Origin of the sequence: Pseudomonas sp. GD04091 (genome assembly GCF_029836165.1) — a bacterium.
GTDB lineage: Bacteria > Pseudomonadota > Gammaproteobacteria > Pseudomonadales > Pseudomonadaceae > Aquipseudomonas.
The window spans coordinates 57016-114510 of the sequence record NZ_JAOEBG010000012.1 but is presented as its reverse complement, the minus strand read 5'-3'; the positions used below and the strand labels follow the sequence as shown (position 1 = coordinate 114510).

48 protein-coding genes and 1 pseudogene (1 of these 49 only partly in view) are annotated in these 57495 nt (G+C 66.1%); 28 read left to right on the top strand and 21 right to left on the bottom strand.

Translation table 11 applies throughout. The annotated features are described in order from the left end of the window. Positions 1 to 321: 321 nt before the first annotated feature. The 12 genes from N7422_RS16180 (at position 322) to leuS (ending at position 12717) form a co-directional block, all read left to right on the top strand. Complete coding sequence (locus N7422_RS16180; RefSeq protein WP_279807458.1) at positions 322 to 1560, top strand: aminotransferase class I/II-fold pyridoxal phosphate-dependent enzyme; 1239 nt, start codon at positions 322 to 324, stop codon at positions 1558 to 1560. Positions 1561 to 1597: 37 nt separating this feature from the next. Continuing rightward, a complete protein-coding gene (locus N7422_RS16175) occupies positions 1598 to 2398 on the top strand; it encodes an aldolase/citrate lyase family protein (protein ID WP_279807457.1) in 801 nt (266 codons plus the stop codon). 11 nt (positions 2399 to 2409) lie between these two features. Then, positions 2410 to 2934, top strand: a complete 525-nt coding sequence (locus N7422_RS16170; protein ID WP_279807456.1) for a MaoC family dehydratase — start codon at positions 2410 to 2412, stop codon at positions 2932 to 2934. A 42-nt stretch (positions 2935 to 2976) separates the two neighbouring features. Beyond that, entirely contained in the window at positions 2977 to 3717 is a 741-nt protein-coding gene (locus N7422_RS16165) for an SDR family NAD(P)-dependent oxidoreductase (RefSeq protein ID WP_279807455.1), read from the top strand. Between the two features lie 67 nt (positions 3718 to 3784). After that, positions 3785 to 4798 carry an ornithine cyclodeaminase family protein gene (locus N7422_RS16160; RefSeq protein ID WP_279807454.1) on the top strand — a complete coding sequence of 338 codons (1014 nt, stop codon included), beginning with the start codon at positions 3785 to 3787 and terminating at the stop codon, positions 4796 to 4798. 35 nt (positions 4799 to 4833) lie between these two features. After that, positions 4834 to 5811, top strand: coding sequence for a C-terminal binding protein (locus N7422_RS16155; protein ID WP_279807453.1), 978 nt, complete (start codon positions 4834 to 4836; stop codon positions 5809 to 5811). After that, positions 5804 to 6211 (top strand): class II aldolase/adducin family protein, encoded by a 408-nt coding sequence (locus N7422_RS16150; RefSeq protein ID WP_279807452.1) that lies wholly within the window; start codon positions 5804 to 5806, stop codon positions 6209 to 6211. Before N7422_RS16155 ends, N7422_RS16150 begins: the two co-directional genes overlap by 8 nt. Continuing rightward, positions 6208 to 6546, top strand: a complete 339-nt coding sequence (locus N7422_RS16145) for a class II aldolase/adducin family protein (protein ID WP_279807451.1) — start codon at positions 6208 to 6210, stop codon at positions 6544 to 6546. Before N7422_RS16150 ends, N7422_RS16145 begins: the two co-directional genes overlap by 4 nt. Further along, the gene (locus N7422_RS16140) at positions 6543 to 7646 is read left to right on the top strand and encodes a histidinol-phosphate transaminase (RefSeq protein WP_279807450.1); all 1104 of its coding nucleotides are present in this window, start codon (positions 6543 to 6545) and stop codon (positions 7644 to 7646) included. Before N7422_RS16145 ends, N7422_RS16140 begins: the two co-directional genes overlap by 4 nt. A 61-nt stretch (positions 7647 to 7707) precedes the next feature. Further along, positions 7708 to 8910, top strand: coding sequence for an MFS transporter (locus N7422_RS16135; RefSeq protein WP_279807449.1), 1203 nt, complete (start codon positions 7708 to 7710; stop codon positions 8908 to 8910). 46 nt (positions 8911 to 8956) lie between these two features. Continuing rightward, entirely contained in the window at positions 8957 to 10024 is a 1068-nt protein-coding gene (locus N7422_RS16130; protein ID WP_279807448.1) for a fatty acid desaturase, read from the top strand. Between the two features lie 110 nt (positions 10025 to 10134). Beyond that, a complete protein-coding gene (leuS, locus tag N7422_RS16125) occupies positions 10135 to 12717 on the top strand; it encodes a leucine--tRNA ligase (RefSeq protein WP_279807447.1) in 2583 nt (860 codons plus the stop codon). 104 nt (positions 12718 to 12821) lie between these two features. On the opposite strand, the gene N7422_RS16120 is transcribed toward leuS, so the two are convergent. Together N7422_RS16120 and N7422_RS16115 are read right to left on the bottom strand one after the other, a co-directional pair. Then, a complete protein-coding gene (locus N7422_RS16120) occupies positions 12822 to 13880 on the bottom strand; it encodes a chitinase (RefSeq protein WP_279807446.1) in 1059 nt (352 codons plus the stop codon). Between the two features lie 37 nt (positions 13881 to 13917). Further along, positions 13918 to 14553, bottom strand: coding sequence for a lytic polysaccharide monooxygenase (locus N7422_RS16115; RefSeq protein ID WP_279807445.1), 636 nt, complete (start codon positions 14551 to 14553; stop codon positions 13918 to 13920). 343 nt (positions 14554 to 14896) lie between these two features. Between N7422_RS16115 and N7422_RS16110 the strand changes: the two are divergent. Both N7422_RS16110 and N7422_RS16105 read left to right on the top strand, forming a co-directional pair. After that, positions 14897 to 15612, top strand: a pseudogene (locus N7422_RS16110) (2OG-Fe(II) oxygenase). 8 nt (positions 15613 to 15620) lie between these two features. Further along, complete coding sequence (locus tag N7422_RS16105; protein ID WP_279807444.1) at positions 15621 to 16283, top strand: 2OG-Fe(II) oxygenase; 663 nt, start codon at positions 15621 to 15623, stop codon at positions 16281 to 16283. Positions 16284 to 16373: 90 nt separating this feature from the next. Here N7422_RS16105 and N7422_RS16100 read toward each other — a convergent pair whose 3' ends face one another. Next, positions 16374 to 17885, bottom strand: a complete 1512-nt coding sequence (locus N7422_RS16100; RefSeq protein ID WP_279807443.1) for an AlkA N-terminal domain-containing protein — start codon at positions 17883 to 17885, stop codon at positions 16374 to 16376. A gap of 218 nt (positions 17886 to 18103) precedes the next feature. On the opposite strand from N7422_RS16100, the gene N7422_RS16095 reads away from it, so the two are divergent. The 3 genes from N7422_RS16095 (at position 18104) to N7422_RS16085 (ending at position 20359) form a co-directional block, all read left to right on the top strand. Continuing rightward, complete coding sequence (locus N7422_RS16095) at positions 18104 to 18361, top strand: hypothetical protein (RefSeq protein WP_279807442.1); 258 nt, start codon at positions 18104 to 18106, stop codon at positions 18359 to 18361. A 149-nt stretch (positions 18362 to 18510) separates the two neighbouring features. Continuing rightward, entirely contained in the window at positions 18511 to 19554 is a 1044-nt protein-coding gene (locus tag N7422_RS16090) for a Dyp-type peroxidase (RefSeq protein WP_279807441.1), read from the top strand. After that, the gene (locus N7422_RS16085) at positions 19547 to 20359 is read left to right on the top strand and encodes a family 1 encapsulin nanocompartment shell protein (protein WP_279807440.1); all 813 of its coding nucleotides are present in this window, start codon (positions 19547 to 19549) and stop codon (positions 20357 to 20359) included. Before N7422_RS16090 ends, N7422_RS16085 begins: the two co-directional genes overlap by 8 nt. Before the next feature lie 43 nt (positions 20360 to 20402). Here N7422_RS16085 and N7422_RS16080 read toward each other — a convergent pair whose 3' ends face one another. Genes N7422_RS16080 through N7422_RS16070 form a run of 3 tightly spaced genes read right to left on the bottom strand, consistent with a single transcriptional unit; the run spans position 20403 to position 22239 of the window. After that, positions 20403 to 21251, bottom strand: coding sequence for a hypothetical protein (locus N7422_RS16080; protein ID WP_279807439.1), 849 nt, complete (start codon positions 21249 to 21251; stop codon positions 20403 to 20405). After that, entirely contained in the window at positions 21248 to 21556 is a 309-nt protein-coding gene (locus N7422_RS16075) for a hypothetical protein (protein ID WP_279807438.1), read from the bottom strand. Before N7422_RS16075 ends, N7422_RS16080 begins: the two co-directional genes overlap by 4 nt. Continuing rightward, a complete protein-coding gene (locus N7422_RS16070) occupies positions 21553 to 22239 on the bottom strand; it encodes a glutathione S-transferase N-terminal domain-containing protein (protein WP_279807437.1) in 687 nt (228 codons plus the stop codon). The genes N7422_RS16075 and N7422_RS16070 overlap by 4 nt, the downstream gene beginning before the upstream one ends. A gap of 125 nt (positions 22240 to 22364) precedes the next feature. On the opposite strand from N7422_RS16070, the gene N7422_RS16065 reads away from it, so the two are divergent. After that, positions 22365 to 23186 (top strand): helix-turn-helix transcriptional regulator, encoded by an 822-nt coding sequence (locus N7422_RS16065; protein WP_279807436.1) that lies wholly within the window; start codon positions 22365 to 22367, stop codon positions 23184 to 23186. Positions 23187 to 23207: 21 nt separating this feature from the next. Here N7422_RS16065 and N7422_RS16060 read toward each other — a convergent pair whose 3' ends face one another. Then, positions 23208 to 23672 (bottom strand): Lrp/AsnC family transcriptional regulator, encoded by a 465-nt coding sequence (locus tag N7422_RS16060; protein ID WP_279807435.1) that lies wholly within the window; start codon positions 23670 to 23672, stop codon positions 23208 to 23210. 118 nt (positions 23673 to 23790) lie between these two features. Between N7422_RS16060 and N7422_RS16055 the strand changes: the two genes are divergently transcribed. Continuing rightward, positions 23791 to 24507, top strand: a complete 717-nt coding sequence (locus tag N7422_RS16055; protein WP_279807433.1) for an AzlC family ABC transporter permease — start codon at positions 23791 to 23793, stop codon at positions 24505 to 24507. Then, positions 24504 to 24806 carry an AzlD family protein gene (locus tag N7422_RS16050; RefSeq protein ID WP_279807432.1) on the top strand — a complete coding sequence of 101 codons (303 nt, stop codon included), beginning with the start codon at positions 24504 to 24506 and terminating at the stop codon, positions 24804 to 24806. The genes N7422_RS16055 and N7422_RS16050 overlap by 4 nt, the downstream gene beginning before the upstream one ends. Before the next feature lie 51 nt (positions 24807 to 24857). On the opposite strand, the gene N7422_RS16045 is transcribed toward N7422_RS16050, so the two are convergent. The 10 genes from N7422_RS16045 to N7422_RS16000 all read right to left on the bottom strand — a co-directional run bounded on the left by N7422_RS16045 (position 24858) and on the right by N7422_RS16000 (position 45393). Next, on the bottom strand, positions 24858 to 26120 hold the full coding sequence (locus N7422_RS16045; RefSeq protein ID WP_279807431.1) for a RhtX/FptX family siderophore transporter: 1263 nt from the start codon (positions 26118 to 26120) through the stop codon (positions 24858 to 24860). Between the two features lie 12 nt (positions 26121 to 26132). Then, positions 26133 to 27635, bottom strand: coding sequence for a PepSY-associated TM helix domain-containing protein (locus N7422_RS16040; RefSeq protein ID WP_279807430.1), 1503 nt, complete (start codon positions 27633 to 27635; stop codon positions 26133 to 26135). After that, positions 27632 to 27913 (bottom strand): hypothetical protein, encoded by a 282-nt coding sequence (locus tag N7422_RS16035; RefSeq protein WP_279807429.1) that lies wholly within the window; start codon positions 27911 to 27913, stop codon positions 27632 to 27634. Before N7422_RS16035 ends, N7422_RS16040 begins: the two co-directional genes overlap by 4 nt. Next, positions 27913 to 30069 carry a TonB-dependent siderophore receptor gene (locus tag N7422_RS16030; RefSeq protein WP_279807428.1) on the bottom strand — a complete coding sequence of 719 codons (2157 nt, stop codon included), beginning with the start codon at positions 30067 to 30069 and terminating at the stop codon, positions 27913 to 27915. The genes N7422_RS16035 and N7422_RS16030 overlap by 1 nt, the downstream gene beginning before the upstream one ends. A gap of 102 nt (positions 30070 to 30171) precedes the next feature. Then, the gene (locus tag N7422_RS16025) at positions 30172 to 31854 is read right to left on the bottom strand and encodes an ABC transporter ATP-binding protein (protein WP_279807427.1); all 1683 of its coding nucleotides are present in this window, start codon (positions 31852 to 31854) and stop codon (positions 30172 to 30174) included. Then, positions 31851 to 33590: an ABC transporter ATP-binding protein gene (locus N7422_RS16020; RefSeq protein ID WP_279807426.1), complete on the bottom strand. Its 1740-nt coding sequence runs from the start codon at positions 33588 to 33590 to the stop codon at positions 31851 to 31853. The genes N7422_RS16025 and N7422_RS16020 overlap by 4 nt, the downstream gene beginning before the upstream one ends. Continuing rightward, positions 33587 to 34624: a Gfo/Idh/MocA family oxidoreductase gene (locus N7422_RS16015; RefSeq protein ID WP_279807425.1), complete on the bottom strand. Its 1038-nt coding sequence runs from the start codon at positions 34622 to 34624 to the stop codon at positions 33587 to 33589. The genes N7422_RS16020 and N7422_RS16015 overlap by 4 nt, the downstream gene beginning before the upstream one ends. After that, the gene (locus N7422_RS16010) at positions 34621 to 40026 is read right to left on the bottom strand and encodes a non-ribosomal peptide synthetase (RefSeq protein ID WP_279807424.1); all 5406 of its coding nucleotides are present in this window, start codon (positions 40024 to 40026) and stop codon (positions 34621 to 34623) included. The genes N7422_RS16015 and N7422_RS16010 overlap by 4 nt, the downstream gene beginning before the upstream one ends. Further along, a complete protein-coding gene (locus tag N7422_RS16005; protein ID WP_279807423.1) occupies positions 40023 to 44333 on the bottom strand; it encodes an amino acid adenylation domain-containing protein in 4311 nt (1436 codons plus the stop codon). Before N7422_RS16005 ends, N7422_RS16010 begins: the two co-directional genes overlap by 4 nt. Positions 44334 to 44499: 166 nt before the next feature. Then, the gene (locus N7422_RS16000) at positions 44500 to 45393 is read right to left on the bottom strand and encodes an AraC family transcriptional regulator (protein ID WP_279807422.1); all 894 of its coding nucleotides are present in this window, start codon (positions 45391 to 45393) and stop codon (positions 44500 to 44502) included. 220 nt (positions 45394 to 45613) lie between these two features. Here N7422_RS16000 and N7422_RS15995 point away from each other — a divergent pair, with 220 nt between their 5' ends. From N7422_RS15995 to N7422_RS15980, 4 genes are read left to right on the top strand one after another with little or no spacing between them, the layout of a single operon-like run. Then, entirely contained in the window at positions 45614 to 47281 is a 1668-nt protein-coding gene (locus tag N7422_RS15995) for a (2,3-dihydroxybenzoyl)adenylate synthase (RefSeq protein WP_279807421.1), read from the top strand. After that, positions 47278 to 48072 carry an alpha/beta fold hydrolase gene (locus tag N7422_RS15990; RefSeq protein ID WP_279807420.1) on the top strand — a complete coding sequence of 265 codons (795 nt, stop codon included), beginning with the start codon at positions 47278 to 47280 and terminating at the stop codon, positions 48070 to 48072. The genes N7422_RS15995 and N7422_RS15990 overlap by 4 nt, the downstream gene beginning before the upstream one ends. Then, on the top strand, positions 48069 to 48374 hold the full coding sequence (locus N7422_RS15985) for an isochorismate lyase (RefSeq protein ID WP_279807419.1): 306 nt from the start codon (positions 48069 to 48071) through the stop codon (positions 48372 to 48374). Before N7422_RS15990 ends, N7422_RS15985 begins: the two co-directional genes overlap by 4 nt. Beyond that, on the top strand, positions 48371 to 49768 hold the full coding sequence (locus N7422_RS15980; protein WP_279807418.1) for an isochorismate synthase: 1398 nt from the start codon (positions 48371 to 48373) through the stop codon (positions 49766 to 49768). Before N7422_RS15985 ends, N7422_RS15980 begins: the two co-directional genes overlap by 4 nt. A gap of 10 nt (positions 49769 to 49778) precedes the next feature. On the opposite strand, the gene N7422_RS15975 is transcribed toward N7422_RS15980, so the two are convergent. The 4 genes from N7422_RS15975 to N7422_RS15960 form a co-directional block, all read right to left on the bottom strand. After that, complete coding sequence (locus tag N7422_RS15975; RefSeq protein ID WP_279807417.1) at positions 49779 to 50414, bottom strand: LysE family translocator; 636 nt, start codon at positions 50412 to 50414, stop codon at positions 49779 to 49781. Between the two features lie 136 nt (positions 50415 to 50550). After that, positions 50551 to 51891 carry an MFS transporter gene (locus N7422_RS15970; protein ID WP_279807416.1) on the bottom strand — a complete coding sequence of 447 codons (1341 nt, stop codon included), beginning with the start codon at positions 51889 to 51891 and terminating at the stop codon, positions 50551 to 50553. A 43-nt stretch (positions 51892 to 51934) separates the two neighbouring features. After that, entirely contained in the window at positions 51935 to 53470 is a 1536-nt protein-coding gene (locus tag N7422_RS15965) for an AMP-binding protein (protein ID WP_279807415.1), read from the bottom strand. Between the two features lie 2 nt (positions 53471 to 53472). Continuing rightward, positions 53473 to 54651, bottom strand: coding sequence for an acetyl-CoA acetyltransferase (locus N7422_RS15960; protein WP_279807414.1), 1179 nt, complete (start codon positions 54649 to 54651; stop codon positions 53473 to 53475). Between the two features lie 140 nt (positions 54652 to 54791). Between N7422_RS15960 and N7422_RS15955 the strand changes: the two genes are divergently transcribed. The 4 genes from N7422_RS15955 to N7422_RS15940 all read left to right on the top strand — a co-directional run. Continuing rightward, a complete protein-coding gene (locus N7422_RS15955) occupies positions 54792 to 55364 on the top strand; it encodes a LuxR C-terminal-related transcriptional regulator (protein WP_279807413.1) in 573 nt (190 codons plus the stop codon). Between the two features lie 169 nt (positions 55365 to 55533). Continuing rightward, entirely contained in the window at positions 55534 to 56034 is a 501-nt protein-coding gene (locus N7422_RS15950; protein WP_279807412.1) for a sigma-70 family RNA polymerase sigma factor, read from the top strand. Positions 56035 to 56044: 10 nt separating this feature from the next. Continuing rightward, complete coding sequence (locus N7422_RS15945; RefSeq protein WP_279807411.1) at positions 56045 to 56980, top strand: FecR domain-containing protein; 936 nt, start codon at positions 56045 to 56047, stop codon at positions 56978 to 56980. 110 nt (positions 56981 to 57090) lie between these two features. Then, positions 57091 to 57495, top strand: the 5' end (the start) of a protein-coding gene (locus N7422_RS15940) for a TonB-dependent siderophore receptor (protein ID WP_279807410.1). It continues 2079 nt past the right edge of the window; only the first 405 of its 2484 coding nucleotides appear in the window; the start codon lies at positions 57091 to 57093; its stop codon lies beyond the right edge, outside the window.

The window sequence follows — 57495 nt, the reverse complement described above, 5'->3', positions numbered from 1 at the left end:
TTGCCCCGCTGTTCAGCAGAGCACCTCCCTTTCTGCGCTCGCAGTCGCGGGCCAGTGGTTTATATACATCAGGAAAAGTTACGTTCAACGCAACTATCAAAAGATTATTTTACTTGGTAAAAATAAAGACTTGACGCTCAAGTAAGGGCCCAGCCATATTTGACCGCACCCAACTTCCGCGCATCCACCAGAAACAACAGCCATTCGCCATTGCCGTTTGGTTGACCATCTTAATTGCGCATCCAGATGACTATCCAGCAACGCCCGGCGCACGCGCCAAATTCACTTTATCGATGTTTGATACAAGCAAATGGAGGGGCTATGTCTGACATGAAGAACCAACATATAAACACTGCCAGGACGGTTGAAATCGGTAATCCCTCCTGGCAACTTGCGCAGAACTCTGGACTGACCGACTTGAGCGTCACGCATGTCGAGCGCAGCCGCATGGTCGACCAGAACGGGCACGCGTTCATGAACATGTGCTCCTGCTCCTACCTCGGCCTGGAGATCGATCCGCGCCTGGCCCGGCGCGCGGCAGACTATGTACTGAAAAGCGGCACCGTCAACTTGCCGACCTCGCGCATCCGGATCCGCCTGAAAGAGTTGGACGAACTGGAACAGGCAATGTCCGCTCACTTCAAGTGCAGCGCCTTCACCGCGACATCATGCAGCGCCGCAATCGTCGCGTCATTGCCATTGCTGGCCGCCGGTATTTTTACCGACGGCCAGCGACCGTTCATGATCTTCGACAAGCATGCGCACTTTGCCTTGAACCAGGTCAAGGCCATTTGCGGGGATGAAACCCAAGTGGTCACCTGCAACCACAATGATGTCGATTTCATTGAAGACATGTGCAAGCGCCACCCGTTGGTTGCCTATGTCGCCGACGGTGCCTACAGCATGGGCGGCAGTGCACCTGTCGAGCGCCTTGTGCAGTTACAGGACAAATACGGACTGTTTCTCTACTTCGACGATTCCCACTCATTGAGTGCCTATGGCGAACGGGGCGAAGGTTACATTCGCACGTTCATCCCGCAGCTCAATCCACGGACGATGCTGGTGTACTCCCTGGCCAAGGCCTTCGGCGCCAATGGCGGAGGGATATTCATGTCGGAGCAGGCAAATTACCAGCAGGTATTTCGCCGCTTCGGCGGGCCAATGTCTTACTCACAGTACGTCAATCCGGCCACCCTCGGCGCCTCGATGGCTTCGCTGGATATTCACCAGTCCCCCGAGCTGGGCGTACTGCAGGAAAAACTCAACGCCAATATCCAGCTGTTCGACAGTTTGTTCCCCACCGAACATGCAGGATCCGGCTTGCCGATTCGCGTCGTCCCGCTGGACAGCCCCGATATGGCGGTCGGCGTTTCCGAGGGCGTATTCAAGCGCGGCTATTACACCTCGGCCGTTTTCTTCCCCATCGTCGCCAGGAACAAGTCGGGGCTGCGCGTGATGATGCGTGCCGACATGTCCCAGGACGATATCCGTGGTTTCTGCGCCGCCGTTCGCGCCGAGGTCGAGCTGGCCCGCCAGGGCCTGCCGGTTGCCCATGGTTGAGCGCATGGCGATGCCCCATCCCGTACCGAGAAGCCTTTTGTATTGTTCCGCGCTCAACCCCGAGCAGTACGCCAAGAGTGCCTTGACCGATGTCATGGTGATCGACCTGGAGGATGGAGTGCCCCACGGGCAGAAAGTCCAGGCGCGGGCATGTGTCGAACAGTTCTATCGCGCCCGCGCGGCGCAACGAACGGCGCTGCGAATCAACCCGTTGCGTGACAACGAAGGGTTGCTCGACCTCTTGCTCGTCCAGTCGCTGGAACACCGGCCTGAGTTCATCGTGATGGCCATGACCGAAGCGGCGGCCGAAATCGAGGTAGCAAGGGCAAATCTGTGTCGTGACGGGGAAAGCCCGAAGATCCTGGTCACGGTCGAAACACCGGCCTGCATGCGCGACATCTACCAGATCGCCGCCGTGGCCGACGGGTTGATCTTCGGGTCTGCCGACTACGCCGCCAGCCTCGGCGTGCCGATTGGCGGCTGGACCAACATCCTGCATGCGCGAGGGAGCATCATCGCGGCCGCGAGCGCGGCAGGCATTCCCGCGTTCGACACGGCCTATTTCCATCTTGAAGACGAAGACGGGTTGGTCAAGGAGTGCCAGGACACCCTCGAGCTAGGGTTCAGCGGCAAGACCGCCATCCACCCCCGGCAGATCGCCACGATCAATGCCGTGTTCACCCCCTCTGCCACGGCCTACGAGCAGGCCTTGGCGGTGGTGCAGGCAGCACAGCACAGTGGCGACAAGATCACCCGGCTGAAGAACCTCATGGTTGGACCACCATTCGTCAAGCACGCCAGGAAGGTGATCCAGCGCGCCCAGGAGCTGGGACTTTGAAGGAGAGAAGCATGGAACCCATGATTGCGGCGCATGAACAGATCGGCGCCAATCGCTACCGCGAATGCTACGGCCTGCATTTCGAAGAGTTCGTGGTGGGCGATGTCTTCGAACATCGTCCAGGACGCACGGTGACGGAGCTGGACAATATCTGGCAATCGCTGGTCAACATGAACAATCACCCCGCGCACATCGATGCGGCCTATGCGCAGCGCAGCGAATTCGAAAAGCTGCTGGTCAACAGCTCAGTCACCTTGTCGATTGTCAGCGGCATGACCGTGGCAACCATGAGTGCGCGGGCGATCGCCAATCTGGGGTGGGATGAAATACGCCTGCCAAACCCGGTATATGTCGGCGATACCCTTTACGCCGAGAGCGAGGTGGTTTCCAAACGACCGTCACGCTCACGCCCTGGTCAGGGCATCGTCACCATCAGCGTCATTGGCCGCAAGCAGGACGGCACGCCGGTGATCACTTACCTTCGAACCTTCCTGGTGCCGAAGAAGGGACACGCCCAGGACTACGCCATCGGCTAGGGCGCGCAGGCCCTCGTGAAACAACAACCGAGGAAGGATGCCATGAGCAAACTGGCGGTGATTACCGGCGGCAACTCCGGTATTGGCGAGGCCTGCGCCTGGCGTTTTGCCAGCGCGGGGTACGAAGTCGTTGTTTGCGCACGCCGAGACGTACAAAACCGGGAGGTATGCCAACGCATTCGCGAGGCTGGCGGAGTGGCCCATGCCTATGCCGTCGACCTGCGGGATGCTCGCGAGCTGACCGAATGCTTTCGGGCCATTGCCCTCGACCATCGGCCGTTGACGTGTCTGGTCAACAGCATCGGCATCGAAGGTACGCCTTTCACGCGCACCGAGGATTACGACGACGCCGTGTTCGACGATGTCCTGGCCACCAATGTCAAGGCGCCCTGGCAGTGCATGAAAGCGGTCTTGCCGACGATGAGGCTGGCGCGCACCGGCAGCATCGTCAACGTCGCTTCCCTGGCCGGGATACGCGCCAGTGCCACGGGCGGTTCGGTCTACTCCGCGAGCAAGCATGCCCTGGTCGGCATGACCCGGGCCGCGGCCCGTGAGTATGCGCCGTTCGGGATCCGCATCAATGCGGTATGCCCGGCCTTCGTCCGCACGCCTCTGTCGGCGGGCATCCTTGGAGACGATCTGGAATCGGCAGGCGGCACCCACCCACTGAAGCGGATCTGCGAAGCCCGGGAAGTGGCCAGCGCGGTGTATTGGCTGTGCTCTGAGGACGCGTCATTCGTCACCGGCATCGCGATGCCGGTGGACGGGGGAACACAGGCCTGAGCGGCGGCGCCTCGAGCGTCAAGCACCCGCTTCTTCACGAATGGATCACTGGAACAAGGAAAATCGCATGCTGCTGCTCAATCGCCAGGACATCGAACGCAGTGTCGAGCTGCCAAGGCTTGTCCGTGTGCTGGAACACGCGCATCGAGGGTTTGCATCAATCCCCCCGGTGGTTCCGAAACGGCTGATGATCACTCAGCCACGCAACAGCGCCTTTACCTTGTTCATGCCGGCATTGCTGCCCGAGCAGCAGACCCTGGGCATCAAGGTCTCGTCGTACCATCCCGATAACAGCACACGGGGGTTGTCGGCGGTCAACGGTGCCGTTTTGCTGATCGAAGCGCACAGCGGAAGGCTGCTGGCGATGCTGGACAGCGCGGCCCTGACAGCTATTCGCACCAGTGCCATGAGCGCACTGGCAACCGACAAGCTATGTCCGCGCGGGCGGCTCAATCTGGCGGTTATCGGCGCGGGCGCCCAGGCTGCGGCGCATGTGAGGGCGATGGCGGCCGTGCGGGAGCTGGGGCAGGTGCGGATTGTTTCGCGGCGCATGGCCCAGAGCGTCGCGCTGGCCGAGCGCTTGGCCATCGAGCTGCGCCTGCCGATCGAGGCGATCGACAGTGTGCCGATGGCGCTGGCCGATGCGGACATCATCTGTACAACCACCTCTCACGCCAGCTCCACGCCACTGGTCGCCGCGTGGATGCTCAAGCCGCTGGCGCACATCAACGCAGTGGGGGGCAGCACGCTCGCCGCGTGCGAGATCGACCCCAGACTGCTGGCCGACGTGCAGGTTCATGTCGACCACCTGGACTCGGCTCGCCATGAGTCGGGAGAGATCGCCCAGGCGCTGGCATTGTCGGTGATCAGCGAACGTGACATACGCCAGATCAGCGCCCTGGTCACCGACCAGCCTGAGCCTCCCGCGCGCAAGCCGGGGTGGAGCTACTTCCGCAGCGTCGGGCATGCCAGTCAGGACATGGTGGTCGCCGCCTGCATCTATGAGACGGCCAAGGCAGGAGGAATAGGTCGCTACTGCGACCATTTCGACAATCCAGACATGCCCCGCGCGCGGGGCTGATCTGACATGGATACTGTTTGGGAGCAGGGAAACCCATGAATATATTGCTGATCGATTCGCCGAGAGTGAGCTACATCGATACCGGAGAGTACCGCGCAGGGGCAGCGCGGCAAGGTCATACCCTGGAGGTCACCAGCCACCCTTCGGATGAGCAGTTGGCACGGGCCGATGGAATAATCGCCTTTCACGCGGTGGTCGTCGATGCGCCGCTGGTGGCCAGGATGCGTCGCTGCCGAGTGCTGGTGAAGGCAACCATCGGCCTCGATGACGTCGACGTCGACGCCCTCAGCGCAAAAGGCATCCTCTGTTCGAACATCGGCGCGGTAGGTGCGCAAGAGGTCGCGGAGCACGCACTGGCGCTTATCCTGATGGCCCAGCGCAAACTGCTGGAATTCGCCCGGCATACCCGTGAGGGAGGCTGGAGCTGGCGCACTCATACCGGCACGCTGAAAGCCTGTCGCGACACCGTGCTGGGGCTGGTTGGCTATGGTGCTACCGGGCAAGCCTTGGCGCACAGGGCGTCGATGCTCGGCTACCAGCTGTGCTTCCACGACCCGTGGATCGAGCAGTGCCCTCTGGGGCTGGCACAGCGGGTGACGCTGGAGGCCTTGCTCGGGCAGGCCGATGTCATTTCCCTGCACCTGCCTCTCACCGCGCAGAGCCGGCACCTGCTGAACGATACGCGCTTTGCGCAGGTCAAGCATGGGGCAACGCTGGTCAATACGGCGCGCGGCGCTATCGTCGATTCCGCGGCGTTGCTGCGCGCCTTGCAGTCCGGGACGGTATCGATGGCCTTGCTGGATGTGGTGCAGGAGGAGCCGTGCGTGCCCAAGGCGCTGATCGAGCATGAGCGTGTGCTGATGACCCCTCATGCCGCCTTCTACAGTGAGCGCTCGCTGGCCGAGCTGAAGCGCAATGCGCTGCAGACGATGCTCGCGCTGCTGCGGGGAGAAAAGGTCAAGACGCTGATCAACCCCGATTGCATGGCAAAGGAGGCAAAAAGACATGCCTGAGATGACGCTTGCGAGCCTTGACCTCTCACGGTCCGCGTTGCCCGCCTGGTTCGACCTGGCAACTGGCGCCAGCATACTGCAGTACGGCCAGCGCCTGGCCGCGCGCGAACTGCTCGTCAATACCCTGGGCAATATCGTCGTGCGCACGCACTGCCCTTACTGGAAGCGCGACGTGATGTACACCAAGCACCTCGGCCTGTCGCTCGAAGAGTCCGGTCTCGAGCACCTGGCTGTGCTGGACATGCAGTCCGACGAGCTGCTGCACGGGCGCTGCCGCCCCAGCCTGGGGCATCAGATGCACCGCGAGATCATGCGCTGCCGCCCCGATATCCACGCCACCGTGCACCTGCACCCCGATGACGTCATCGCATTTTTTCCGTCATGCAATGGCGGCAGATGAGCTACGTGTCCAACGATACCGCGCTGGTCATGGGCAAGCCGCCCTGCATTCTTGGCGAAGGGGTGAACGTCGAGCTCGACGTGAGCGCCATCGGCCGTTGCGCCGGGGATACCAATTGCATCGTCATGCCCGGCCACGGCATCACCAGCTTCGGCCGCGACCTTTCAGAGGCCTACCACCGCGCGGTGGCATTCGTCGCGGAGATCCGCCGGCTGATCACCTGTCAGCACCTGTCGGCGGCGACCGGCAAACCGGTTGCGTTTGCCAGCGAAGACCAGGTGCGGCACATGTACGAGCTCGGCGAGCAGGTCATCTACGGGAGGACCCGCACATGAACGTTGACGAACATGTTCTCGGCTCGGGCCTGTGGAAAGCGCCCGAGCGCGACCTGAGCGCCATGTTGCTGGACTTGAACGAAAACCAGTTCCTGCACCCTTTTCTCGCGCGCTTCATTGCGACAGAGCTGCAACCCCAGGACCTGTTCACCTACCCCAACTACCGGCCGCTGCTCAGCGCGTTGGCCAGCTACTGCAAAGTGCCCACGCAGCACGTGCTGTTGACCAATGGCGCGGATCAAGCCATCGACCTGCTGTTGCGACTGCTGTTTTCACCTGGCGATCGCGTCGTCATTCCTTCGCCCGTGTTTTCCTTCTACTACCAGATGCTCGACATCAATGGCCTCACGCCGATCGTCGTCGGGTTCGAGAAACAAGCGCACGGCTTCGTGCTACCCACCGCGGCCGTTCTCGACGCCTTGTCGACGAGCCAGGGCCTGATCCTGTGCAACCCCAACAATCCGCTGGGCGCGCGGCTGGAAACCGAGCAGTTGCAGATACTGGTGCAGGCCTGCGTCAGGCAGGACAAGCCGATCATTGTCGACGAGTGCTATTTCGAATACTTGCAGCAGTCTTGCCTGGACACGTTCAGCGAGGTCAGGCAACTGTTCGTCATCCGTTCGTTCTCCAAGTATTTCGGACTTGCCGGACTGCGCCTGGGGTATGTGGTCACCCAGCCTGAGTCGGTGCGCGAGCTGTTGAAAGTGCGTGGCCCCTGGGACATCAATCACATCGCCGTGAAAGCCGCGTTGTACTGCTTGCGCAATCAGGAAGACTTGCGACGTGCCCACGAGAGCCTGGACCAGGTCAAGGGCGAGATCCTCGAGCTATGCCGTGCCCACGGGATCATGGCGTACGGCAGCGACACCAATTTCCTGCTGGTGCAGGATCACGACGATGGCCGTCTGGCACGCGCCTTCGCCCAGAACGGCATCCGCGTCAGCCACTGCTGCCGATACCCCCACAGTTTCGGCCTGCTGCACAACATGCTGCGCGTGGCGATACCGGCGAAGTCGGATCTCAAGGCGTTCCTGATGGCGTTGCTAAGCGGGGCTGGCAGCCCTGCTGGCTGGGGAGAGGTGAAACTGGCCATTCGATAGTGCCCACAGGCCAGGATGGCGCTGTGGTTTTTCAAGATCGCGCGGACTCAGGATGCAAAGGATGAAAGGACGTCACCGCTATTCGTTGATCACAACGCTGCGCAACATCATCGTGCTTCGTCTGCTGTTCGTCATGGCCAATGCGCTGGGGCCGTTCGCAGCACTGTTCTTCAACCGCCACTACCAGCTCGATGGCTCGGCGGTGGCGCTGGTGATCACGCTGGTATCGGCGTTCTACCTGACGGGCAACGTGTTGGGAGGGGCCTTGGCCAGTCGCTGCGCCTTTCGCCCACTGCTACTGGGCACATCGTTGTGCTCGTCGGTCTTTCTCCTGCTCGCGATGATGTTCAGCACGCCGATCACCTCCATTGCCATGGTGCTGATGGTCATGCTGTGCGCAGGCGTGATCACGCCAGTGTTCAGCATGCTGACCTCGCTGGCGGCGGACGACGGCAACCGCATTGCATCCTTCGGCTACCTTCACCTGGCCACCAACCTGGGCGCCGCGCTGCTGTTCGTCATCGGCGGGTACCTGCTCGGTCTGCAAAGTCATTACCTGATGGTGTTCGCCGCCGCCGTCAGCGTTGCGTGCTTCCTGGCGAGTGTGTTCCTGGCGCTGCCCGAGCGGCAGGTCGATACGCCGCAGGCACGGCGCGGCATCTTGCGCGACATGGCCGGCACACCGAGGATCGTGCTGGTCGCCGGCGCGCTGTTTTTCGCGTTGTCGGTACTGGATGCGCAGCGTGAGTATCAGCTGCCCTTGTGGCTCGATCTGATAGCCGTTGAGCGTGCCGCGAGCATTTTTGCCGCGGTGGGCATCGTCAACGCGTTGCTGGTCATCCTGATCACGCAGCCCTTGATCGCGCTGACCTCTCGATTCGGCACGCTCGCCAACCTGGCCGCGGCAGGCGTTTTCTACGGTATCGGGTTTGGCGCCTACGCGTTCTTCGAGCAGACCGCGTTGATTCTGTCGTTCGTCCTCTTCTGGACGATGGGCGAGATTCTCGGCATCACTCATATCACCGCGTTGATTTCCCAGAAGACCTCATTGCAGAACCAGGCCAGCCTCTTTTCACTGATTCCCGTCCTGCTCGCGCTCGCCAGAATGGTCTCGGTGGGAGTGGGCGCCTCGTTGATCTCCCGCCTCGGCTTCACGTCGAGCTGGAGCCTTTACGGTCTGCTGGGTCTGCTGCTCGGCGGCATCTGCTGGTTGTTGGGCCGGGAAGCCACGGCCTCACAGGCTTCATCCCCACGGCAAAGCTGAGCCAGGAGGCTCGTTTCAGACATCAAAAGGAAGAGGTGCATTCAGCATGAGCGAGACACTGGCGCAGGACCTGTACGAGCGGTTGTATCGGGGCAATCCGGCCCTGGTCAAAACCGGCGATTTCGACGATGTCGATGTCACGACCAACAACTTGATCTTTGTATGCTTGGTACTGGTCAACGGCTACCAGTTTCTCGTCGCCCCCCTGCTGATCTCGATAAACCCCTGGTTCATGCTGACCCTGCTGCCCACCCTGCTGTTCTCTTCGACCACTGGCGTCATGGTGCACGAGGCGATACACGGATTGCTGCACCCGGCCCCGTGGAGGAACCGACGCATGGGGCAGGTAATGGCGGTGTTCATGGGCATCGCCTATGACTTGCAACGCTTCGATCATCTGCGCCATCACCGCATCAGTCGTACCGAGCATGACTGTGACGAGATCTACATCGCCCCGCGCCGATCGACGCGCAGAGTCGTCAACTATTACTACCGCAAGTTGTTTGGCGCGTACTGGCATGACTTCGTGCTGACGACCATCGTCTGCTTCCTGCCGCCCCGTTTCATCTATCCGCTGATGAGCCTCATCTACGGCTCGACAGTCGTGCCGTCGGACCGTTCGGCGCTGTCGATCACCCTGCGCAATGGAAAATTGAACGCCCTGCGCACCGAGGGCGCATGCATCTGGCTGCTGTTGACTTGCAGTGCGTTTCTGTATGGCGCGCACGGGTGGGTGCTGGTGATCCTCTACTTGCTCAGGGCATTCATACTCACTGTGTTGGACAGCTTTGCCCACTACCAGACGCCCCTCAATGATTCGCAGTTTGCGCGCAACGTGAAAGTTTCGCTGTTTTTCGAGCGAGTGTGTCTGATGAACTTCAACTACCACGGCGCCCATCATATTTTTCCTACAGTTCCGTGGGACAAGATCCCACAATATATGCAGCACTTCGAACCCGGCTTCTGCTTGATTACCCACGGTGGTCTGTTACGGTCGCTCAAAGCCAAATACACGCCGCCCCGGGCTTTCAGCGCGTGGCCCCGTGGTTGGTTGCCAGGAGGACGCACCGAGGAAAAGCGCTTTTCGAACCCAATCCCTACCAGGCTGCCGTGACCCCCTGCGCTTGCCGCAAGCGATGTTCATCAGGCCGAGCGATACCTTACAAGCACGTATGAGCCGGGCGATCGATTGCCTTTCAGCCCCGGTAACAACGAGGACCCCCTATGCGACAGCAGTATGATCCAGCCTGGGTTGAAAGCACGGCTCAGGCCAAATGGCTTCGCGACGAAGTATTCAAGGCTGTCGAAGACGAAAGTCGGCCAAAGTTCTATGCCTGTTCCATGCTGCCCTACCCCTCCGGGAAGTTGCACATGGGCCATGTGCGCAACTACACGATCAATGACATGTTGGCCCGTCACTTGCGGATGAAGGGTTACAACGTGCTGATGCCGATGGGGTGGGATGCCTTCGGTTTACCGGCGGAAAACGCTGCGATGCAATCGGGCGTATCGCCCGCGCAGTGGACCCGAATGAACATTGCCGACATGAAGTCGCAGATGCAGCCGCTCGGCCTGGCGTTCGACTGGTCACGGGAAATCGCCACCTGCGATCCGCAGTACTACAAATGGAACCAGTGGTTTTTCCTGAAGCTGCTGGAAAAGGGTCTGGCCTACAAGAAAACCCAGATCGTCAACTGGGATCCCGTCGATCAGACCGTGCTGGCCAACGAGCAAGTGGTGGATGGCCGTGGCTGGCGATCCGGGGCGCTCGTCGAGAAGCGTGAGATTCCCGGCTACTACCTGCGCATCACCCAGTATGGCGAAGAGTTGCTGTCGGCCATCGACACCCTGGAGGGTTGGCCGGACATGGTCCGTAGCATGCAGCGCAACTGGATCGGCAAGGCCAGCGGGGTCCGTCTGGCCTTTGTCCACACGATCGAAGACGCAAGCGGGCAATTGATCGACGCGGGCAAGCTGTGGGTGTTCACCACGCGCGTCGATACGCTGATGGGCGTGACGTTCTGTGCCGTTTCCCCTGAGCACCCGCTGGCCAAGCGGGCCACCGAGCTCGATCCACGGCTCGAGCCGCAGGTGCAGGCGTGTCGGCAGGCGGCGCAGGCCGGTCCCGCGGCCGGCGCGCAGGCGAAGCTCGGAGTCCCCAGTGGATTGCACGTCGAGCATCCACTGACCGGCGAACCGGTCGCGGTGTGGATTACCCATTATGTGCTCGGTGAATACGGGGAAGGTGCCTTGATGGGAGTACCGGCCCATGATGAGCGCGATTTCGATTTTGCCCATCGGCACGGCTTGCCGGTGCGGCCCGTCATCGCCTTCGAAGGCGTGCTCTACGACGCGGCAGCATGGTCGGATCGCTACGGCAGCCGTGAAGGCCGCCTGATCGACTCGGGCACCTTCGATGGTCTCTCGGTGGAGCAGGCGTCCCTGGCGATCGTCGATGCCCTGGCCGAGCGTGGGTGTGGCGAGCACGCCACCACGTGGCGTCTGCGTGATTGGGGAATCTCCTGCCAGCGATACTGGGGCACGCCGATTCCGATCATCCATTGCCAGCGGTGTGGTGATGTGCCGGTGCCCTACGCGGACCTGCCAGTGGTCCTGCCGACCGACTGCATCCCCGACGGCAGTGGCAACCCGTTGCAGCAGCACGAGGCGTTCCGCCACGTTGCCTGCCCTCGTTGCGCCGCGCCCGCGCTGCGGGAGACGGACACCATGGACACCTTCGTCGACTCGAGCTGGTACTTCATGCGCTACTGCGATCCCGACTGCCACACCGCGATGGTAGGGCCCGGCAATCGCTACTGGATGCCCATCGACCAGTACATCGGCGGCATCGAACATGCGGTGCTGCACCTGCTCTACGCCAGGTTCTGGACCAGGGCGATGCGCGACGAGGGATTGGTCGACTTCAGTGAACCGTTCAAGAACCTGTTCACCCAGGGCATGCTGCTGCGGGAAAGTTACTACCGCAAGGCCGAGGACGGTAGCCGTCGCTGGTTCTACCCCGCCGAAGTAGCGGTTCAATACGATGAGAAAGGCCGTCCGGTCAGCGCGACCGCGATCGAAGATGGCTTGCCCGTCACCTTGGGTGGGGTGGAGAAGATGTCCAAGTCGAAGAACAACGTGGTCGAGCCCAAGGACATCATCGACCGCTTTGGCGCGGACACCGCCCGGTTGTTCACCATCTTCGCAGGCCCCCCCGACCAGAGCACGATCTGGAGCGACAGCGGTGTCGAAGGCGCCTATCGCTTCCTGCGCCGTCTCTGGAACCTTGCCGTCGACGAACGGACACGCGACGAGCAGGCGCCAGATGCCGCGCAAGCCCGCCATGTGCGCTTCATGACCCACAGCTTGCTGCAGCAGATCAACAACGATTATGAGCGGCTGCAGTACAACACCGTCGTCTCGGGTGCGATGAAGATGCTCAAGGTGCTGGAGAGTGCCGACGGCGCGGGGCGCCAGGTCCGCCGAGAAACCATGTCCATTCTCTTGCAGGTCCTGCATCCTGTGACGCCGCACATCTCCCAGGTGCTCTGGGAGGCGTTGGAATTCCCTGGCGCCCTCTACGACAGTGCCTGGCCCACCCCGGACCGCGACGCCTTGAAGCAGGACGAGGTGAAGATGATGGTGCAGGTCAATGGCAAGCTGCGCGGCGAGATTCTGGTCCAGGCCGATGCCGACCATGACACGATACGGAACCGGGCGCTGTCCGATGCTGCGTTGAGCAGATACCTGGAAGGCGCTGCAAAGATGATCGTGGTGCCGAACCGATTGGTGAATTTCATCGTCTGAGCGTTCAGTTGCATCCCTGGAAACCAGAAAGCCGGCATTTCTCGAAATGCCGGCTTGGTTGACAGGCATCAGGCACGTCTGCCGGATGCCGCCTTGATCGAGCGCTAGCGGACGCTCTGCCGGGAGTCCTCATCCTGCGTCGAAAGCGCGGGTGGCGCGCCGTGGATCAACGGCCCATAGCGCCGGCTGAACGCCTGGTCGTACGGCACACGGTCCTTGTTGAAACCATTGTCCCAGTTGACCGACCAGGTCATCAGGCCCCTGATCGACAGCCCTTTGGCAGTGAGCCGTTTCAACGCATTGGCGACGGCCATCGGCTCGATCACATAGCCGGTAGCCGCGGCATCGACGTTGGCGGGCAGGCCGATGACGAACTTCTCAGGCGCGATCCTGGTGAAGCCACGAGTGCCACTCACCAGGCTCTCGGTCAGGTAATAGAGGAAATCCTCTTTCATCGCATCGTTGTTCTGGGCGATCCAGGCCCCTTTGCCGCCATTGGCCTCCTCGACCCAGACCCCGTCGCCGCCCTGATTGTAGAACTGCGGCGCGATGAAGTCGTAGTAACCCTCCAGCGCCTCGAGGTAGCCGACATACTTGCCGGCAGCAGTCAGGTACGGGAACTCCGGCGCCATGCTGATGATGAAGTGCTTGCCCTCGGCGGCATAGTGGTCCTTGACCCGTTTCAGCGCGGCGGGCAGGACGGTCTTGTTGGCGGCGAAATCAATCGCGCTCTGCTCAAGATCGATGTCCAGCCCATCGAAACCATAGGTCTCGACCAGACGGATGATTTCATTGGCCAGTGGCATTTCGTGGCCCGGGCGTAGCTCGATATGCGCGTCAGCACCTCCCAGGGACATCAGCACCACCCTGCCCTGGCTGTTCAGCACGCCCACCTGGCGGCGAAACTCGGCATCGGACAGGTTGTACGGTTTGAACGTCGGTATGCCGCTGCCCTTCATGAACGCCACGGCTACCACGTTGTAGTCACGCGGCACATCCTCCAGGTTCATGTTGGCAAACTGTCCGCGCTGGTAGCCATCGGCAGGCCCCGCCGGCCAGTTATGCCAGTAGCCCATGAGGATTCCCTTGCCATCCAGGCTCGGCATCCGCGAAGCGGCATCGTCCAGCGATGACCGCAGTTGGGTGAAGTCTATCTGTGACATGTTCCAATCCCTCAGAACGTGTGGAAGATTCGCCGCCCTATTTGAAGTCGACGTCGAAGGCCTGATAGAAGGCGTTGCCGGTGTTGGCCACGATCCACATCAGGACGATGACATGACGCCCCTTCTTGTTGGCCGGCAGCGTCACCTGGTGTTCGACCTTGGCCTTCAGCTCGCTGGCGTGGCTGTAGTAAGGCACCTGCTGATAAAAGTCCTCGGCGAATGGCTGCGCCTCCAGCTGTGCCCGGGTGATCCGCTGTTGCGGATCCCAGCCGTCCTTGGTGATCAGCCAGCGATAGCCTCGGGTGGTGTGCGCCGCGGTGTACTGCCAGGTCACCTTGAAGACCTGGCCCGGGTCGACGTTGAGCAGCGGCCAGCTGAACGGCCGGTTGAGCTTGTCGCTCATCTCCTGGTCGGTGTAGTTGACGCAGTCGCGGCCATCGGTCTTGCCACCGCTGAGGATGAAGCCATCGGCCGGCGGCACATCGCTGGGGTTGTCCGAGGCGAACGGTGCCGGGAACGGACCGGCGGCCAGGGCCGGGAAGTTCTTGCCACCTTCCATCTCGTTGACCTGCCAGGCGCCCAGCAGGCCGAGGTCGATGGCGACCGCGCCGCGGGAGGCCGGGGCCGTGACACGGCCGTGGCGAAGGGGGGATTGGTTTTGTGGTTTGTTCATGTTTATCGCTCCATTGATTTGAGAACTCTCCCTTTCCGAAGGAGAGGCCTTCAAACTAACCGAGCGGTTTTTTCTGTCCACGCCCCCGTTTTTCGCTTTGCAACGCACTGGGAGAGACAAAGCCCGAAAATACTGGACATGCATACAGCTTGACCAAATTTTTCCTACCTGCGCTGAAGCAAAGCACCTACAAATCGACGCGGCGTTCGCCGATGCCATGGGCCAACGAGCCAACGAACGGCAAAGGAATTTGACCGCAAGGAACGGAGTGTCCAGATCGAGGGCGGCAGGCAGACTGCATGCATCAGTCCGCAGCACTCACCCTTATGAGCACTCGCCAGCCATGAACACCCCGCCCCACGTCCTTACGGCGCTCGACGCACTAGACTGGGCCGCTGTCGGCCGGTCGCTCGACACTTACGGCAACGCCGTGCTCCCAAGGCTCCTGACCACGACTCAATGCCGGGAGCTTGCCGCGCGCTATGCACAGGTCGCGGGCTATCGCTCGCGGGTCGTCATGGCCAGACATGGCTTCGGGCGGGGCGAGTACAAATACTTCGCCTACCCACTTCCCCCCTGCTCGAGCAGTTGCGCCATGGGCTGTATCCGTGGCTCGCGGCAATCGCCAATCGCTGGAACCCGCAACTGGGAATAGACGAGGCCTACCCAAGCGATCTGCAGGCCTTTCTGCGCCGATGTCATGAGGCAGGCCAGACGCGACCGACACCCCTGATCCTTCGATACGGCGAAGGCGACTACAACTGCCTTCACCAGGATCTCTACGGCGAGCATGTCTTCCCGCTGCAAGTCGCCATCCTGCTGTCGGAACCCGGCAGGGACTTTGTCGGCGGCGAATTCGTCATGACGGAACACTCGGCCAACGGCCGGCGCGCGGAAGTCGTCGCCCTGGGCCAGGGAGACGCGCTGGTGTTCACCGTCAACCAACGGCCTGCCAATGGCAAGCGTGGTACTCGCAAGGTCGCCATGCGCCATGGCGTCAGCCGCATCCGCGGTGGCTTGCGCCACACCCTGGGTCTGATCTTTCACGACGCGAGGTAAGCCTGTCAGTGCGCGACACCACACTCGATCACCTGGACTGGACCGACATCGGCCTGCAACTGGAGACCGAAGGCCATGCCCTGCTGCCTGGCCTGCTGGATGCCGAGGCCGCACGAGCCCTGGCACGGCAGGTCAGCGACCTGGGGTGCGGTGAGCTGATGTACTTCGATGCTCGCCTGCCTGCGCCGCTGGGCCACTGGCGCACGCGGCTGTACCACCGCCTTCGGCACATCGCCAACCACTGGAACGAAACCCTGGGCATCGACTACCGATATCCGGCGCAGCTGGAGGATTTTCTGCAACGCAATCGCAAGGCCGGGCAGACACGCCCACAGTCCCACCTGAACAGGCTCTGCCTGGACGATCACTGGCCACTGCACTCGCGCAACGCAGGTGAGCACGTATTCCCTCTGCAGCTCATCGCCCTGCTGTCCGAACCCGGTGTGGACTTCCAGGGAGGGGAGTTCGTCATGGTCGAGCAACGCCCACGCATGCAGTCACGCCCCGTGGTGGTGCCACTCGAGCTCGGCGACGCCGCCATCATCGCCACGGCCGAACGCCCCGTCAGAGGCGCCAGGGGGCATTATCGGGTCACCCTCAGGCACGCCATCAGTCGCGTGCGCCAGGGCGAACGCATCGGGCTCGAACTGTCATTCCACGATGCGCCTTGAGGCGCAAACGGAGCAGCGCAGGACGGTGAGCGCGGTATCGGTGTCAACGAACAAGTCACGCTGCATGGCCATGGGTCTCGGTGGGGGCGTTCATGATCGTGCCTTGCGTGCCAGTTCCTGCCAGGCGCGCAGAACCGCATAACCCCGCCAGGGCCGCCAGGCTTGCGCCGCTTGCGTGGCCGCAAACGCGCTGTGTACCCCCAGGGCTTTTTGCAGCGCCACGTCACCGGCGGGAAAGGCATCGGGCCAGCGCAGTGCGCGCAAGGCGATGTACTGGGCGGTCCAGTCGCCGATGCCCGGCAATGCGCGCAGCGCGGCGCACGTCGCCGCGACGTCCACGCCAGGCAGCAAGACCAGTCGCTCCTCCAGCACCGCCTCAGCCAGTGCTTTCAGTGCGGCCTGGCGCTGACGGGTGATGCCCAGCCGGCCGAGGCCATCGCCACTGGCCGCGGCCAGCACCGCGGGGGTGGGGAACAGGCGATCCACGCCTGCGATCGGTGTTTCGATGGGCGCCCCGAAGCTGGCGACCAGGCGAGCGCCCAGCGTGCGCGCGGCGGCCACGGTGATCTGCTGGCCGAGCACCGCGCGCACGGCCAACTCGAAGCCATCCACCGTGCCGGGGACGCGCACGCCTTCGCTCGATGGAAACGTGGCATGCAACAGGGTGTGAATGGCCTGGGGGTCGGCGTCCAGGTCGAACGCGGCGCGCACGCGATTGATCAGGGTGGGCAGGACAGCGGCCAACGAGTCACTGATCGTCACCCAAGCCTGGGCACGCGCCTCGTCGAAACGCACACGCAACCAGCCACTGCAGTCCTGCTGGTCCTGAACCAGTCGCAACGTGCGCGTGTATTCCCGCCCCGTCACCTGCTCGACCCCAGGGAGGGCACGCAAGCTCAGAAAGTCGAGCATCGCCGCCATGTCATAGGGCGGGCGCCATCCCAGACGGACACTCACGCCTTGCCCATCCGACGCGGAGCTGGCCCGGCGCAGCGCGCTGGGATTCAGACCGTAGTGCCGCGAAAACGCGTCATTGAACCGCCGGACGCTGGTAAAGCCGCTGGACAAGGCCACTTGCGTCATCGGCAACTGCGTGTCGGCGATCAGTTGCTTGGCGGCCAACAGCCGCCGTGTCTGCAGGTACTGAAGCGGCGAAACGCCAAAATGCGCCTCGAAAATGCGGCGCAGGTGACGGTCGCTCACCCCCAGCTGCGAAGCGATCCGGGCCATCGAGCCGCCACTGCCGCGCGCCGGGCTGATGCAGGTGCGCGGCATGCGGCTCAAGGCATCAGGCTCGTCCATCAGCCGCGCCGCCTGCAGCGCCAGAATGCGCGAGGCATCCTCGGTGCTCCACGAGGCCGCGCGCGGGGCCAGCTCGGGACGGCAGCGCAGGCAAGGCCTGAACCCCGCCGCCTCGGCCTGGGCGGCATGGCGATAGAAGCGCAGGTTCTCGCGCCGTGGCGTCTTCACCCGGCATACCGGCCGACAATAGATGCCGGTGCTGGTGACAGCCGCGAAGAAGGCACCATCGAAGCGCGCATCGTGCGCTTTCAGGGCCAGGTAGCAGGCGTCGCTTTCGGGTGTATCGATGATGTTTGGCATAGGCGACATCGTAGCCCCACGTCACTGGCGAGGCTCGCCATTTCCGGACATATGGTGCGCCAGCGCCATACAGGACAACCCTATATCCGGGCAACTGGACATCCGCACTCGATGTGCTGGAATCTTCACTGCCGCCCCCCATGCCCCAGGCCTGATACCCGGACGATCGCGGCCTGACAGCGGGCTCCCGCGCAAACCGACAACGGTAGGGACTCGCCATGGCCAAGGTTCTCTGTGTGCTCTATCCGGACCCGTTACCGGCTATGCCGGCGGACCATCCGTGGAGAAGCATGCCGTTCAGTGGCATGACGCCACACATCAGCGGTACTTCGCTGTCAGCACAGGCACGCTACGCCGAAGGCACCCTGGAGATCCTGCAGGACTACCTCGGCAACCGACCCATTCGTGATGAATACCTGATCGTGCACGATGGCGCGCTCGCCGGCACCGGCGCCCGACCCTACCCGTTGAAGTGACCCATCCGCCTGGAGCGGCCGGATCTTGTGGACGTGGGAATTCGTTCCTATCCTCTATCGCTGGAACGCGCCGCGAGGCCACCATCGCGATCGCGTCAGGTTCCTCCCGGCGCAATCGCCAGTGTCGCAATGCCATCCAAGGAGGCGCAGTGCCGTCGATCACACCCCAGGCCGTCGAGGCCCAACTGACATCCGCCGCCATTTTTCTGGTGCTATCGCTCGACCCCGAGACAGGCTGCGAAGCCAGCGTGCGGGGGCTTTGCGCAGACCTTTCAGGCCTGGTCCGGGGCGTGGGCTTCCGCACCCCGGACGGTGCGCTGTCCTGCGTCATGGGCATTGGCGCCCTGGCCTGGGATCGCCTGTTCGGCGCACCGCGGCCCAAAGAGCTGCACCCTTTCCGGGAAATCCGCGGCGTCCACCATGCCCCTTCCACGCCCGGCGACCTGCTGTTCCACATTCGCGCCACACGCATGGACCTGTGCTTCGAGCTGGCCACCCGTATCATGGCGCGCCTGACCGGCGCCGCGACCGTGGTCGACACGGTGCAGGGCTTCAAGTATTTCGACAACCGTGACCTGCTGGGCTTCGTCGACGGCACCGAAAACCCGGTGGCCCAGGCTGCGGTGGAGGCGACCCTGATCGGCGACGAAGACGCCGCGTTCATGGGCGGCAGCTACGTCATCGTGCAGAAGTACCTGCACGACATGGACAAGTGGCAGGCGATCCCGGTCGAGCAACAGGAAAGGATCATCGGCCGCAGGAAGCTGTCCGACATCGAACTGACCGACGCCGAGAAGCCCAGCTACGCGCACAATGTGCTGACCAGCATCGAGGACAATGGCGAGGAGCTGGAGATCCTGCGCGACAACATGCCCTTCGGCGACGTCGGCAAGGGCGAGTTCGGCACCTATTTCATCGGCTATGCGCGATCGCCGGCACGCACCGAACGGATGCTCGAGAACATGTTCGTCGGCAACCCGCCCGGCAATTACGACCGCCTGCTCGACGTCAGCCGAGCCGTGACGGGTTCGCTGTTTTTCGTGCCCTCCACCACGTTCCTCGACGCGGTGACCAGCGAGGCGATCGTCACACCGGCCGCCGATGATATCGAACCCCATCCGTCAGCCCAGCGAACGTTGCCCGAAGGTTCGTTGGGTATCGGCTCCCTTAAGGAAGGCCCTCGCCATGAATAATCTCCATCGCGAACTCGCACCTATCTCCAAAGCCGCATGGGAACAGATAGAAGAGGAAGCGCGCCGCACGCTGAAGCGCTACCTGGCGGCACGCCGCGTCGTGGACGTGCCTGAGCCCGGTGGCCCCACCCTGGCCTCGATCGACACGGGGCACGTCGAGAAGATCGACAGCCCGGGCGACGGCCTGCAGGCCATCAGGCGCCTGGTCAAGCCGTTGGTGGAGCTGCGCATCCCGTTCAAGCTCACTCGCCAGGCGATCGACGATGTCGAGCGCGGGTCCGCCGACTCCGACTGGGCCCCCCTGAAAGAAGCCGCGCGCAAGATCGCCTACGCCGAGGACCGGGCGATCTTCGACGGTTACAAGGCAGCAGGCATCGGCGGAATACGCCCTGGCGCCAGCAACCCTGCACTGACGCTGCCAGCCGCGGCGATGGACTATCCGGGCGTGATCGCCACGGCGCTGGACGAATTGCGCCTGGCCGGCGTCGAGGGACCGTACCGACTGGTGCTGGGGGCGGACGTCTACACCGCCCTGAGCGGCGGCAGCGAGGACGGCTACCCCCTCCTGCAGCACATTCGTCGCCTGGTGGACGAGGAAATCATCTGGGCACCGGCCATTGCCGGAGGCCTTGTCCTGACCGTGCGTGGTGGGGATTTCGAGCTGAGCCTCGGTCAGGATATCGCCATCGGCTACCTCGGCCACTCAGCGACCGACGTCGAGCTGTACCTGCAGGAAAGCTTCACGTTCCGCCTGCTGACGACTGAGGCCGCGGTGGCCCTGAACGCGCCCCAGGCCAGCCCGTGACCGTCGAATCGACAGCCTGCGCCGAACTCACGGCCCTGCTGGATCATCCCGCGCTGCCTGTCTCGGGGGTATCCTCCAGGAGAATGCTGCCCACCACCGCCGCGTGCGCATACTGCGGGATCGGCTGATAGCACCAGACCTGCGCCGGTGCCCCGTCGGCCAGGCCGGACATGGCGATGTAGGTGCGGATCTCGTAGCCCCCCTGCCCGGCCTCCCGATAGATCGCCTCGTCGCTGTAGGCCAGCAACGCCTCGCGGTCGTTATGCACCCAATGCCGCAGGAACTCGAGGTCCCATGCCTCGTTGATGGCGCCCGAGTCTGGCGTGCAGGGCCAATGCGACAAGCCCCCCGTGGACAGTACCGCCACCCGTTCGGGCATCGCATCGCATGCACTTCGCAACGCCTTGCCGAAGGCATGGACACGATGCAACGGGGCCATCGGCGGGCATTGGCAGTTGATGTTGATCGGGATCACCGGCAGGCGGTTGTCCGGGCTCAGCAGGTGCAGGGGCACCATGATGCCGTGGTCGAATTTCCACTCCTCGCAGTAACTGATGTCGACCGCCTGCATCAGACCGTCGATCAGCCGCCGCGACAGGTCCTTGCGCCCAGGCACCCGGCGGTGAGGAATGCGCAGCCAGTCCGGATCCTCTATCGGACCTTCATAGTAATCGGCCATGCCGACCGCGAACGACGGCATGTTGTCCATGAAGAAGTTGGCAAAGTGCTCGGCGGCCAGGATCACCAGTACATCCGGGCGGGCTGCCTGCAACGCCAGGCGCAGACGCTCGTAGGCCGCCTCCATCTGCTCTCGATGCCCCGGATCGGCCAGCTCGCGGCGGGCGGTGATGCCCGGCCCGTGGCCGCAGGAAGCGGCGAAGACCAGGCTCATGACACACCTCCCCGGCAGGCGTAGAGTCCGTCGCGCACCGCCCCGTGCTGCCTGAGCCCCTCGGTCATGGCACGGATATAGGCAGGCCAGTCGTAGCCGTTGCAGGCGGCAAAATGCATCAGCAACTGGCCATTGACGCCGAGCACGTAAAGCAACCCCACGTCCGGCTCGGACAAGGCACGCTGCTCCTCGTCGCAGAGATCGAATCGGTCGATGAACGCAGCCCGCTGCTGTTGGTAGTCGAGCAGCGCCTGGGGCTCGCGATTGACCTGGTAGATGGCTTTCTGCAGGTAGTAGAGGCTCATGCGCAGACCTCCAGGAAACTCGGCAGGTCGTAGCGGCGAACTTCGCGTTCACGGCCAATCGCCTGGCGCACGCTTCGTCGCTGCGCCAGGCGCTCGGCCAGCGCCCGATAGTTCGCCAGCTCAGGAAGCCGCGCGCAATCGACCCGCTCGTCCTCGCTCCACAGGTAGAACACCAGCAGGTAGGGATCCACCGCGCTGAAGTGCTCGCCCAACGCAAAGGACTTGCCTGCCAGGGCCTGGTCGATCTTGTGCAACGCCTCGCACAACAGCGCATGCCCCCTGGCCCGCACCTGTCGAATCGCTTCCTCATGCTCGCCCGCATAGTGCTGCGGCCGGAAAATCGCCCGATAGGCACCATGCACAGAGCCAGACAAGTAGTTCAGCCACTCCTGCGCGACGGCCCGCTGCACGGTGCCAACCCGCGGCAACAGCTGAAGCTGCGGATCCAGGTCGGCGATATGACTCAATATCGCCGGCGACTCGGTGACGATCGTCTGGTCCACCTTCAGGGCCGGCACGGTGCCCTTTGGGTTCAACTGCAGGTATTCGGGGGAACGGTTGTCGCCGGCACGGATGTTCACCGCCCTGGCGACATAGGTCAGTCCACTCTCCTCGAGAAGAATGTGCGAAGCCAGGGAACAGGCTTTGGGGCTGTAGAACAGCGTCAGGTCAGGCTGGTTCATCGGGATCTACCTCGCTGGCGTCGGCATCTGAATGGGTGTTAACGTCGGAAGCGATCATAAAAACCGGCTGATCGGAAGTCTGTCCTCGGCTTTGAGGACATTTTTGCCGCTGGAGGCTATCGCCCATGCGTATCTGGGAACCCCGTCGCGACAACACGCCGTTGTCCCTTCCCGCTCACCGCCTGAGCGCCCTGATCGCGGCGGTGACCGACCGCGAACGAACGCGCCTGCCACAGGCGATGCTCGATCTCGTCCGGCAGGAAGTCGATATGATCAACTGCGCCCTCTTTCTGCTTCCCGGAAGTGGCCAGCCACAGTTCCTGAGCCACGCCCAAGTCGTCGAGCCGAGCACGGTGCAAGGCGCAGGCCAGGCCTACACGAACGGTTTCTACCGACGCGACCTGGCGTTGCAGACCGCTCTGAAGCACCCGCTGGCGCAACCGACACGCAATAGCCTGCTATTGCTTCAGGGCGTCGACGACATTCCTGACCGCGCCTATCGCAGCGCCTGCTATGAAGACGTCGACACCGCCCAGCGCTTTTCTGTGATCCGGGCGCTGGACACAGGGGAACACCTGATGCTCAGCTTCTACCGCTCCACCCGTGGCGATCCGCTCGGCGAGTCGGAGGTGGATTACCTGGGGGCGCTCGCGCAGGTGCTGATCGAAGCCGGCGTGCAACACTGTCGGGCCCGTCCGACAGCATTAAGCAACGCCGAAAGCGCTCTTCAGCGTCTGCAGGACGCACTGGACGTACGCCTCAGTCGGCGTGAAGCCGATGTCCTCGGCTGCCTGCTGCGCGGGTTGACCCAGGAGGCCACCGGCGACGCTCTGGGCATCGCCGCGACCTCGGTCATCACCTACCGCAACCGTGCCTTCGTCAAACTGGGCGTGACATCGCGACAGAGCTTTTTCGCTCGTCTGCTGGACGTTGCGAACGGTGCATAGCCTTCTGCCGGCAGGGGCTCGCTACACCGGCAACTCGGTGGTCAGCTTGATCTTCTCCATGGGCACCTCGGTCTTGACGTTCTGCACCACGCCCAGGCTGGTCAGGTGCGCGATCTGGAACCTCCGATAGGCCTCCAGGTCCTTCGCCACCACCCGCAACAGCAGATCGCAATCGCCCGCCATCACATGGCACTCCACCACCTCGGGCAACAGGCGCACGGCCTCGACGAATTCGTCGGTGGTTTCCTGGTCCTGCCGCTTGAGCCACACCCGCACGAACAACGTCAGGCCGAGCGCCACCTTGGCCGGATCCACCAACGCGACATAGCGCTCGATCACCCCCGCTTCCTCCAACAGGCGTACCCGGCGCAAGCAAGGCGACGGGGAAAGCCCCACCTGCCTGGCCAGCTCCTGGTTCTGCAACCTGCCATCGCGCTGCAGCGCGCGCAGGATGCGCCGATCGATCGCGTCGAGTTTGATTGGCATTGAAAACCTCTGCGTGGATTTTATTGGTAGCAAATGCCAAATCCTCTGCCACGCATCAGCACTACGCAAGCAAATTCCAGCGATAGCTTGGAATAATCTGCCTCCACTGGAGGTGACCATGAACAACCTAGCATCCGCCCTGACCGATCCCGCCAACCCATCACGCAGCGAGCTACGCCGCGGAGCCCAGGCCGCCGTGCCAGTCCTCCTGGGCTTCATCCCTTTCGCCCTGGTGCTCGGCGCCCAGGCATCGCAGCATCACTTGAATGCCGCCGAAGTGGCCTTGATGACCGGGCTCAACTTTGGCGGTGGCTCGGAGTTCGCCGCCATCGAGCTGTGGACCTCGCCGCCGGCGATCCTGGTCATCGTCGCGATGACCCTGCTGGTCAACAGCCGCCACCTGCTGATGGGCGCCACCCTTGCGCCGCACCTGAGCCATCTGCCCCTGAAAAAGGCCCTCTGCGCGCTGTTCTTCATGTGTGACGAGAGCTGGGCCATGGCCCTGGCCGACGCACGCCGGCGTGACGGTTTCAGCCTGCACTACTTCATGGGTGTGGCGCTGGCGCTGTGGCTGACCTGGGTCGGCTTCACCACCCTCGGCACCCTGCTCGGACCACTGCTCGGCGACCTGCGCAGCTATGGTTTCGACATGGCCTTCGCCGCGGTCTTTCTGGTGCTACTCAAGGGCATGTGGAAAGGCGTGCACGCTGCGCTGCCCTGGCTGTTCAGCCTGGTCACCGCGGCGCTGTTCCACCTGCTGATTCCCGGTGGCTGGTACGTGCTCGCGGGCACGCTGGCCGGGCTGGTCAGCGCCTACCTGTGGGCCAAGCCATGATCGACATCGCCACCCTGGTCACCGTGCTCGGCATGGCGCTGGTCACCTACCTCACGCGTGCCCTGGGCTTCCTGCTGCTGCGCAACCGGGCCATGGGGCCGCAGTTCACCCAGGTGCTCGAGGCCGCCCCTGGCTGCGTGCTGATCGCGGTAATCGCGCCGAAGTTCGTGTCCGGTCATCCTGCGGACCTCATCGCCCTGGCGCTGACCGTGTATGCCGCCTCCCGGTTTTCCATCCTGCCAGTGGTGGTGTTCGCCATAGTCATGACGGCGGCGTTGCGGGCGTTGCTGCCCAGCTGAACATCAAACGCACGCACCGGGGGCGAGCGCCCCGCCCCCGGTGAGACTCCATCACCCCTCGCCGCGAGTATCGGGCAGCATCCTGCACCGCGCCTGCATGCCCTGCCCCACCGCCCCTTGCGCCAGGTTGAACGCCACCAGCAACGCCACCAGCGCCATCACCGCCCCTGCGAGGAACCCGCCGCTGTAACCGGCCTGGACGGTCAGCGCCAACAGCATCGAGGAAGCCAGCATCTCGCCAAGGTCACGAGTGCTTTGCACGGCGGTCATGTCGGTGCCCGCCTGGTCGCTCTGCCCGGCGAAGGCCATGGCGGCGGTCATGATCGCCACCGACGTCGCACCGGTGGCGAACGAACCCAGGCCCACCGCCAGCCAGATCAGCCCGACCTGGGTCGCCAGCACCCCGCTGGCTTGCAGCAACCAGACCAGCGCGGCCAGCCCCGCCACGGCCACCGCCAGCATGAACGCCGGCCACAGTCCGAGCACGCGAATCAACCAGGCTCCCCCGCCACAACCCAGGACGATGGTCACCACGCCGCCACTCATGCCCAGTTGGCCGATAGCCTGCAACGACCAGCCCGCATCGTTGAGAAACAGCTTCGACAAGCCAAAGCCCGAAACCGAGGTCATCGCCGACAGCAGCGCCAGCAGCACCAGCGACAGCGCCTTGGGTCGCCGGATGAAACGCAACAGGCTGGCATGCGCCACATCCGCCGGTTTTTCCACGGCTGGGGCGACATGCAGCCACGCCACGCAGCACAGGCTCGCCAGCGGCACCAGCGCCAGCACGCCGAAAGCGGCGGTCTGGCCCAGGTAGCCGCTGAGGATCAGCGCACCGGCGCCGCCGATGAAGAAGCCGGCCATGGTGCCGCCGACCTGGATCGCGTTGACCCGGGCCAGCATGTTGTCGCTGAAATACTCGGCGGCCATGCCGTCGGTGGCGATGTCCTGGGTGGCGCTGGCCAGCGAGGCGACAATCAACAGGCCCACCGCCAAGCCGGCGGTGTCGACGCTCAGGCCGATGCCCGCCAGGCTGACCAGGCACAGCAGCACCAGCAGTTGCATCGGCACGATCCAGCTGCGCCGCCGTCCCAGGCGCGGGCTCCAGTGGTTGTCCACCGGCGGCGCCCAGATGAACTTCACGACCCACGGCAGGCCCACCAACGGCAGGAATGCCAGGGCGCCGAGCGCCGCGCCGTCATGGCGCAGCAATGTCGGCAAGGCGTCCATGGCGACGCCGAAGCAGATGCCCTGGGAGAGATACAGCAAGGCGAAGGTCAGCACCATGCGCCAATGTTTGAGCAAATCCAGCATGCGAGTCTCCAGTCAGACAGGGTTGGCGTCGGCAGCCCGTGCCGTACGCGTTGAAGCAGTCAGGCGGCGCACCACCCACAGGGCACCGATGCCGCCGAGCAGCAGCACCAGGTCGATCGGCCAGACGCTCAGGTTGGCGTGCGCCAGGCTGTCAACCAGGTGCAGGCTTCCAGCGCCCAGGAAGGCCAGGCCGGCCACGCTCAGTAGCAGGCGCAACGGTTGCCGCCGAGGCGGCAAGGCCAATGCCAGCAGCAGTGCGGCGCTCCAGCAGCCCCAGAACCACCACACCAGTCCGCCGCGCGGGCACCCGCCGAGATTGGCCAGCGCGCCGGCGCACAACAGCACGGCGGTGGCGGTCAGCAACCCACCGCCGCCACCGATCACCAGGCGCAACAGCACCTGCCACCCAGCCCCGGCCTTGAGACGGCGACGCTCCAGCCACAAGAACAGGCCGCTCAACACCAGCGCCGCCGCCGCCAGGGCCATGCCGAAATGCACCGCTCGCAGCACCGGCCCCACCTGCGGCAGCCAGCGATAGTCGGCAAAGTGCAGCGGCTGCACGGCAATGAACGCCCGCAGCCACAAGCCTCGTCCCCGAGCACTGCTGTCGCCCAGGGGCTGGCCATCATCGCCGCGGTACGCGCGCCGCTCGAACACCGCGGTGCTGGGCAGCCCCGGCGCGATGCCGGCCACCTCCAGCCAGGCGTCGGGCGCGCCCCAGCGATGCAAGGTGATGCTCTGGACGATGAAACCCGGGTGCGCCGCGGCGTCGTCGCGCAGCAGCCGGTCGAGGTCGAGCGCCTGTGGCGGCGCGGCTTGCGGGACAACCCGCGGCGGCGCCCCCAGCAGTTGCATGAAGGCCTGCTGCGGGGCGCCGGGAAACGCCTGCCCGGCAAGGGCCAGCGTACCCAGAGCGCCCAGCCCCGACATGGCCCCGGTAATGCCGAACAACAGCAGCCAAGGCGCCGCCCAGGCACCGATCAGACTGTGCAGATCATGGGCCAGCACACGCGGACCACGGCTAAGGCGTAGGCGCTTGAGGTCGCGCAGGTGCCCGCTGTGCAGGGCGCCGCCGGCGCAGATCATCAGCAACAGGACCACGCCCAGCAGGCTGACCAGGATCCGCCCGGGGAAGCCGATGAACAGGCTCTTGTGCAGGTTGAAAAGAAGGTCCGCAGCCGGCTGCGACGCGAGTTCCCGACCATCGACCGGGTCTAGCGTCAAGCCGCAGGCGTTGGCCGCGGCACACAGCTCGACCACCGAACGCTCGCCGTCGGGCAGGCGAATGTGCAACGCCTCCCCCGCCAAGCCATGCTCGCGTGCGACCTGCAACCAGTGCCCCAACGGCAATGGCGAACCAGGCGCCAACGTCGCCGGGCCGCGAAACCAGGTGCGCAGGTCTTCATGGACCATGCTCCAGGCCCCGCTGAGCAGAATGACGAACAACAGCAGGCCGAACACACCGCCGGCCCCGGCATGCACGCGCTGCACCAGCGCCCGGGGGGCGCCCATCATGACCCGGCACCGCCGAAGAGCAGCCAGGGCGTGAACAGCAGCAACCAGAGGCTGGCGCGCCAGCCCACGCGCTTGCAGTCCGGCGCCAGCAGGGCCCACAAGAGCACCGCCACGAGAAAGCCGACGCCCAGGAAAACCCCGACGTAGAGCCGCTCCAGACCACCACCCCAGGGATAGTGCCGGGCCAGCAGCAGCGCCAGTTGCGCGCTGCTCGCCACACTGCCCAGCAGCGCCAGGGCGATGCGCAGCGGCCATGGACCGAGGGTGGATAACGCCATCAGAACGTGCCCCGCAAGGTCATGTTGAGACTGCGCGGTTCACCATAACGGTTGTTCCAGTTCGGGTTGGACAGGCTCTGGTAGTACTTGCGATCGGCCAGGTTGCTGCCGTTGAGCGAGGCGGTCCAGTGTTCGTCGATGCGGTAGGCCACGCGCGCATTGAGCAGTGCGTAACCGCCCTGGGCCATCGTGACGCTGCCCGACTGCGCGGAAAAATCACTCTGTGCCTGCACCCCGGCCCCGACGCTCCAGCGCCGCTCCTGCCATGGCAGCTCGTACTGGGTCCACAGGCGCAGCATGTGCCGCGGGGTGAACTCGGCGTAACGATCGCCCGACGTGCTGCGGGTGTCCTTCAGATACTCGGTGGTGGTGTAGGTATAGCCGGCGAACAGGCTCCAGTTTGGCGTGACATAGCCGGTGCCCTCCAGCTCGAAGCCTTCGCTGCGCACCTTGCCGCCGCTGATGTAGTAGGTATTCGGTCCGGCACCGGGGTGCTCGGGATCGACCTGCGGGTTGTTCTCCAGGTCGATGCGGAACGCTGCCAGCGAGACATTCAGACGGCCGTCCAGCAACTCGCCCTTGATCCCGGTTTCGTAGGTCTTGCCTTCCACCGGCTTGAGCAGATCGCCGCTCCAGGTCTGCCCGGTCTGCGGCTGGAACACCTCGGCATAGCTGACGTACCACGACCAGTCCTCGGCAAAGTCCCAGATCAGCCCGCCATAGGGGGTGATCTCGCGCCCGGGCTTGAAGCGCCCGCCCGGCGCGTCCTGGTCCCACCAACTGGCCCGGCCGCCAACCACCAGGGTCAGCGGGTCGAGCAGCTTGAAGCGGGTCAGCGCGTAGACCCCCTTGGACGTGGTGGTGGTCGATCCCGGCGAGGTGTAGGCGCCGATGCCCGGCTTCGGCACGCTGTGCGGATCCCAGCGATAGACATTCACCGGCACGTTCAGCGCCGTGGTGAAGTTGGCCGTGCGCTGCTCGGTCTCGCCCCGGCTGTAGTTGCTGCCGAGCAGCAATTCATGGCTGCGGCCGAACAGCGAGAACGGCCCGTTGACCGAAGCGTCGAGGCTCTTCTGGGTGCTTTCGAACTTGTACGCCGCGCCCATCAGTTGGCCGCCGTCTCCGGTGAGCGGGTCGATGGCGCCGTAGGAACCGGCATAGCGCAGCCGGGAATCGGCGTCCTGGTACTCGGCCGCGACCTTGGCTTTCCAGTCATGGGGCAGCTGCTGCTCCAGCGAGCCGAACACCCGGCGAGTGGTCCACTTGAAACGGTCCCAGTCGACATCCAGGTAGGTGGAACGCGACAAGCCCAGGCTCGAGCCGTCCTTGGCCATCGGCACGCCAGCCATGTTGGTCACCGAATCGATGGTCTGGTACTGCGCGCCCACGGTCAGCAGCGTGTCCGCGCTCAGGTCGAACTCGCTGATGCCGTAGAGCAGCTGGGTGTCCTGCTTGCCGATGTCGTAGAAGTAGTCACGGTCCTCGTAGGCCGCCACCACCCGTGCGCGCACGTTGCCGCTGTCGGTCAGCGGCCCGCCGACATCCACTTCGCCGCGGTAGCGATCCCAGCTGCCCGCGCTCAGCGTGGTGCTGGCGGCGAACGCCCGTTGCGGGCGCTTGCGCACCAGGTTGACGGTGGCGGCCGGGTTGCCGCTGCCATGCAACAGGCCGTTGGAGCCGCGCAGGATCTCGACCCGTTCGTACACCGCCATGTCCTGCGGCGAGCTGGCGGTGTCACCCAGCAGGGCCGGCACGCCATCGAGCTCGAACGAGTTGACCTTGAAGCCGCGCACGTAATACGCGGTGGTCAGCAACTGGAAAGGCTGTACCGTGACCCCGGTGGCCTGCTGCATCACCTCGTCGAGGCTGAACAGGTTCTGTTGTTCGATGCGTTCGCGGTCGATCACGCTCACCGATTGCGGCGTCTCGCGCAGCTTCAGCGGCATCTTGCCGAGGGTGGTGACACCGGGCGGTGTGACCGTGGCGGAGGCGTCCTTGCCGGTGATCTCGATGTTGCCCAGTTGCAGCGCCGTATTGGCGCTTTGCTCGGCAATGGCCTGCGCCAGCGGATTGAGCCCCAGAACCAGCACCATCCCCAGGTGCGCCCGGCTGCGCGGGCCGCCCCGCCTCGACTTTACGACTCCCAGATGTGACATTGCCCCGCCCTACTCTCGATAATAATTCTCATTAGTATCCTTCAAACGAATAGCGGGCCTTTTCGATTCAGGGACTTTTTCAATCGATGCCCGGCAGGGATGTCATTGCACGGTGAATTGCGCATACCACGGGTGCGTGGCCAGCAGTTGCTCATGGCTGCCACGCCCGGTGATGCGCCCGGATTCGAGCACCAGGATCTGCTCCGCGTCGCGCACCAGATCCGGGTCATGGGACACCAGCACCAGCGTTCGCCGCCCCTGCAGCGCCCGCAGGCTGCGATTGACCCGCGCGGCGCGGCGCGCATCGAGGCTGGCGGTAGGCTCGTCCAGCAGCACGATCGGCGCTGTGCTCAAAAGCGCCCGCGCCAGTCCCACACGCTGGCGCTGCCCGCCCGACAGCAGGCCGCCACCCGGACCGACTTCGCTGTGCCAGCCGCGCTCAAGGCTGTCGATCACCTCGTCCAGCGCCGCCGCTTCGGCCGCCTGCTGCAATTGCGCGGGGGTCGCGTCCGGGCATGCCATGGCGACATTCCATGCCAGGCTGCCGGCGAACAAGCCGCCGTCCTGGAACACTTGGGTCAGGTGCGCGGCCAGCGTGCTTTCGCTCAACTGGCGGATATCCACCTGCCCCAGGCGCACCACGCCGGCCTGGGGGTCCATGCCCCGGCCGAGCAAGGCCAGCAGCGTGCTCTTGCCGGCCCCCGAAGGCCCGACGATCGCCGTGAAACTGCCCGGCGCGCAGTGCAGGTCGAGGTCCTCGAGCAACTGCTCGCCATGTTCGCCGTAGCTGTTCAGGCCCTGCCCCGCGAGGCTGGCATCGCGGGGCTGCGCGCCCGGGTGCGGGCTGTGCAGGGTGGGCGTGGCCAGTACCTGCAGCACCTGCGACAGGGCCTGCCAGGCCATGCGCAGCGCCTGGTCCAGTTGCGCCAGCTGTGACAGCGGCTCGATGAAGCGCACCAGCAGTACCAGCACGGCCACCAGCAATGCCCCGGGCAACTGCTGCGCGGCCACCGCCATCACGCCACCGCCCAGCATGGCCGAAAACACCAGTTGCACCGCCGTGGCGAAGCCCAGGCTGGCCGGCAACGCCCGGCGGTTGAGCGCACGGGTGGTCTCATGCTGCCGGCGCAGCGCCTCGCGCAGGGCCACCTGGCCCTGGCCGCTGTCAGCGCTGCTGCGCAACAATGCCTGCTGCTCGGCGAAGGCTTGCAGCAGTTGCCCGGCCTGGCGATCCACCGCCTGGCGCTGTTGTTCCAGGTCCAGGCTGCGCCGCCCGGCCCAGCGCAGCAGGCCGAACAACGGCAGGTAGGCGAGCGCCAGCAACAGCGCCAACCTTGGTGCAAAGGCAAACAGACCAAGCACCACCACGGTCGGCGTGACCAGCGCGGTGATCAACGGCGCCAGCAGATGCGCCGGGATTCCCATGCTGCCGAACACCGGCCCGCGAACCAGCCCTTCGAGATGACGTTGGCGCCCCAGCGGCAGCCGGGGCAGGTGCTCGAGCAGGCGCGACACCAGCCCGGCCGCCAGCCCCGCCCCGGCCAGGTAGCCGCGCCGCTGCGCGCCATGGCCGACCAGGGCCTGCAGCGCCGTCAGGCCCAGCAACACCCCCAGCGGCTGCAGCCATCCGCCAGTACTGGCGTCGAACCAGGCCAACAGCAGCGGCACCAGCGCCAGCCCTGCCAGGCCATCCAGCACGGCGGCCAGCAGCATCCAGATCAAGGCCCCACGCAATGGCCGCCAGGCGCGTTGCGGCAGTAGCTTCAGGCGAGACAGCACAGTCATGACACAGGCTCCAATCGATCGGCGCTCGACATCTGTTCGCGCCACAGCTGACGGTAGAGGCCGTCCACGGCCAGCAACGCCTGATGGCCGCCACGCTGCACGATGCGACCCTGGTCCAGCACCAGGATCTGCTCGGCGTGGCAGATGGTCCGCAGGCGGTGAGCGATGATCAGGCGGGTACGCCCGGCCGCGCCGTCGCGCAGCGCGGCACGCAACGACAGCTCGGTCTGCGGATCGATCGCCGAGGTCGGCTCGTCCAGCAGCATCACCGGGGCGCTCGACAGCAGCGCCCGGGCGATGGCCAGGCGCTGCAGTTCACCGCCGCAAAGCTGCACATCATCACCGGCGATGCTCGCGTAGCCCTTGGGCAGGGCCATGATCCGGCTGTCCAGGCACGCCGCGCGCGCCACCTCGCGAATCTGCGCCAGGCTGGCCTCGGGCCGATACAGGGCGATGTTCTGTGCCAGCGACAGGCGCAGCGCGCCCGGGCGCTGCAGCACCAGCGCCAGCTGGCGTTGCAGTTGGCAGCTGGCGATCTGGCGCACATCCACGCCACCCACCAGCACCTGCCCACTGTCGACGTCCATGAAGCGGGCGATCAAGCCCGCCAGGGTGCTCTTGCCCGAACCCGACGGGCCCACCAGTGCCGTGATGGTGCCCGGTTCCAGGCGCAGGTCGATCGCCGACAGCACGCTCTGCGAGCCATGGGCGAAATTCACCTTGCGCAGTTCCACACTGGCGTCCCTCGGCACTTGCGGCGCCTCGGGCTCGGCCAACGGCGGCGTGCTCAATACCGCCTGCAGGCGCCCGGCGCTGGCCCGGGCAGCGTTGAGCGCGTCCAGACCATGCCCCATCGCCAGCACGGGTGCGGCCATGGCCCGCACCAGCAACAGAAAGGCGCACAACTGCGCGCCAGCCACGCCGCTCAAGCCAGGCAGCGAGGCGCCGATCAACACCCAGGCCAGCAGCCAGGGCGCGCTGAGCAGTACCTGGATGAGCGCGGCCAGATGCCCGGCACGGCTGACCCAGTGGCTGAAGCGCCGATCGAACTGCGCCACGGCCCGCTGCAGGCTCTGCTGGGCGCCCGCCTGCGGAAACTGGCGCACCAGGCGCAGGTTCGCGGCGAACTGGCCGTAGTCGCCGAACAACTGCTGGACCGCCACGTTGCGCTGTTCGACGTCCTCGCGGTAATGGGCCGAACCCAGCCGCCAGTATCCCAGCGCGCCCAGCACCAGGGGCAACAGGCACCACAGCGCCAGAGCGCTGTCGCTGCACAGCAGGTAGACGAAGACGGCCAGCGGGACCAGCAACAGGTTGACCAGGTCGGTCGGGGCATGGCCGATCAGCTGGTGCAACGCGCGCACATCCTGCTCGGCATAGCGACTGACACCATCGGCGCCAAGGCGAGTGAACCAGCCCAGCGGCAGGCGCTGCAGGTGCTCGGCCAGGCGCACCCGCAAACGGTCGCACAGGTCGGCATCCACGCCATGGGTCAGGTGCAGGGCCGAGGTCTGGCCGCACAGCCACAGGGCCGCCCCGAACACCGCCAGCAGCACCCAGCCCAGGGTCGAGGGTGCCAGCGGCGGCGCCTGGTACAGACTGTCGGCCAGTTGCGCCAGGGCGATCAGCGGCAGCAGCGAGCCGAGCCCGGCGACAGCCTGCACTGCCACCGCCAGCCACAAGCGCCCGCGAAAAGGCCGCAGCAGCGCTTGCAACTCAGGCCCCAGCAGGCTCATGCCGCGCCCTCCAGGGCCTGCGCCAGGGTGGCTGCCGGCAAGCTCTGGGTGGGTGCTTCGGGAAAACCGATGGCCGCCGTCACCTGCTGCCACAGGCCCACAACCTCCAGGCTGCGCTGCTGCCGGCGCGCCAGCCCGGCACCATCGAGCAACGGCTGCAGGGCGCTGGTCGCCGCCCGTGGCCAGATCTCCCGATAGACCTGCCCCCAGTCGGAGGCGGCGTCGAGCAGTACTTCGACGCACGGCAAGCCGGCCCCGCCCAGCGCGAACAGCCCATGCGCGTCCTCGCCCGGCGCCCGCACCGCCGGCATCCACAACAACGGCCCGTGGGGCGAGGCCAGCAGCAAGGTGCCGCTGTCGGTGGCGAGGCTGATCCGCTGCAGCATCTGCATGCGCCCGTCATCGGCCGCCGCCAGTTCGTTGAGCACGCGCAGCGACACCGGCACCTCGGCCATCACCAGGCTCAGGTCACGCCAGGGCGACAGCCCCGCTGCCAGATCGTCCAGCGACCACGGCGCCACCGCCTCCAGCAGCGCAGCGAGCACGTCCAGGGTGGCGAAGCTGACCTGCACCGCACAACTGGCCTCGATATGACGGATGCCCTGGCGCTGGTGCAGCTGCCGGCCAAGCTCGATGAAACGCGCAACCCAGGGCAGTTGCGGATAGAAGCTGTTGAGCAGGCAGCGCCGTTGCAGGCGCGCCGCGGTGCGCAGCAGCGCCTGCAGCTCCTGAGGCAGCAACGGGTGCTCGATCAGCACATCCAGGCCACGGGCCATCAGCGCCTGTGCCAAGGCCGGCCCTTGCTCGCCGCGCGCCGCGCCACCCACTGCCACGCAGGCCAGGCGGGTATCGTCGGGGATCTGCTCCAACGCAGTGAAGCACGGCACCCGCAGGTGCCGGGCCAGGGCCTGCGAACGCGGGCTGCCCTGCCCCAGCACGCCCACCAGTTCGAGGTGCTCGGCGGCGGCGACGCCGGCCGCGTAGAACTGGCCGAAGCGCGAGCCCACGACCAGGGTTTTGACAGGATGGTTCATGGACGATGTTCCTCCAGCAGATGACGACCGAGCCCCGCGTTCAGGCAGTCGAAGTGATTGCCTTGCAAGGTCTGCACGGTGAGCGGTGCCAGCGACGCCGCCTGCCACCAGGCCCTCAGGCTGGCCTGATGCTCGGCGATCAACGGGTTGCCGACACTCGGCACGAACAGGCGCACGGCGCCGACATAGGGCGCGCTGTGGCTGTAGTGACTGGCCTGCACGGAATGGGCGAATACCCGGTACAGCTGTTCGTCGGCGATGCCGCTGGCGGCGCTCAACACACGGGCCTTGAGCTGCGCCACGTCGAACTGCGCCAGCGCCTGGGCCAGGCTGCCGGCGGCCAGATGCTCCGGCGAGACCAGCAGCCGCGCCGCCAGCGCGGCCTGCAGTTGCTCGTCACTCGGCAGGCCCAGGGCCTGCGGATCCAGGCCGAGGGTGGCAGCGAAGCTGTGCAGGATCAGCAGTTCGTCGTCCACCCGGTAGGGGATGCGGTAGCTGGAGACGATGTCCACCTGGCGCACCTCGGCCCCCAGTTGCAGCAAGGCCTTGGCCAGCTCCAGGGTCACCAGCCCGCCGGAGCAGTAGCCGAGCAGGTCGAAACGACGCCGGCCACTGTCCCACAAGGCCTGGGCATAGCGCTTGCCGAGGGTGGCGTTGAGGTGTTGCGCCGGCAGACGCAGATAGTCCTCGCTGTCGTGCACCGCCAGCCCCAGCAACGGCCCCTTCCCCGCCAGTTCGGTCATCAGCCCGCGATAGGGCAACAGCGTGCCGAGGCCTTCGTGCACCAGCACCCGGGCGGTCCCTTCGCCGGGTGAAAGCTCGCTCAGGGCATCCGCTCGCAGGCGACCGCGCAGCGGTGCGCGGGTGGTCTCCAGCACCGCCACCGCCGGCCGTTCAGGCACAGGCGTCTCGCTACCAGCCGCACTGCGCAGGCGCTGGGCCAGGCCGGCCGGCGTCGGCCGACTCAAGGCCCAGCGCAGCAGGCGGTCGAAGGGTTGCTCACGGGCCAGCGGCTCGTGCTCGCGCAGGCCGGCGATCAGCTGCGCGATCAGCAGCGAATCGCCACCAGCGGCGAAGAAATCCTGCTCGGGCGCAAGGCCGCTGCAGTCGAGCACCCGTTCCCAATGGCCGATAAGGCGCAGGACCAGTTCGTCGCCCACCTCGCCATGGACCTGACGTACCGGCTCCAGTTGCCGCTGCTGGGCCTGGGTGGTCAGGGCGCGACGGTCGACCTTGCCGTTGGCGGTCACCGGCAGCCGGTCCAGCACCCGTACCTGGGCCGGCACCATGTAGCGCGGCACACGTTCGGCGATGAACGTCAGCAAGGCGTGCGCGGACAGCAATGGACGATCGGTCTTCATTCGCGCCACCAGCAGGTCATAGCCCAGCAGCGACAGCACGCTCTGCGGCGAAGCCAGGGCCTGGGCATGGTCCCCGCCTTCGGCGCCGAGCCAGTCCAGCCATTGCTGGCGGTGCACGAAGAGCTGCCCGTTGGCGGCACGCAGGTCGTGTGGGGTTTCCATCATCAGGCTCTGGCTGATGCTTATTTCCCGGTGTTCGCGGGTCAGTTCCTGGATCACCAGCCAGGCATCGGCCTGCACCAGCTGGCGCAGGCCCGCCAACAGGCCCGGGGTGTCCAGGGCGTTGTTCAAGGCCCCGGAGCTGAGCACCAGGTCCAGCGACCCCGCGGGCAGGCCCTGCTCGCAGGCAGGCTTGTTCATGTCGAAATGCATGAAGCGCACCCAGGGGTATTCGGCGAAGCGCTCCCGGGCGGCATTGAGGAAGTAGCTGGAAACATCCGAGAACAGGTAGTCGACCTGCACCCCGGCCGCCACCAGCGTTGCCAGCGCCGGAATGATCGAGGCACTGGCGGCACCGGTGCCGGCGCCGACTTCGAGGATGCGCCAGCTGCGCTGGCCCTCGCGGCCGACGATGGCCGTCACCGCCTCGGCCATGGCCTGGTGCAGTGCCTGCGCATGCAGGCCGCCACTGTACATCGCCTCGGCGATGTGCGCCGACCCTTGGGGGAACATCAGGCTCGCCGGGCTCAGCCGGCCGTCCAGTTGCTCGGCCAGGCGCAAGGCGCTGCCCCGCAGGTAGTCCACCAACTCCGCCGGCCAGAGCCGCGCAGGCGCCAGTTCGGCGAAGCGCGCCCAAGCCTGGTCCTGATCGAATTCGCCCGGGTCCACCAGGCAGCGCCAACCAGCGTCGCGACGCTGCAGGTAGCCGCTGTCGGTCAACAGGGTCAGCCAGTGATGCAACAACCGCTGCTGGCCAGTTTCGAGTTCGAGGGCCTGGCACAGCGCCGCGAACGTCACCTCCTGGCCGGCCCGCAGCAGGCCACTGCCGGCCAGCCAGCACAGCAATGAAATGTCCGCGGCCCGATCCAGCGCCGCCAGGGCTGCCTCGATCCTCTCGCGCGGCCCGAAATCGGCCTGCTCCAAGGTCTGTCGCGCCGGGGCCAGCACCTGCGTCAACTCGTCCTGCACGCACTGCGCATCACGGGGTGAGCCGTGCAGGGTGACGAAACTGCACAACGAACGCTCATGGCGCTCCCCCACCAGCACCGTGGTGCTGGTCGCGATCTGCGGGTGCGCCAGCCAGCCGGCGTCGATTTCCGCCAGTTCGATGCGATGGCCACGAATCTTCACCTGATCGTCCTGGCGGCCGAGAAACTCGATCAGGCCATGTTCGTCCAGGTAGCGCCCCAGGTCCCCGGTGCGGTACAGGCGTCGTCCGCTGGCGTGGGTGATGAAGCGCTCGGCGGTGCGTCGCGGGTCCTCGGCGTACCCGAGGGCCAGGCCCAGGCCGCCGATATGGATCTCGCCGCGCACCCCCAGCGGGCACTGCCTGCCCAGGCTGTCGAGCACTTCCAGGGTCTGGCCGTCGAGGGCATGGCCATAGGGAATGCTCGGCAAGGCCGTGTCGTCGGGACGAATGACATGCTCCACCGACCAGATCGCGGCCTCGGTCGCGCCACCGAGGCTGTACAGGCGGCTCTCGGGCCAGCGTTGCCACCAGCGGGTCGGCAAGGTGGTGGGAATCCAGTCGCCGGACCACATCACGCAGCGCGGCGCGGGTATCGCATCAGGCTCGGTTTCCAGGTAATCGATCAGCATCTGGCCCTGGGCCGGCACCGAGTTCCAGAGGGTCACCTGGTGCTCGCGCATCAGCTGCGCCCAGTGCGACGGATCGGCGCCGCGCTCGGGATCGGGCAGCACCACTTGCGCGCCCACCGCCGTGGCACCGAAGAAGTCGTACACCGACAGGTCGAAGCTCAGCTCCGCCAGCCCGAGCACCCGGTCGCCGGGGCCGACGGCGTAGCGCCGGTTGATGTCATCCAGGGTGTTGACCACCGCGCCATGGCTGAGCATCACACCCTTGGGCGTGCCGGTGGAACCGGAGGTGTAGATGATGTAGGCCAGGTCGCCGGCCCGGACCGCCACGGGCTCGCGCGGGGGCCAGTGGGTGGCGGCGGCGAGGCTGTCGATGGCCACCCGGGGCAGTTCCATGCCAACAGGCAAGTCCTCGCCCTGAAGGGTGACGACGGCGGCAATCCCGGCGTCCCACAACAGGGTTTCGCGGCGCAGGAGCGGCTGGCGGATATCGATGGGCACATAGGCCGCGCCCAGCTGGTTGATGCCCAGCACGGCCATCAGTTGCCAGGCGCTCTTGGGCAGCATCACCCCCACCCGCGCGCCGGGCGCCACCCCCAGCGCCTCCAGCGCCATGCGCACCGCCTCGGCGTGCTGGAAGACCTGACGATAGCTGTAGCGGCCGTCGCGGTCGCTGATCACCTGCGCGTCCGGGGTGCGCAGCGCCTGGCGAGCGACGCCGCTGGCAATGTTGCGGTCCTCGGCCTGCCGCGCCGTCAGCTGTGGCGCGCACTGTCGCGGCAGGACGATATCACCGCGCGCCTGCCACAGCTGCGCCTCCTCGGCCAGCCGTCGCAGCAGGTCGATATAGGCATCGAACATCCGCGCCGCCATGCCCGCCGGCAGCACGCCTCTGCGCACGTCCCAGCCGACCTGCAGGCCACCGTACTGGTCGCTGACCTGGCAGTCGATCCACACCTGGGGCGTCTGGCTGATCATGTAGCTCGGCGGCTGCAGCAGGTGCGCCGAATCGCCCAGCAGGCGCTCGACACTCCCGATGCCACTGGTGAACACCACCGGCATCAGGTCGGCGCCGCGCCCCTGGAGCCGCGCCAGCTCACGCAACACCTCGACCCCGGTGAAGCGGCCGTGGTCCAGGTCCTCGAACAGCTGCGCGCCGATACGCCGCGCCCGCTGCACGAATGTCGCCCCGCTGGCGCCACGTACCTCCAGCAGGCTCAGGGCGGTGAAGTCGCCCAGCACCTGGCCCAGTTGCGGGTGCAGGTCGGGTCGATTGAGCACGGTGAGATTCAGGCAGAAGTCCGGGCTCTGGCTCCAGCGCCCGATCACCTCGGCGAACGCTGCCAGGGTCACCCCCGCCGCGCTGAGGCCCTGGGCGCTGGCCAGGGCGCACAGGGCGTTCCACTGGGTCGGGCTCAATACGCCGTGATGGTGTTCGAAGCGGGTCGAGGCGATGCCGGCATCGTCGCTCAAGGGCAGGTCCGGTCGCCCGGGCAGGTTATCCAGCCTGGCCAGCCACCAGGCCTTGTCGTCGTGCCAGGCGGCGCTTTCCCGGGCCTGCTGCTCATGCAGCAGGTAGTCACGGAAGGTCGCCTCCAGCGCTGGCCAGTGCCGGGTCGGCTCCAGGTAGCGCTGGTTCAGTTCCACCAGCAGCAGTTGCAGGCTGGCGTAATCGATCAGGGTGAAATCCACCGAGCAATGCAGGACCGCGCCCTCGGCGCCCAGGCTGATCTCCGGCAGCAGGATCGGCCACTGGTCCAACGCATGGCAGGCATGATCCAGGCGCTCGCGCACCTGCTGCAGATGCGCCACGAACGCTTCGGGCGTGGCCTGGCGCAGGTCATGCACGGGCAGCGCTTGCCAGGGCACCTGCGGCTGCACGCACTGACGGCTGTTGTCCTGCACCACCGCGCGCAGCATCGGGTGACGCTGGACCACGGCATTCCAGGCCTGCTCCAGCTGTGCGGTATCGATGTTCGCCGGCCAGGGGTACTCGACATACAGGTGACAGGCGTTGCCGCCATAGTCGAACGCCGGGTTGCGGCCCAGCACGTAGGCGCCCTGCACCGCGCTCAAGGCAAAGGGCTGCAGTGCCTGCTCGGGATGCGAGCGCCACTGCGAACCTGGCGTCAGGTGCGCCATCAGCGCTTCGCGCTGGGCGCGGATGCGCTCGGCCAAGGTCGGATCCAGCGCGCCTTGCGGCGCGCGAAAATGCAGCTTGCCCTCGCGGGTCCAGAGTTCGATCTGGCGCTCGCGGCAGATGTGCAACAGGTCCTGCAAGCTCACAGTACGCCCTCCTCGATGGCGGCACTGTCCGCCAGTAGCGCAGCCATGCCCGCCAAGGTCGGCTGCAGGTAGAAATCGCTCATGCGCAGGTGGATGCCCATGCGTTCACGCACGCAGGCCAGCAGGCGGGTAGCCAAAAGGCTGTCGCCACCGAGGCTGAAGAAACTGCCCTGGGTGCTGCGCACCGGTCGCCCAAGCACCGCCTCCCAACAGGCGGCCAGGGGCTGCAAGGCCGGGCCCAGTTCAGCCTCTTCGGCGCACGCCGGCCGCTGGCGTTGCAGGGCCTGGGTCATGCTCGCCTGCAGGCGCTTGCGGTCGATCTTGGCGTTGCCGTTGAGCGCCAGACGCGGTTGGCACCACAGGTGCTCGGGGCGCATCGCCTGCGGCAGGCGTTGCTGCAACCATTGCTGCAGGCTGCCGGCAGTGAGTGACGCGGCGGGCGCCTGGGCGCTGACCAGCAACATCGCCGGGTTGCGCCACAGGCATTGCAGCCCGGTGAAGCCGCCCTGCCCCAGCAACTGGGCGAGCTGCGCCGTATCGGCCAATACGGGAGGACGGTCGTCGAGCAGGGCCGCGCTGACCAGGCCCAGCGGCGAGTCGCGCAACAGGTCCGCCAGCAACAGCTGGCCAGCCGGCTTGAGCAGCGCCCGAGCCAGACTCAGGCAGTCGGCGGGCTGCGCATGGCCGTGCAACGCGGCAAAGCTGATCACCAGGTCGTAGCCGGCCCAGTGCTCGGCGGGCAGCAGGCCGTCCAGCAGCAACTGGGTGGCAACGCCTGGGCGCTTTTCGGCGGCAGCGCTCAACAGGCCGGCACTGGTCTCGAACAATGTCAGCTGCAAGGCGTCGTGGCGCAGATGGTCAAGCAACTGCCCACCGCGCGCATCCAGCAGGGCGACCTTCAGCGGGCCGCCCTGGTCGCTGCACAGGCGTTGCACGGCCTGGTCCATGGCATCCAGCACCTGGCGACCGGCCGGCAAGTTCAGGGCCATGGCCTGGGGCGCGAGCAACGGATCGAACAGCACCTGTGCCCGGCCACCCTCGTCGCCCAACAGGGCCTGCAGCGCGCCAACCATGGTGTGCAGGTCGGCCTCGCGCCAGCCCAGGTGCGTCAGGGCCTCACTCAAGGCCGGTAGCCCGGCGGGTTGCCCAAGCAACCACTGCCGCCAGCTGTCCAGCAGTGGCGACGCCGGCAATACCGGCCCTTGCAGCAAGCGCCGCAGCAGTTCGGCGGTCACCCGCGCTTCGGCGGGCGCGGAGTCGTCGAGCATTGACGGTCCTTGCAGGGCATCCGCCTCGACGCTGACCGGCGCGCGATTCATCACCAGCACCGCGCCGAGGCTGGCGACAGCACCCGGCACCACTGCCGCGCAGGCACTGTCGACCAGCGGATGCGCGTTCAGCGCCGCCTCGATCTCGCCCAGCTCGATGCGTTGCCCACGGACCTTGACCTGCTGGTCGACGCGCCCCAGGAACTCCAGGGTGCCATCGCCCCAGAAGCGTCCGCGATCGCCGGTGTGGTACCAGCGCCCGCGCTCATCGCTGCGAAAACGCTGCGCCGTCAGCTGCGGGTCATTGCGATAGCCCCGCGCCAGGCTCGCGCCACCGATCAGCAGTTGCCCCACCACCTGGTCGGGCACATCCCGGCCACTGTCGTCCACCACCCGATACGCCTGGCCGGCCAGGGGTCGGCCATAGGGGATCGAGGTCCAGTGTGCGGGCACTTCGTCGATACGGTGCAGGTTCGACCAGATCCCCGCCTCGGTGGCGCCACCCAGACCGTACACCCGGCATTGCGCGCCGGCATGCAGGCGCAGGCGCGCGGCAAGGTCGATGGCGATCCAGTCGCCGGACAGCAGCACCGCTCGCAGGCTCTGGTAGTGGCGCTCGCCTTCGGCGATACCCAAGGCCATTTCCAGCAATGCCGGCGCGGAGTTCCACAGCGTCACCCGATGCTCGACGATCAACTGGGCCCAGCGCAGCGCGTCACGGGTTTCCTCGGGCTGCAGCAGCACCAGGCGGGCCCCCTGCCCCAGCACGCCGAACAAGTCATACACCGACAGGTCGAAGTCCAGCGCCGACACCGCCAGCAGGCAGTCGTGGCTGTCGACGCCAAGCTCGGCCTGCAGCGCGTCGATGGTGTTCATCGCCGCCCCGTGACTGACTTCGACACCCTTGGGCACGCCAGTGGAGCCGGAGGTGTAGATCACATAGGCGCTGGCCTGGGGCGCCGGCCGACGCGGGGCCGACAAGGGCGCGCACTGCTCCAGGCCCGACAGCGTCAGCCAGCGCAGCGGCGGGCTGTCCGGCATCGACATCGGGGCCTGTTCGGCGATCACCAGGCTGATACCCGCCGCCGCTTCGATCAGGCTGCGCCGGGCCGGCGGTTGCGCGGTGTCGATGGGCACGTAGCAGCCACCGGCCGCCAGCACGCCGAACACCGCGACGATCTGCCCGGGCCCGCGCGGCAGGCACACCTCCACCGCATCGCCCTGGCGCATCCCAGCCTCCAGCAGCCCGGCGGCGACACGCAGCGCGCGGTTGGCCAGTTCGCCATAGGTGCAGCGCTGCGCGCCGCAGATCAAGGCCAGGCCGTCAGGTTTCCGGGCGGCATGGCGGAAGAAGTCTTCGAGCAGGCCGCGCGCCGGGGCGATGGCCGGCACGCTGTTCTGCCGGTCGCGGCGGGCCTGCTGCGCTTGCGGCAGCAGCACCGGCTGCGGCAGGTTCCAGTCACTGTCGGCCAGGCGCCGCAGCAGTTCGTCGTAAGCCTGGAACATCGCCTCGAGCACGCCCTCGGCGAGCAGCCCGACGACACTGTCCCAGGCCAGCAACAGACCGTCCTCGACCCGGTACAGCTGGTGGTCGAGCCACACCTGCGGGGTCTGCGAGAGCATGTCGTTCAGCTCACCGAACACCTCACGCAAGCGCGGCGGCACGAAGCCCGCCTCGTTCAGGTTGCTGGAGAACACCACTGGCGCCGACCGCGGATGCCCCTGGCGCCGTCCTTCGCGCAATACCTCCAGGGCGGGGAACGCCGAGTGGTCGATGGTGGCGTGCAAGCGCTGCTGGAACTGCCGCGCCGCCTCGGCGAACGGCAACTGCGGCATGTCCTGGCACTCCACCAGCAGCAAGGTGGTGAAATCGGCGATGGCCCGGTCGATGTCGGGATGCTCGTCGTGGCGATCGAACAGCGGCACGTTGAGCAGGAATCGCGCCTGTCCGCTCCAGCGCGCCAGCACGGCGTTGAAGGCCGTGGCGAACACGCACGACAAGGTCAGCCCGTGACGGGTGGCCTGCTGCTGCAGGCGCTCGGCCTCGGCGTTGCTGAGCACCAGGGACTGGCGAGCGAAGCGTGGCTCGCGGATCGACTCCGCCGCGCAGGCCAGCGGCAGCGCCGGGCCATCGGGCAACTGCGCCAGGCGCTGACACCAGTATTCGCGATCGCGGGCAAACGCCTCGGCACGGCGCTGCCGACGCCGCTCCAGGTAGTCGGCGAAGTGCAGGGTCGGCGGCGGCGCCAGCAAGGCCGGCGCCTGGTAGGCCTGACCCAGCTCGGCCATCAACAGGCGCAGGCTCTCTACATCGGCCGCCAGCAGATCGACACTGAGCCAGACGCGGTCACGTCCGTCGGGCAGCTGCGCCAGCCCCACCAGCATCACCTGCCCCGCCTCCACCGCCAGGCACTGGTGCGAGCGCCAGTGGCGCAGATCGGCCCAGGCCTGCTGCGCCGCCTGCGGCGCCAGCCCACGCCAGTCCTGATGGTCGAACACCGGCACGTCAGGCGACGCCAGGATCGTCTGGCCCTCGTCGTTGAAACTGGCACGCAGCATCGGATGCCGAGCCTGGACCAACCGCACGGCCTCGGCCAGGCGCTGTGGCTCGATGCCCTGGCTGTCGAACTCCAGCCAGGCATGGCAGCTGATGTTGCCCAGCACTTCGGCGGCGCTACGCCCCAGCCAGTAGGCCTGCTGCACCGCGCTCAGCTCGAAGCGCTGCCCGGGCTCGGACGAGGACGCCGCGGTGGTGGCCTGCGGGGCCTGCAAGGTCTGCCCGCGCAGCAACGTCAACCAGGCCGCCAGGCAGGGCTCGCCGCTCAGCTGGGCGAAATCGATCTGCAGCCCATGGCTACGCAGGCGTTCCTGCAGGTACATCAGGCGGATCGAATCCAGCCCGCAGCCCAGCAGGTTTTCCTCGTCGCCCAGGTGGTCGATTTCCGCCATGGTGGCGCCCAGCAACTGGGCAAGGTGTTCGATCAGCCAAGGGCGAAGCGGGTTGGCCGCGGTGATGTCTGCTGTTGTCAGCTCGCTCATGAAAAGCTTCCTGTGCCCGGTCGAAAAGAGTCGCACGGCCTGCCAAGATGCAAGCCGTTATCAAATGAGACTCTATCGCAGGAAGCTTTTCAGAACGCGCTCAAGGCTTTAGATGCACAGGCGTTTTCATTCGATTCAGAGACACCCGGCGTACCGGCCGGGCTGCTCAGCGAATCTCGCTGGGCGACACGCCGTAGCGCTTGCGAAAGGCGATGGAGAAGTGCGCCGGGCTGTAGCCCACGCCATAGGCGACGGTCGAGACGTTGCTCTCCTCTTCGCTGAGCATGCGATGCGCCTCGCTCAGACGGTGCTCCTGCAGATAGCCGAACACACTGGTGCCGAACACCTTGCGAAACCCTGCGGTGAGCTTGCGCGGGCTCATGCCGACATGGCTGGCCAGGGCGTTGAGGCTCGGTGGTTCCAGCAGCGAGCGCACCAGCAGGTCGCGCGCCGCATGCACGCGCTCGACGTCCGATGAGGTGATGCGCAGCTTCTGCTCCGGCTGCCCGCGCTCCTCCAGCAGGAACTGCGCGCTCAACGCCGTCAGCTCCAGGGCCTTGCCGCCCAGGTACAGCGAGCGGGTAGGCCCCTGCATCGGGCAGGTGGCGATCTGCGTCGCCAACGCCTGCATCGCCCGCGGGGCCGGACGCACCATCATGTAGGGGTCGCCGCCCTGGGCCGCCAACAACTTGCGCGGAGCCATGCCCAGGTGCCGATCGAGGGACTCCAGGTCGAGCTGCACGATGGTGTAGCGCAGCGGCGTCGCGGTGCCGTAGATCTGCGAAGAGGTGTACTCGCCGTCGTTGACGATGGTGCACAGGCTGGGGCCGCGGATCGATTGCTCGGCATGCCCCGGAATCCGGCAGGACAACTCGCCACTCTGCACCAGGATCAGCTTGAGCCCGCGCTCCAGCGGGTCTTCGACCCAGGCCTCGCTCTGCGACCAGAGCGTCCCGGTGACCAGCGTCATGTGCGGCTCCAGGTAGACCGTGCCGGGTTGGTTGCCCTTGGGTTCGGCCTGCTTCTCGGGGTGGGTTGCGGCGATGATCGTAATAGTCATTGGGTTTTCCCTTTTCCTGGCGCCATTACGGGGGGCTGCCCTGAGCTCACGGGAGGCTTTCAAACCTTCAACCTCCCTGTTTGAAGCCGTGGCGTATTTCATCTAATGAAAAAGTCACGGCACCGAAAGCCTTCGCGTTGAGAAGCGCTTGGCGATGCACAATGATAATAAATCTCATTTAGCCATTTGTAGCCAATTATTTCTACAAATAGGAGATTTCATGTCATCGCTCCCCGCAACGCCCATGCCAGACGCGTTCGACGACGCCCCCGACTGGCCCGCCGAATTCGTCGAACGCTATCGCCAGGCTGGCTACTGGCACGACCAGACCTTCGCCCAGGCGCTTGACGACGCCGCTTCGCGCAACCCGTCGGCGATCGCGATCAGCGACGGTGCCACGCACCTGAGCTATGCCGAGCTGGTGGACCGCTGCCGGCGCCTGGCCGCCGGCCTGCGCGCCCTCGGCCTGCAGGCCGGCGACAACGTGGTGGTGCACCTGCCCAACGGCAGCGCATTCGTCGAAGTGTGCTTCGCCCTGTTTCGCCTGGGCGCACGACCGATCCTCGCCCTGCCCGCGCACCGCCAGCACGAGATCGGTGGTTTCTGCGGCTTCGCCGAGGCCGTCGCCTACATCGGCTGCGACCAGCTGGAAGGCTTCGACTGTCGACAGATGGCGCGCCAGCTGCGTGCCAGCCACCCGCACCTGCGGCACGTGGTGATCGACGGCGCCGCCGGGGAGTTCACCGCGCTCGGCGAGCTGTACGCAGGCCAGCCACTGGCGCAGGACGCCGGCAACCCGCGGGCGGTGGCCTGCTTCCAGCTCTCGGGCGGCACCACCGGCACCCCCAAGTTGATTCCACGCCGACACGCCGAGTACCTCTACAACGTGCGCGCCAGCAGCGCCGTGTGCGGCCTCGACGCGGGCAGCGTGTACCTGGCCGCGCTGCCCATGGCGCACAACTTCACCCTGTGCTGCCCCGGCGTGATCGGCACCCTGCTGGCCGGCGGCCGCGTCGTGTGCACTCGGCGCCCCGACCCGGACACCTGCTTCGCCCTGATCGCCGGGGAAGGTGTCACCGTCACCGCGCTGGTGCCGCCGCTGGCCATGCTCTGGCTCGACGCCCAGGCCCAGCGCCAGGCCGACTTGTCGAGCCTGCGCCTGCTCCAGGTCGGCGGGGCGAAGCTGCTGAGCACGGCGGCCGCGCGCGTCACCCCGGTACTCGGCTGTGCCTTGCAGCAGGTACTGGGCATGGCCGAGGGGCTGCTGTGCTACACCCGTCTGGACGATCCCGAGGCGCTGGTCCTGCACACCCAGGGCCGGCCGCTGTGCGCCGACGATGAGGTACGCATCGTCGACGAACAGGGCAAGCCGGTGCCAACCGGTCAGGTCGGCGAACTGCAGGTGCGCGGGCCCTACACCATTCGCGGCTACTACCGCCTGCCCGAACACAACGCCAAGGCCTTCACCGCCGACGGTTTCTACTGCAGCGGCGACCGCGTGCGACGCACCGCCGAGGGTTATCTGGTGGTCGAGGGCCGGGACAAGGACCAGATCAACCGCGGCGGCGAGAAAGTCGCCGCCGAGGAGGTGGAGAACCTGCTGCTCGCCCATCCCCAGGTGCACGATGCGGCCCTGGTGGCGATGCCCGATGCCTTGCTGGGCGAGTCCACCTGCGCGTTCATCGTCGCCCGCGCGCCGGCGCCCTCGGCCTTCGGCCTCAAGCAGCACCTGCGCAGCCAGGGCCTGGCCGCGTTCAAGGTGCCGGATCGCATCGAGTTCATCGACCGCTTCCCGCAGACCGGCGTCGGCAAGGTCAGCCGCAAGGACCTGCGCGACAGCCTGCGCCAGGCCTGGCTCGAAGCGCACCGTGGGAGCACCGGCTCGTGAACGTCGAACCGTTGTCCCTGGATGCGCGCTGGGTACGCCCCTACCGGTTGTCGCCGATGCCGCGCTGGCGTCTGGCGTGCTTCGTCCATGCTGGTGGCAGCGCGAGCTTTTTCCGCGACTGGGCCAACGCCCTGCCGGCCGAGATCGACGTGCTGGCCATCCAGTATCCCGGGCGCGAAGACCGCTTCGGCGAGCCCTGCCTGACCGACATGCACAGCCTCGCCGAAGCCGCCAGCCAGGCCCTGCGCGGTTACGCCGACCGGCCGCTGGCGCTGTTCGGCCACAGCCTCGGCGCCGTGGTGGCGTATGAGGTGGCGACGCGCCTGGAACGCCAGGCCATCACCGTCGAGCACCTGTTCGTTTCCGCCCACCCGGCCCCACAGTGCCAGCGTGGCGGGCACCTGCACGCAGGTCCCGACCAGGCCCTGCTGGACGATGTGAAGCGACTGTCGGGGCGCCCCAATCCGCTGCTCGACGACCCGGCCCTGAGCGGTATGTTCCTGCCCAGCCTGCGCAACGACTACCGCATCGTCGAAACCTATGCCTGCCCCACGCCCAGGCCGCTCGATGCGCGGATCACCGTGCTCTACCCCGAGCAGGATCCCGAGGTCGATCTCGGCGAGGCCCAGGCCTGGCAAGCCGCCAGTCACCAGCCACTGCACCTGCAGCGCTGGTCCGGCGAGCACTTCTACCTGGTCGAGCAGCGCCAGGCTGTGCTCGATGCCCTGGCGGCGACCCTGCTCGGTCGCCGCCCGCTCGTCTCACCTGCCCTTGAGGAAGCCCTGCAATGAAATCCCCCGACGCTTGCGAAGGCCTGCCGGACATCCGGAACGCCATCGATTCACTGGACCACCAGATCATCGAACTCATGCGCCAGCGCATGGCTTACGTCAAGGCCGCCTCCGGTTTCAAACCCACCGAAAGCAGCATCCCGGCGCCCGAGCGCGTCGCCCAGATGCTCCCGCGGCGGCGCCAGTGGGCCGAAGAGGCGGGGCTGGACGGGCATTTCGTCGAGACCCTGTTCGCCCAGATCATCCACTGGTACATCGCCCAGCAAGTGCTGTACTGGCGCAGCCAGAGGGCTTCGGCATGAAGCCCTTCACTCGGCTCGAGGAAGACCTTGCGGGGTTGACCCAGGTATTCGAACAGGCACGCCAGCGCGCCGCCGAACAAGGCACCTCGGTGCTGGCCAGCTACGCCCTGGCCGTCGCCGACATCGACCTGCTGGCGCTGTTCTGCCGCGTCGACCGCCCCGGTGCCGAGGCGTTGTTCTGGCGCGACGCCGCAAGTGACAGGACCCTGTTCGGCTGGGGCCTGGCCGCCGAACTGAACGGCACAGGCGAACAGCGCTTCGCCAGCGTGGACCGCCAATGGCGCGCCTGGCTGGACAGCGCGGTGAGCCACGGCCCGCAGCCTCCCCTGCTGTGCGGTGGTTTCCGCTTCGATGATCAGGTCGCGCCCGACAGCGCCTGGCAAGGCTTTGGCGACGCCTCGCTGTGGCTGATGAGCCTGCTGCTGATCCGCGAGGGCGAGCAGTGCTGGCTGCTGTGCCAGCAGCGCATCGGCGCCACGGACAGCGCCAGCCGCCGTGGCGAACAGCTGATCGATGACTGGAACGCGCTGATGGATCGCTACCTGTCGCCCCCGGCGAGCACCCCGCCGGCAGCGCACCTTCGCGACCAGTGCCTGCCGCGCGCCGACTGGCAAGACAAGATCGCCCAGGCCGTGGACGCGCTGCGTGACAGCTCGCTGCAAAAAGTGGTGCTGGCGCGCGAGGTGGTCAGCACCTTTTCCCATACCGTCAGCCCGGGCAGGACCCTGGCGCGCCTGGCCAGCGCCGATCCCACGGCCTATCTGTTCGCCTTTCGCCGCCAGGCGAGCTGCTTCGTCGGCGCCTCGCCGGAGCGCCTGGTCAAGCTACACGACGGCCAGCTGCAGACCCTGGCACTGGCCGGCACCTGCCGGCGCGATCCGGACCCTCGCCTGGACACCCAGCTGGCCCATGCGCTGATGGACTGCGAGAAGAACCGCCACGAACATGCCGTGGTGGTGCAGATCATCCAGCAGGCCCTGATCCCCTGGACCACCCAGCTGCACGTGCCGGCGACCCCATCGATCCGCCGCCTGAGCCGGGTCCAGCACCTGAGCACGGTGATCGAAGGGCGCCTGCGGTCGCGGGCCAGCCTGCTGCAGCTGGTCGCCACGCTGCACCCGACCCCCGCCGTCGGCGGTCACGAACGCAACCAGGCGATGGGCTACATTCGCCGCTGCGAAGGATTCGACCGTGGCTGGTACGCCGCGCCCCTGGGCTGGCTGGACGCCCAGGGCAACGGCGAGTTCATCGTAGGCCTGCGCTCGGCCTTGCTGCAGGGCGAACAGGCAAGGCTCTATGCCGGTTGCGGCATCGTGCAGAGCTCGGAGCCGGCCAGCGAGTACGAGGAAACCTGTATCAAGCTGGCGGGGATGCGACTCGCGCTGCAGGTGTGATGCCGACGCCTCAGGCGGCCTTGGCCTGAACAGTGAACAGACTGGCGCCCAGCGTGACGAAGGATGCGCCGAACAGGCGGTTCATCAGGCGCGCGCGATTGGGCGTGGCGAGCTTGCGCCTGAGCGCCTGGGCCAAGGTCACATAGAAGGCATGGGAAATGATCGAGCACGCCGCGAAGGTGAGCACGAGAATGCCCAGCTGAAAGTCCGAATCAGCGCCCGGACGAATGAACTGCGGCAGGAACGCCGCGAAAAACAGGATGGCCTTGGGATTGGTCAGCGCCACCGTCACGCCATTGAGCAGCAGCTTGCCATTGCCGGAGGCAGGCTTGAGCGGCTGGTCGAGCTGATCGAATGCGCTGGTGCGGCTTTTCCACTGCTTGATGCCCAGGTAGATCAGGTAGCTCGCGCCCAGCACCTTGAGCAGTAAAAAGGCCGTGGCGGAGGTCTGCAGCACGACGCCCAGACCCGCACTGGTGGCGGCGGAAACCGCCAGCAATCCCACCGCGTTGCCCAGCGAGCCGAGCATCGCCCGCCGGGGCCCGCAGGCCACCGAGTTGGACAGGGCCATGATGACGCCGGGGCCCGGGGTCAGAGTGACCAGCATGGCGACAGCGACGAAACCGAACCAATCGTGAAGCGACATCCTTGTACATCTCCTTGGGGCAACGTTAAGTCCGGCGACTGTAACAGATTGTTGCCCCAATCAAGCATCCCCACGGTAGATGGTACGTGGCTGCCGCTGTGTGCCAGGCGCCGCAGTGCCGCTCGGCCAGGACGCCTCAGGCTTGCGGATCGGCCAGCAATTGCCCGGCCGATCCCTGCTCTTGGCGTGTGTCGTGGCCACAGGCCACGAAGTCCTCCTTGCGCAGCACCACCAGCGCCACCAGCGACGCCACCCCGGTCGCCACATAGAAATACCAGGGCGCGGTGATATCGCCGGTCACCTTGATCAGCCAGGTGGAGATCAGCGGCGCGCTGCCGCCGAACACCGCCACCGGAATGTTGTAGGCCATGGCGATGCCGGTGGAGCGGATGCGCGTCGGCAGCAGCTCGCTCATCAGCGCGTAGGTCGACGACGCGTACAGCCCGAACAGGATCGCCACCGCCATCAGCGGCCAGAACAGCGTGGCCGGCGTGGCGCCGGGCGCGGCCTTGAAGAACCAGTACATGGCCAGGGTCGCCAGGGTGCCGATCACCATCAGGAACGGCTTGCGTCCGTAACGGTCGGTGAAGGCGCCGCCGAAAGGCATCACCACCGCCGCCGACAGGCTGGCGACGAACACGTAGAGCAAGGTGGTGCCGCTGTCGAACTTGAGGGTGTTGGACATGTAGGTCGAGGCGAAGGTCAGCACCAGGTAGAAGATCGAGCTGTGCAGGGTGATGATGAAGAACACCAGGGCGATCGAACGCTTCCACTGCCACACCTCGCGCAGCGGCGCCTTGGAGGTCTGCCCGGCCTCGACCAGGGCGAGGAACTCGGGGCTGTCCTCGAGCTTGAGGCGGATGTACAGCGAGATGAAGCCCAGCGGCCCGGCGATCAGGAACGGAATGCGCCAGCCCCAGTCCTGCATCAGCTCGGCGCCCAGCGCCCAGGTCATGCCATTGGCCACGGCGCCGCCCAGCAGCAGGCCGAGCACTGCGGTGACCATCAGCCAGCAGGTGGCGAAGCCCCGGCGCCCGGGGCCGGCGTACTCGGAGATGAAGCTGGTGATGGTGCCGATCTCGCCACCGGCGGAGAAGCCCTGCACGCAGCGGATCAGCACCAGGATGATCGGTGCGGCGATGCCGATGCTGGCATAGGTCGGCAGCAGGCCGAGCAGGAAGGTGGAGCCGGCCATCATCACCAGCACCGTGATCAGTGTGCGGCGGCGGCCGATCTTGTCCGCCAGCGGGCCGAAGAACAGCCCGCCCAGCGGCCGGATGAAGAAGCTCAGGGCAAAGGCCGCGAAACTCGCCAGCAGACTGCTGGTGGGGTCATCGGAAACGAAGAAGGCCTTGCCGATGTACAAGGCCAGGAAACCGTAGACGCCGTAGTCGTACCACTCGATCAGGTGGCCGGTGGTGGCGCCGATGAAAGCCCGGCGCCGCTGGCGCTGGGTGTTGCCGGGTGACATGCCCATAAGGGAACTCCTGTCGTGATGCTGTCCATGAAATGTCGTTGCTTCAGGGGATGCTCAAAGGCCCGGAGGGATCCTGCAGCCACTGGCGCAGGCGGGTCTTGAGGATCTTGCCATAGCTGTTTTTCGGCAGCTCGGCGCAAAACTGATATTTCTTCGGTTTCTTGAACGAGGCCATGCGCGCCAGGAACCACTGGTTGAGCGCCTGGGCATCGACACGGCCGCTTGCGCGCGGCACCACGAAGGCCACCACCGACTCGCCCCACTCGGCGTCAGCCTCGCCCACCACGCACACTTCGAACACCTCGGGGTGCTGCATCAGCACTTCCTCGACTTCCCGCGGGTAGATGTTGCTGCCGCCGGAGATGATCACATCCTTGCTGCGATCGGTCAGGGTCAGGTAGCCGTGCGTATCGAGATAGCCGATGTCGCCGGTGCGCAGCCAGCCGTCCACCAGAGCCGCCTGGGTAGCCGCCGGATTGTCCCAGTACCCCAGCATCACCGGCGCGCCACGCACCGCGATCTCACCGGGCTCGCCGGGCGCCAGCGCCTGGCCCGAGGCGTCCACCACCCGCACTTCGACACAGGCATGGGCGCGCCCTACCGAGGCGGCGATCGCCGGCCAGCCGGCATGGTCACGGTCGGCGATCGCCTCGCGGGACAGCGCGCTGATGGTCATCGGGCATTCGCCCTGGCCGTAGATCTGCACCAGTCGCGGGCCGAAGGTGTCCAGGGCATCGGCCAGGTCCGCCAGGTACATCGGCCCACCGCCGTAGACGATGGTCTTGATGCCTTCCCCGCCGTAGCCCTGCTGCCGGGCCTGCTCGACCATGCGCTTGACCATGGTCGGCGCGGCGAACAGGCTGACCTGCCCCAGCCCCTGCGCCAGCTCGAACAGCTCCGCCGCCTGGAAGCCGCGCGATGCCGGCACCACGTGGCGGGCGCCGCAACGCACGTGGACGAAGTTGTACAAGCCGGCGCCGTGGGACATCGGCGCGGCATAGACCATGGCGTCGGCCGCCGACACCGGGTCCACGTCCAGCGGATAGCACAGCGACATGGCGATCAGGTTGCCATGGGACAGCATCACGCCCTTGGAGCGTCCGGTGGTGCCGGAGGTGTAGAACAGCCAGGCCAGGTCGCTGTCCTGGCGAGGGTGCGGCGCCAGCAGATCGACAGCGGGGCCAATCACCGGCTGCCCGGTCGCGGCCAGTTCGCGGCAGCCGGCGGGCAGCGCCACGCTGTCGAACACCCGGCCGTCGTCGGTGTAGATCAGCCGCGCCCCGGCGTTGCCGGCGATCCAGGCCGCCTCCAGGGCGTGCAGCTTGTTGTTGATCGGCACCGCCACCGCCCCGCTCCACCAGATGGCGTACAGCAGTTCGAGGTAGGCGCAGCTGTTCTTCATCAGCAGCGCCACCCGCTCGCCCGGGGCGATGCCGTAGTCGTCACGCAGCTGCAGCGCGCGCCCCCGGGCCCGGGCGGCGAACCCCTGATAGTCGGCGACCTGGCGCTGGCCTTCGAACAGCGCGGCGCGCCGCGGCCAGCGCTGGGCCGCGTCGTGCAGCCAGTGCGCGATGTTCATGCTCAGACCCTGACCGCTTGCAGCACGCTGGCGTAGTTGGCCGCGGCCATGCCGCCCATGTTGAACAGCAGGCCGAATTCGGCACCGGGCACGCCCAGCCCGATGGGGTTGCCGGTCAGCTGGGCAAAGCCCAGGGCGTGCATCGACACCCCGGTGGCGCCCACCGGGTGCCCCTTGGCCTTGAGCCCGCCGGACAGGTTCACCGGCAGCCGCCCGCCCTGGCGCACGATGCCATCATCCAGCGCCCGGTGCCCCTCGCCGCGCGGCGCCAGGCCCATGGCCTCGTAGATCAGCAGCTCGGCGATGGTGAAGCAGTCGTGGACCTCGGCGAAGCTCAGGTCGTTCAGGGTCACCCCTGCCTCGCGCAGCGCGCCATGAATGGCCCGCTGCGGCCCCTCGAAGGCCAGCACGTCACGGCGCGACAGCGGCAGGAAATCGTTCACCTGGGTCATCGCGCGGATCGCCACCTGGCGCCGCATCGAGCGGGCCCGTTGGGGCGAGGCCAGGACGATCGCCGCCGCCCCGTCGCTGATCAGCGAACAGTCGGTCAGGCGCAGCGGCGCGGCGATCAGCGGGTTGCCCTGGGACACGGTGTTGCAGTGTTCGAAGTCCATCACCCGGTGCATCTGTGCCAGCGGGTTGGCCATGGCGTTGGCATGGTTCTTCACCGCGATCGCGGCCATCGAGGCCAGCGGGCTGTGGTAGCGTTCGGCGTACTGCTGCGCCACCTGGCCGAACAGCTGGGCGAAGCTCAGCCCTGCCTCCTCGATGGCATTCTGGTAGCCGGCGCCGGCCAGGGCGCGGGTGACCTCGACCGTGCTGTTGCCGGTCATCTTCTCCGCGCCCACCACCAGCACCAGCTCGGCGGCGCCGCTGCGGATCGCGTGGATGCCCGCCTGGATCGCCGCCGAACCCGAGGCGCAGGCGTTCTCGCAGCGGGTGGCCGGCTTGAAACGCAGTTGCGGGTCGGCCTGGAGCATCAGCGAGGCTGGGAAGCCATCGGCCACCAGGCCGGAGTTGAAGTGACCGAGGAACAGCGCGTCGATCTCGGCGGCGTCGATCTCGGCGTCCTTGAGCGCGTCGCGGGTGACCTGCACGATCAGGTCCTCGAGGTTCAGGCCATCCAGGCGACCAAAAGGACTGTGCGCAGCGGCGACGATAGATACGGAGTCGTGAAACATGATGATTTTCTTCTGTCCTTGAAGCGGGTATTTCATACAATGGGCCAGCGCCCGAATCCCACGCTAGTTGGGGCAACTACGTACGCGTGTACGTAGTGAGTCATACGGCGCATGCCCATGAAACCGAGGCAGGATGCCTGATGACCGTCGATACACCGCCCCTCCAGGACCTCGAGCGCGTGGCGTTCCAGGTGTCCCCTGCCCCCCAGATGATCACCGCCCATCGTCGGATGCTCGATTGCAACCAGGCGTTCGTGCGGCTGTTCGGCTACGAACGCGAAGAGTTGCGGGGCAACCTGACCCTGCTGCTGTATCCCTCCCATGCGGATTACCAGAGCATCGGCGAACGCAGCGAGCACTGGCTGCGCACCGGGCCCGGGGCTTTCTATACCGATGAGCGCTTCATGCAGCATCGCAATGGCGAGGTGTTCTGGGCGCGGGCCCATGGGTTCACCTTGACGCTCGATGATCCGTTCAAGCTGATGGTCTGGCATTTCGAGCGGCTGGATCGCCAGCCTGCGCCCGCGGTGCAATTGACGGCGCGGGAGCGGGAGATTTCGCTGCTTATCGTGAATGGACTGACGTGCAAGGAAGTGGCGCGGCAATTGGGGATTTCGCATCGGACGGTGGAGGTGCATCGGGCGCGGTTGATGAAGAAGTTGCAGGCGAAGAACAGTGCGGAACTCGTGTCCAAGATCATCTTCATCAGTTAGAAGCGAGCCGGCCTCCAACCACGCTTGCCAAACCCGCATGATTCGCCGACCACACACGGCAGTACTGGCGGGCGCTCATAGGCGGCCGGCTGGAGTCCCAGACCTTGCATTCCCCCTGTCACACCCCGACAATGAGAGCAATTACCATTTACACTCCGGATCCCGCTCTATGTCGACGCTCGACCGCTCGGCGCTCCACCAGCTGTACAGCGAAAACAACGGCTGGTTGAAAAGCTGGTTGCGCGCGCGGCTGGGCAATGCCGCCGATGCTTCCGACCTGGCCCACGACACCTTCCTGCGAGTCATGACGGCCCGCAACCAGGCGCCTATCCGCGAACCGCGCAGCTACCTCAGCGCCATCGCCCGCGCCCTACTGATCGACAAGGTTCGCCGCCGTTCCATCGAGCAGGCCTACCTGCAAGCCCTGGCCCTGCGTCCCGAGCCGGTCGAGGTGTCGCCGGAGGTACGCCTGTCGATCATCGAGATGCTGGTGTCGATCGATGCGCTGCTCGATGAGCTCGGCAACAGAACCCGCGACATCTTCCTCGCCGTTCAACTCGAAGGGCTGAGCTACGCGGCAGCTGCCGAACGCTTCGGCGTTTCGATCACGACGGTGAAGAATCACCTGATCCGGGCCATGACCCGATGTCTGCTGGTGGTCGAGAGCTGAGGGGAAGGCATTGGATATCAAGACCCTGGAGGCCGCCGCGACCTGGTATGTCCACCTCAACGATGGCGCCGCCAGCGCCTCTCGTACCCAGGCCTGGCGCGAGTGGCTGGCAGCCAGCCCCGAGCATGCCGAGGCCTGGGCCCGAGTCGAAAAGCTCCAGCAGCAATGGGCCAGGGTGCCCCGGCACGCCGCACTGTCGGGCCTTGGCGCGGCCCAGGCGCAGCGGCGCGAGGTACTGAAGGTACTGGGCATGCTCGTGGCCATCGGCGGTGGAACCTGGCTGGCGGCCGAGCAGGTACCCTACCAGGCCCTGCTCGCCCAGCAGCGCACAGGCACCGGCGAACGGCGCACACTGCGCCTGGCTGACGGTTCGCGACTGGAGCTGAACGTCGACACCGCGCTGGATGTGCGCTTCGACGCGCAGGTACGGGCGATCCAGCTGTACCGTGGCGAGATCCTGGTCAGGACCGCCAGCGATCCAGCCCGGCGTCCATTCATCGTGCACACCGACAACGGCAGCGTGCGTGCGCTGGGCACGCAGTTCAGCGTGCGCCAGTTGCCGGAGCAGACGCTGGTTGGCGTATTGCAGTCAGCCGTCGAGATTCGTCCACAGCGCCACCTTGATCAAGTGCTGCGCCTGGATGCCGGACAGCAGGCAGGCTTCGACCGCGACACCTTCGACACCGCCCAGGCCCTGCCCGCGGATTCGACAGCCTGGGTCCAGGGCATGCTGAGCGTGAACGACTGGCGCCTGGGCGACTTCATCGACGAGCTGGGGCGCTATCGCGCCGGCGTGCTGCGCTGCGCACCCGCCATACGGGGCATGAGCATTTCCGGCTCGTTCCGCATCGACGACACCGATATCGCGCTGGCGAACCTGCCCAAATCCCTGCCCGTGAAGGTGCGGTACCTGAGCCGCTACTGGGTGAGCGTGGAACCCGCCTGAGCCTCGGGCGAAAAAATTCACCTGCAATCTTGCTGATTTCGATTCTCGTCCGTCCATGACACAAGCCGCGACGACAGCGACTTTCCGCCATGACACGCAAGGATCACCCGATGCCCGTTCTTCACCCCACCGCCAGACTCCGCCAGGCCATCCGCCTGGTCGCCTTCGGCATGTCCCTCGCCACCGTGCCTTGCGCGATGATCGTGCCGGCCGAGGCCTTCGCCCACGGCCAGACCACCTACCACATCGGCGCAGGCCCCTTGGGCAACGCGATCACCCAGTTTGGCGTGCAAGCGGGGGTGACGATCTCGTTCGACACCGAACAGACCCGCCATCTCGTCACACCGGGGCTCGACGGCAGCTACGGCGTCGAGGAAGGGCTGCTGCGTCTGCTCGGCGGCAGCGGGCTGCGAGCCCAGCGCCAGGGCAACGGCGGCTATGTGCTGGTGCCGGCCGACAATGGCTCGGCGATGGAGCTGGGTCCGTTGAAGATCGACGCCAACAGCCTCGACGCC

Coding starts and splice junctions, on each gene's coding strand:
- N7422_RS16120 (WP_279807446.1), bottom strand. CDS start 13,880: ATGTCACAGATAGACTTCACCCAACTGCGGTCATCGCTGGACGATGCC.
- N7422_RS16135 (WP_279807449.1), top strand. CDS start 7,708: ATGAAAGGACGTCACCGCTATTCGTTGATCACAACGCTGCGCAACATC.
- N7422_RS16080 (WP_279807439.1), bottom strand. CDS start 21,251: ATGAGCCTGGTCTTCGCCGCTTCCTGCGGCCACGGGCCGGGCATCACC.
- N7422_RS16030 (WP_279807428.1), bottom strand. CDS start 30,069: ATGTCACATCTGGGAGTCGTAAAGTCGAGGCGGGGCGGCCCGCGCAGC.
- N7422_RS16095 (WP_279807442.1), top strand. CDS start 18,104: ATGGCCAAGGTTCTCTGTGTGCTCTATCCGGACCCGTTACCGGCTATG.
- N7422_RS16180 (WP_279807458.1), top strand. CDS start 322: ATGTCTGACATGAAGAACCAACATATAAACACTGCCAGGACGGTTGAA.
- N7422_RS16165 (WP_279807455.1), top strand. CDS start 2,977: ATGAGCAAACTGGCGGTGATTACCGGCGGCAACTCCGGTATTGGCGAG.
- N7422_RS15955 (WP_279807413.1), top strand. CDS start 54,792: ATGACCGTCGATACACCGCCCCTCCAGGACCTCGAGCGCGTGGCGTTC.
- N7422_RS16100 (WP_279807443.1), bottom strand. CDS start 17,885: ATGCCAAACATCATCGATACACCCGAAAGCGACGCCTGCTACCTGGCC.
- N7422_RS16015 (WP_279807425.1), bottom strand. CDS start 34,624: ATGAACCATCCTGTCAAAACCCTGGTCGTGGGCTCGCGCTTCGGCCAG.
- N7422_RS16075 (WP_279807438.1), bottom strand. CDS start 21,556: ATGAGCCTCTACTACCTGCAGAAAGCCATCTACCAGGTCAATCGCGAG.
- N7422_RS15995 (WP_279807421.1), top strand. CDS start 45,614: ATGTCATCGCTCCCCGCAACGCCCATGCCAGACGCGTTCGACGACGCC.
- N7422_RS16145 (WP_279807451.1), top strand. CDS start 6,208: ATGAGCTACGTGTCCAACGATACCGCGCTGGTCATGGGCAAGCCGCCC.
- N7422_RS16000 (WP_279807422.1), bottom strand. CDS start 45,393: ATGACTATTACGATCATCGCCGCAACCCACCCCGAGAAGCAGGCCGAA.
- N7422_RS16035 (WP_279807429.1), bottom strand. CDS start 27,913: ATGGCGTTATCCACCCTCGGTCCATGGCCGCTGCGCATCGCCCTGGCG.
- N7422_RS16005 (WP_279807423.1), bottom strand. CDS start 44,333: ATGAGCGAGCTGACAACAGCAGACATCACCGCGGCCAACCCGCTTCGC.
- N7422_RS16085 (WP_279807440.1), top strand. CDS start 19,547: ATGAATAATCTCCATCGCGAACTCGCACCTATCTCCAAAGCCGCATGG.
- N7422_RS16025 (WP_279807427.1), bottom strand. CDS start 31,854: ATGACTGTGCTGTCTCGCCTGAAGCTACTGCCGCAACGCGCCTGGCGG.
- N7422_RS16040 (WP_279807430.1), bottom strand. CDS start 27,635: ATGATGGGCGCCCCCCGGGCGCTGGTGCAGCGCGTGCATGCCGGGGCC.
- N7422_RS16150 (WP_279807452.1), top strand. CDS start 5,804: ATGCCTGAGATGACGCTTGCGAGCCTTGACCTCTCACGGTCCGCGTTG.
- N7422_RS16020 (WP_279807426.1), bottom strand. CDS start 33,590: ATGAGCCTGCTGGGGCCTGAGTTGCAAGCGCTGCTGCGGCCTTTTCGC.
- N7422_RS16045 (WP_279807431.1), bottom strand. CDS start 26,120: ATGCTGGATTTGCTCAAACATTGGCGCATGGTGCTGACCTTCGCCTTG.
- N7422_RS15950 (WP_279807412.1), top strand. CDS start 55,534: ATGTCGACGCTCGACCGCTCGGCGCTCCACCAGCTGTACAGCGAAAAC.
- N7422_RS16130 (WP_279807448.1), top strand. CDS start 8,957: ATGAGCGAGACACTGGCGCAGGACCTGTACGAGCGGTTGTATCGGGGC.
- N7422_RS16060 (WP_279807435.1), bottom strand. CDS start 23,672: ATGCCAATCAAACTCGACGCGATCGATCGGCGCATCCTGCGCGCGCTG.
- N7422_RS16065 (WP_279807436.1), top strand. CDS start 22,365: ATGCGTATCTGGGAACCCCGTCGCGACAACACGCCGTTGTCCCTTCCC.
- N7422_RS15960 (WP_279807414.1), bottom strand. CDS start 54,651: ATGTTTCACGACTCCGTATCTATCGTCGCCGCTGCGCACAGTCCTTTT.
- N7422_RS16050 (WP_279807432.1), top strand. CDS start 24,504: ATGATCGACATCGCCACCCTGGTCACCGTGCTCGGCATGGCGCTGGTC.
- N7422_RS15975 (WP_279807417.1), bottom strand. CDS start 50,414: ATGTCGCTTCACGATTGGTTCGGTTTCGTCGCTGTCGCCATGCTGGTC.
- N7422_RS16155 (WP_279807453.1), top strand. CDS start 4,834: ATGAATATATTGCTGATCGATTCGCCGAGAGTGAGCTACATCGATACC.
- N7422_RS16055 (WP_279807433.1), top strand. CDS start 23,791: ATGAACAACCTAGCATCCGCCCTGACCGATCCCGCCAACCCATCACGC.
- leuS (WP_279807447.1), top strand. CDS start 10,135: ATGCGACAGCAGTATGATCCAGCCTGGGTTGAAAGCACGGCTCAGGCC.
- N7422_RS15970 (WP_279807416.1), bottom strand. CDS start 51,891: ATGGGCATGTCACCCGGCAACACCCAGCGCCAGCGGCGCCGGGCTTTC.
- N7422_RS16140 (WP_279807450.1), top strand. CDS start 6,543: ATGAACGTTGACGAACATGTTCTCGGCTCGGGCCTGTGGAAAGCGCCC.
- N7422_RS16115 (WP_279807445.1), bottom strand. CDS start 14,553: ATGAACAAACCACAAAACCAATCCCCCCTTCGCCACGGCCGTGTCACG.
- N7422_RS15985 (WP_279807419.1), top strand. CDS start 48,069: ATGAAATCCCCCGACGCTTGCGAAGGCCTGCCGGACATCCGGAACGCC.
- N7422_RS16170 (WP_279807456.1), top strand. CDS start 2,410: ATGGAACCCATGATTGCGGCGCATGAACAGATCGGCGCCAATCGCTAC.
- N7422_RS15980 (WP_279807418.1), top strand. CDS start 48,371: ATGAAGCCCTTCACTCGGCTCGAGGAAGACCTTGCGGGGTTGACCCAG.
- N7422_RS15965 (WP_279807415.1), bottom strand. CDS start 53,470: ATGAACATCGCGCACTGGCTGCACGACGCGGCCCAGCGCTGGCCGCGG.
- N7422_RS16070 (WP_279807437.1), bottom strand. CDS start 22,239: ATGAACCAGCCTGACCTGACGCTGTTCTACAGCCCCAAAGCCTGTTCC.
- N7422_RS16160 (WP_279807454.1), top strand. CDS start 3,785: ATGCTGCTGCTCAATCGCCAGGACATCGAACGCAGTGTCGAGCTGCCA.